The 57671-nt window shown below is 52.8% G+C and carries 54 protein-coding genes and 1 pseudogene (2 of these 55 cut by a window edge); 15 read left to right on the top strand and 40 right to left on the bottom strand.

The features are described 5' to 3' along the window. Positions 1-749: the 5' portion of a GGDEF domain-containing protein gene (locus MWU62_RS07245; protein ID WP_247114210.1), read on the bottom strand. Its footprint begins 322 nt before the window's first position; only the first 749 of its 1071 coding nucleotides appear in the window; its start codon is at positions 747-749; its stop codon lies beyond the left edge, outside the window. Between the two features lie 272 nt (positions 750-1021). Between MWU62_RS07245 and MWU62_RS07240 the strand changes: the two genes are divergently transcribed. After that, on the top strand, positions 1022-1198 hold the full coding sequence (locus tag MWU62_RS07240) for a CCGSCS motif protein (protein ID WP_247114209.1): 177 nt from the start codon (positions 1022-1024) through the stop codon (positions 1196-1198). Positions 1199-1285: 87 nt separating this feature from the next. On the opposite strand, the gene MWU62_RS07235 is transcribed toward MWU62_RS07240, so the two are convergent. Together MWU62_RS07235 and MWU62_RS07230 are read right to left on the bottom strand one after the other, a co-directional pair. Then, complete coding sequence (locus tag MWU62_RS07235; protein ID WP_200361724.1) at positions 1286-1795, bottom strand: copper chaperone PCu(A)C; 510 nt, start codon at positions 1793-1795, stop codon at positions 1286-1288. A 154-nt stretch (positions 1796-1949) separates the two neighbouring features. Continuing rightward, a complete protein-coding gene (locus tag MWU62_RS07230) occupies positions 1950-2288 on the bottom strand; it encodes a zinc ribbon domain-containing protein YjdM (RefSeq protein WP_200361725.1) in 339 nt (112 codons plus the stop codon). Positions 2289-2415: 127 nt separating this feature from the next. Here MWU62_RS07230 and MWU62_RS07225 point away from each other — a divergent pair, with 127 nt between their 5' ends. Next, positions 2416-2877: a YaiI/YqxD family protein gene (locus MWU62_RS07225; RefSeq protein WP_200361726.1), complete on the top strand. Its 462-nt coding sequence runs from the start codon at positions 2416-2418 to the stop codon at positions 2875-2877. Between the two features lie 192 nt (positions 2878-3069). Beyond that, a complete protein-coding gene (locus tag MWU62_RS07220) occupies positions 3070-4194 on the top strand; it encodes a PQQ-dependent sugar dehydrogenase (RefSeq protein WP_247114208.1) in 1125 nt (374 codons plus the stop codon). On the opposite strand, the gene MWU62_RS07215 is transcribed toward MWU62_RS07220, so the two are convergent. Beyond that, entirely contained in the window at positions 4188-4601 is a 414-nt protein-coding gene (locus MWU62_RS07215) for a GFA family protein (protein WP_200361728.1), read from the bottom strand. The two genes, MWU62_RS07220 and MWU62_RS07215, sit on opposite strands and share 7 nt — an antisense overlap. A 104-nt stretch (positions 4602-4705) precedes the next feature. Continuing rightward, positions 4706-5473 (bottom strand): glutathione S-transferase N-terminal domain-containing protein, encoded by a 768-nt coding sequence (locus tag MWU62_RS07210; protein WP_247114207.1) that lies wholly within the window; start codon positions 5471-5473, stop codon positions 4706-4708. A 257-nt stretch (positions 5474-5730) separates the two neighbouring features. On the opposite strand from MWU62_RS07210, the gene dacB reads away from it, so the two are divergent. Continuing rightward, positions 5731-7299 carry a D-alanyl-D-alanine carboxypeptidase/D-alanyl-D-alanine-endopeptidase gene (gene dacB, locus MWU62_RS07205; protein WP_247114206.1) on the top strand — a complete coding sequence of 523 codons (1569 nt, stop codon included), beginning with the start codon at positions 5731-5733 and terminating at the stop codon, positions 7297-7299. Between the two features lie 36 nt (positions 7300-7335). Here dacB and MWU62_RS07200 read toward each other — a convergent pair whose 3' ends face one another. After that, positions 7336-7593: a DUF2798 domain-containing protein gene (locus MWU62_RS07200; RefSeq protein ID WP_200361731.1), complete on the bottom strand. Its 258-nt coding sequence runs from the start codon at positions 7591-7593 to the stop codon at positions 7336-7338. A 242-nt stretch (positions 7594-7835) separates the two neighbouring features. Between MWU62_RS07200 and MWU62_RS07195 the strand changes: the two genes are divergently transcribed. Next, positions 7836-8645, top strand: a complete 810-nt coding sequence (locus MWU62_RS07195) for a DUF6279 family lipoprotein (RefSeq protein WP_247114205.1) — start codon at positions 7836-7838, stop codon at positions 8643-8645. On the opposite strand, the gene MWU62_RS07190 is transcribed toward MWU62_RS07195, so the two are convergent. From MWU62_RS07190 to MWU62_RS07170, 5 genes are all read right to left on the bottom strand, one after another. Beyond that, a complete protein-coding gene (locus tag MWU62_RS07190; protein ID WP_247114204.1) occupies positions 8646-9416 on the bottom strand; it encodes an SDR family oxidoreductase in 771 nt (256 codons plus the stop codon). It lies immediately after the preceding gene. 17 nt (positions 9417-9433) lie between these two features. Beyond that, on the bottom strand, positions 9434-10123 hold the full coding sequence (locus MWU62_RS07185) for a histidine phosphatase family protein (protein ID WP_247114203.1): 690 nt from the start codon (positions 10121-10123) through the stop codon (positions 9434-9436). Further along, positions 10123-11187: a phosphotransferase family protein gene (locus MWU62_RS07180; protein WP_200361735.1), complete on the bottom strand. Its 1065-nt coding sequence runs from the start codon at positions 11185-11187 to the stop codon at positions 10123-10125. Before MWU62_RS07180 ends, MWU62_RS07185 begins: the two co-directional genes overlap by 1 nt. Positions 11188-11218: 31 nt before the next feature. Beyond that, entirely contained in the window at positions 11219-12040 is an 822-nt protein-coding gene (locus tag MWU62_RS07175; protein WP_200361736.1) for an SDR family oxidoreductase, read from the bottom strand. A 188-nt stretch (positions 12041-12228) separates the two neighbouring features. Next, positions 12229-13440: an acyl-CoA dehydrogenase family protein gene (locus tag MWU62_RS07170; RefSeq protein ID WP_247114202.1), complete on the bottom strand. Its 1212-nt coding sequence runs from the start codon at positions 13438-13440 to the stop codon at positions 12229-12231. A gap of 162 nt (positions 13441-13602) precedes the next feature. Here MWU62_RS07170 and MWU62_RS07165 point away from each other — a divergent pair, with 162 nt between their 5' ends. Continuing rightward, complete coding sequence (locus MWU62_RS07165) at positions 13603-14496, top strand: LysR family transcriptional regulator (protein ID WP_200361738.1); 894 nt, start codon at positions 13603-13605, stop codon at positions 14494-14496. Here MWU62_RS07165 and MWU62_RS07160 read toward each other — a convergent pair. After that, positions 14490-14846 carry a hypothetical protein gene (locus MWU62_RS07160; RefSeq protein WP_200361739.1) on the bottom strand — a complete coding sequence of 119 codons (357 nt, stop codon included), beginning with the start codon at positions 14844-14846 and terminating at the stop codon, positions 14490-14492. The two genes, MWU62_RS07165 and MWU62_RS07160, sit on opposite strands and share 7 nt — an antisense overlap. A 184-nt stretch (positions 14847-15030) precedes the next feature. On the opposite strand from MWU62_RS07160, the gene MWU62_RS07155 reads away from it, so the two are divergent. After that, positions 15031-16185 (top strand): isocitrate/isopropylmalate dehydrogenase family protein, encoded by a 1155-nt coding sequence (locus MWU62_RS07155; protein WP_247114201.1) that lies wholly within the window; start codon positions 15031-15033, stop codon positions 16183-16185. 56 nt (positions 16186-16241) lie between these two features. On the opposite strand, the gene MWU62_RS07150 is transcribed toward MWU62_RS07155, so the two are convergent. From MWU62_RS07150 to MWU62_RS07140, 3 genes are all read right to left on the bottom strand, one after another. Beyond that, positions 16242-16814, bottom strand: a complete 573-nt coding sequence (locus tag MWU62_RS07150; protein ID WP_200361741.1) for a DUF1439 domain-containing protein — start codon at positions 16812-16814, stop codon at positions 16242-16244. 92 nt (positions 16815-16906) lie between these two features. Further along, positions 16907-17098, bottom strand: coding sequence for a CPXCG motif-containing cysteine-rich protein (locus tag MWU62_RS07145; RefSeq protein ID WP_200361742.1), 192 nt, complete (start codon positions 17096-17098; stop codon positions 16907-16909). A gap of 20 nt (positions 17099-17118) precedes the next feature. Continuing rightward, a complete protein-coding gene (locus MWU62_RS07140) occupies positions 17119-18345 on the bottom strand; it encodes a pyridoxal phosphate-dependent aminotransferase (RefSeq protein WP_200361743.1) in 1227 nt (408 codons plus the stop codon). A 266-nt stretch (positions 18346-18611) separates the two neighbouring features. Here MWU62_RS07140 and MWU62_RS07135 point away from each other — a divergent pair, with 266 nt between their 5' ends. Beyond that, positions 18612-19595 (top strand): D-2-hydroxyacid dehydrogenase, encoded by a 984-nt coding sequence (locus MWU62_RS07135; protein WP_247114200.1) that lies wholly within the window; start codon positions 18612-18614, stop codon positions 19593-19595. A 228-nt stretch (positions 19596-19823) separates the two neighbouring features. On the opposite strand, the gene MWU62_RS07130 is transcribed toward MWU62_RS07135, so the two are convergent. The 4 genes from MWU62_RS07130 to MWU62_RS07115 all read right to left on the bottom strand — a co-directional run bounded on the left by MWU62_RS07130 (position 19824) and on the right by MWU62_RS07115 (position 25296). Then, a complete protein-coding gene (locus tag MWU62_RS07130) occupies positions 19824-20489 on the bottom strand; it encodes a response regulator transcription factor (RefSeq protein WP_200361745.1) in 666 nt (221 codons plus the stop codon). A 40-nt stretch (positions 20490-20529) separates the two neighbouring features. After that, on the bottom strand, positions 20530-22479 hold the full coding sequence (gene acs, locus MWU62_RS07125) for an acetate--CoA ligase (RefSeq protein WP_247114199.1): 1950 nt from the start codon (positions 22477-22479) through the stop codon (positions 20530-20532). A gap of 278 nt (positions 22480-22757) precedes the next feature. Then, the gene (locus MWU62_RS07120) at positions 22758-24296 is read right to left on the bottom strand and encodes a fatty acyl-CoA reductase (RefSeq protein ID WP_247114198.1); all 1539 of its coding nucleotides are present in this window, start codon (positions 24294-24296) and stop codon (positions 22758-22760) included. Between the two features lie 109 nt (positions 24297-24405). Continuing rightward, entirely contained in the window at positions 24406-25296 is an 891-nt protein-coding gene (locus tag MWU62_RS07115) for a hypothetical protein (RefSeq protein WP_247114197.1), read from the bottom strand. 74 nt (positions 25297-25370) lie between these two features. On the opposite strand from MWU62_RS07115, the gene MWU62_RS07110 reads away from it, so the two are divergent. From MWU62_RS07110 to MWU62_RS07095, 4 genes and pseudogenes are all read left to right on the top strand, one after another. Then, on the top strand, positions 25371-26345 hold the full coding sequence (locus MWU62_RS07110; protein WP_247114196.1) for an HDOD domain-containing protein: 975 nt from the start codon (positions 25371-25373) through the stop codon (positions 26343-26345). 41 nt (positions 26346-26386) lie between these two features. Next, positions 26387-27688, top strand: a pseudogene (locus MWU62_RS07105) (diguanylate cyclase); the annotation flags it as partial. 260 nt (positions 27689-27948) lie between these two features. Beyond that, entirely contained in the window at positions 27949-28602 is a 654-nt protein-coding gene (locus MWU62_RS07100; protein ID WP_200361867.1) for a class I SAM-dependent methyltransferase, read from the top strand. A 40-nt stretch (positions 28603-28642) separates the two neighbouring features. Beyond that, positions 28643-29650, top strand: a complete 1008-nt coding sequence (locus MWU62_RS07095; protein ID WP_247114195.1) for a DUF2156 domain-containing protein — start codon at positions 28643-28645, stop codon at positions 29648-29650. On the opposite strand, the gene murI is transcribed toward MWU62_RS07095, so the two are convergent. Together murI and nudC are read right to left on the bottom strand one after the other, a co-directional pair. Then, entirely contained in the window at positions 29645-30472 is an 828-nt protein-coding gene (murI, locus tag MWU62_RS07090) for a glutamate racemase (protein WP_247114194.1), read from the bottom strand. The genes MWU62_RS07095 and murI overlap by 6 nt on opposite strands. After that, a complete protein-coding gene (gene nudC / locus MWU62_RS07085; protein WP_200361753.1) occupies positions 30469-31296 on the bottom strand; it encodes an NAD(+) diphosphatase in 828 nt (275 codons plus the stop codon). Before nudC ends, murI begins: the two co-directional genes overlap by 4 nt. Positions 31297-31453: 157 nt before the next feature. On the opposite strand from nudC, the gene plsB reads away from it, so the two are divergent. Beyond that, positions 31454-33922 carry a glycerol-3-phosphate 1-O-acyltransferase PlsB gene (gene plsB, locus MWU62_RS07080; RefSeq protein ID WP_247114193.1) on the top strand — a complete coding sequence of 823 codons (2469 nt, stop codon included), beginning with the start codon at positions 31454-31456 and terminating at the stop codon, positions 33920-33922. Positions 33923-33959: 37 nt separating this feature from the next. Here the strand turns inward: plsB and MWU62_RS07075 are convergent, their stop codons facing one another. From MWU62_RS07075 to ppc, 6 genes are all read right to left on the bottom strand, one after another. Beyond that, positions 33960-34718, bottom strand: a complete 759-nt coding sequence (locus tag MWU62_RS07075) for a class I SAM-dependent methyltransferase (protein ID WP_247114454.1) — start codon at positions 34716-34718, stop codon at positions 33960-33962. 92 nt (positions 34719-34810) lie between these two features. Further along, entirely contained in the window at positions 34811-35170 is a 360-nt protein-coding gene (locus MWU62_RS07070) for a UDP pyrophosphate phosphatase (protein WP_247114192.1), read from the bottom strand. Positions 35171-35247: 77 nt separating this feature from the next. After that, positions 35248-35946, bottom strand: a complete 699-nt coding sequence (gene tsaB / locus MWU62_RS07065) for a tRNA (adenosine(37)-N6)-threonylcarbamoyltransferase complex dimerization subunit type 1 TsaB (RefSeq protein WP_200361757.1) — start codon at positions 35944-35946, stop codon at positions 35248-35250. A 33-nt stretch (positions 35947-35979) separates the two neighbouring features. Then, entirely contained in the window at positions 35980-36633 is a 654-nt protein-coding gene (adk, locus tag MWU62_RS07060; RefSeq protein WP_200361758.1) for an adenylate kinase, read from the bottom strand. A 199-nt stretch (positions 36634-36832) separates the two neighbouring features. Beyond that, on the bottom strand, positions 36833-38206 hold the full coding sequence (locus MWU62_RS07055) for an HDOD domain-containing protein (RefSeq protein WP_200361868.1): 1374 nt from the start codon (positions 38204-38206) through the stop codon (positions 36833-36835). Between the two features lie 62 nt (positions 38207-38268). Further along, a complete protein-coding gene (ppc, locus tag MWU62_RS07050) occupies positions 38269-40914 on the bottom strand; it encodes a phosphoenolpyruvate carboxylase (protein WP_247114191.1) in 2646 nt (881 codons plus the stop codon). 135 nt (positions 40915-41049) lie between these two features. Between ppc and MWU62_RS07045 the strand changes: the two genes are divergently transcribed. Further along, positions 41050-41283: a hypothetical protein gene (locus tag MWU62_RS07045; RefSeq protein WP_247114190.1), complete on the top strand. Its 234-nt coding sequence runs from the start codon at positions 41050-41052 to the stop codon at positions 41281-41283. A gap of 24 nt (positions 41284-41307) precedes the next feature. Here MWU62_RS07045 and MWU62_RS07040 read toward each other — a convergent pair whose 3' ends face one another. The 5 genes from MWU62_RS07040 to cysM form a co-directional block, all read right to left on the bottom strand. After that, positions 41308-41652, bottom strand: coding sequence for a pilin assembly protein (locus MWU62_RS07040; protein WP_247114189.1), 345 nt, complete (start codon positions 41650-41652; stop codon positions 41308-41310). 165 nt (positions 41653-41817) lie between these two features. Then, positions 41818-42699, bottom strand: a complete 882-nt coding sequence (mazG, locus tag MWU62_RS07035) for a nucleoside triphosphate pyrophosphohydrolase (protein WP_247114188.1) — start codon at positions 42697-42699, stop codon at positions 41818-41820. Beyond that, positions 42696-44936 (bottom strand): GTP diphosphokinase, encoded by a 2241-nt coding sequence (gene relA, locus MWU62_RS07030; protein WP_247114187.1) that lies wholly within the window; start codon positions 44934-44936, stop codon positions 42696-42698. The genes mazG and relA overlap by 4 nt, the downstream gene beginning before the upstream one ends. A gap of 58 nt (positions 44937-44994) precedes the next feature. Continuing rightward, positions 44995-46344: a 23S rRNA (uracil(1939)-C(5))-methyltransferase RlmD gene (gene rlmD, locus MWU62_RS07025; protein ID WP_200361764.1), complete on the bottom strand. Its 1350-nt coding sequence runs from the start codon at positions 46342-46344 to the stop codon at positions 44995-44997. Between the two features lie 26 nt (positions 46345-46370). Further along, positions 46371-47264, bottom strand: a complete 894-nt coding sequence (gene cysM, locus MWU62_RS07020; protein ID WP_247114186.1) for a cysteine synthase CysM — start codon at positions 47262-47264, stop codon at positions 46371-46373. Between the two features lie 223 nt (positions 47265-47487). On the opposite strand from cysM, the gene MWU62_RS07015 reads away from it, so the two are divergent. Continuing rightward, the gene (locus MWU62_RS07015; RefSeq protein WP_247114185.1) at positions 47488-50361 is read left to right on the top strand and encodes an ATP-binding protein; all 2874 of its coding nucleotides are present in this window, start codon (positions 47488-47490) and stop codon (positions 50359-50361) included. On the opposite strand, the gene pdxJ is transcribed toward MWU62_RS07015, so the two are convergent. The 8 genes from pdxJ to MWU62_RS06975 all read right to left on the bottom strand — a co-directional run. Next, entirely contained in the window at positions 50343-51080 is a 738-nt protein-coding gene (gene pdxJ, locus MWU62_RS07010) for a pyridoxine 5'-phosphate synthase (RefSeq protein ID WP_247114184.1), read from the bottom strand. The two genes, MWU62_RS07015 and pdxJ, sit on opposite strands and share 19 nt — an antisense overlap. 11 nt (positions 51081-51091) lie before the next feature. Beyond that, positions 51092-51817: a DNA repair protein RecO gene (recO, locus tag MWU62_RS07005; RefSeq protein ID WP_247114183.1), complete on the bottom strand. Its 726-nt coding sequence runs from the start codon at positions 51815-51817 to the stop codon at positions 51092-51094. A gap of 32 nt (positions 51818-51849) precedes the next feature. Continuing rightward, a complete protein-coding gene (era, locus tag MWU62_RS07000; protein ID WP_247114182.1) occupies positions 51850-52767 on the bottom strand; it encodes a GTPase Era in 918 nt (305 codons plus the stop codon). Continuing rightward, positions 52767-53456, bottom strand: a complete 690-nt coding sequence (rnc, locus tag MWU62_RS06995) for a ribonuclease III (RefSeq protein ID WP_247114181.1) — start codon at positions 53454-53456, stop codon at positions 52767-52769. The genes era and rnc overlap by 1 nt, the downstream gene beginning before the upstream one ends. After that, the gene (locus MWU62_RS06990; protein ID WP_200361771.1) at positions 53453-53842 is read right to left on the bottom strand and encodes a DUF4845 domain-containing protein; all 390 of its coding nucleotides are present in this window, start codon (positions 53840-53842) and stop codon (positions 53453-53455) included. The genes rnc and MWU62_RS06990 overlap by 4 nt, the downstream gene beginning before the upstream one ends. A 27-nt stretch (positions 53843-53869) precedes the next feature. Further along, positions 53870-54646 (bottom strand): signal peptidase I, encoded by a 777-nt coding sequence (lepB, locus tag MWU62_RS06985; protein ID WP_200361772.1) that lies wholly within the window; start codon positions 54644-54646, stop codon positions 53870-53872. A gap of 11 nt (positions 54647-54657) precedes the next feature. Beyond that, positions 54658-56460: a translation elongation factor 4 gene (lepA, locus tag MWU62_RS06980; RefSeq protein ID WP_200361773.1), complete on the bottom strand. Its 1803-nt coding sequence runs from the start codon at positions 56458-56460 to the stop codon at positions 54658-54660. Between the two features lie 106 nt (positions 56461-56566). Beyond that, positions 56567-57671, bottom strand: the 3' portion of a protein-coding gene (locus tag MWU62_RS06975) for an EAL domain-containing protein (protein ID WP_247114180.1). Its footprint extends 1619 nt past the window's final position; only the last 1105 of its 2724 coding nucleotides appear in the window; its start codon lies beyond the right edge, outside the window — the gene reads right to left on this strand; its stop codon occupies positions 56567-56569.

The following is a 57671-nucleotide window of genomic DNA, read 5'->3' as shown; positions in this document are numbered from 1 at the left end:
TTGGCAAGTACCCTATCTCCCATTTCATGCCCGTAACGATCGTTGACCAATTTAAAGTGATCCACGTCGAGCAACATAAACGACACCGGGTGCCCTTCCCGGTGGAACCGTGCAATTTCCTTTTCTGCCAACTCGCTTCCGTGGCTCCGATTAAGTAGCCCTGTTAACGGATCTATAGTCGCCAACCGACGAAGTTTTCGCTGGGCTGAAAGCACCATGCTCAGATAGAAAAAAGATAGGTAACTGAACATGGCAAACACAATGCTCAGGTTAAACAGGTGAACGCCCAACAAGGCACCGGATGATACGGGCTGAATGGGCGCAATAAACCACATCAGAATATCCAGACCTACGTAATACCCCCAAAGCCCGACCAATGAAAGAGCCGCACCCTTGAGGGGCATGGTAACGAACAAGGCAGGAATAAACATAAGAAGGTAATAATGGAAGCCGCTACCCCAGCCGATCAGAACAGTACCTAAGGCAGAATGAACAATAACCTCAATCCAAATGAGCCGGATAGCCAAACGATTCTGCTGGCGCCCTAATGCGTAGTATGCGGCAACGTACATAGACACACTGATAACGTTGACCCACGCCAAAATGGGGGACCCTAGAATGTGGAACAAGAAGAAAAAGGAAACATCTACAGCGCCTGCAAGTTGGCAGGTTAGGCGGGCTACGCGCCAGAACTGGGGCCTGCGCTCATTGTGATGCGAGGAATCAGGCACGGCTGCATTGCTTTCCATGAGTTCAAAAATCCCTAGTTATTTAACTATCTGCCCCACCAACAAGAACGCTCTCTGTCCAACGCGGGCTAGCAAGATAGTTCAGCCTGCATGCAAAGGTGTCTGCGCAACACTACCGCCTACCTAGAATAGACGCACCTGCCCCTTCAAGCAAAACCTAGATTCCGAAAAACACACGTTGACTGGCACCAAAAATACCAATAACATTCATCTAAAATGACGCTTAACATTCTGAGCATATCAAACGGCTCTTAACGGCAGGAAATCATTCTATGACGCAATTATTTAAGGAAGTAACCAGCCCCAAAAATACCGATAAGGCAGAAGCTGAAAAGCTGAATGCTGGCGCGGCGCAAGAAAGCTCAGAAGCTTCCGTTGCCGCTTCGGAAAGCTCCCCCAAAAAAGGAAAGCACGGGGATCCGGGTGTTTGTTGTGGCGGTTGCTCGTAAGCACACAGAAATCAATACGGTGCCCGTGACGTTTCTATAGCATACCTTGCACACTGGAAACGCCACTGGCCACCCAGAATAACAGGGTCAATGCTCCATGTTGTGCCCGGAATGATCCATTTCTTTCTGCCCCATGTCAGCGTCTAGCGACTGTACACTGAGTTCCACATCCATCGCGTCCGCCCCCTTGAATTCCAGTCTGAGGGGAATGCGCTCTCCCGCCTTTAGCGGTTCAACCAGCTTCTCCAGCATCAGGTGATAGCTATGGGGTTTGAGTTCCACAACCTCCCCTGCCGATATAGTCAGCCCGCTTTTAAGTGATTGCATGCGCATCACACCGTCTTTCATAAGCGTTTCGTGGATTGAAACACGATCGGCCCTTGGCGTGCTTGCGCCCACCAGCGTTATATCAGCGTCACTATGGTTCTTGATAACCAGATAGCCGACTCCCATGGGCGTGCCCGGCGGGGTTGGTCGGCTCCAAGGGTGATCAATTTCAACGCTCCCATGAGAGTACTCATGGGCCACCGCACCACTGATGAAAGCTGGGAGGGCCATTGTGCTGGCTACAATAAGAAAAAGGATTCGTTTTATCATGGTATCTCGCATCGCTACGGTTAATCTGAAAATGACTGATGTCAGGAACTGCAAGCAGAAGGCTAACAGTGTTGCTTTCAGTTCAACTCAACGCAAGGAATGGAGTGCGTCGAATAGTCGCAGCGAGCGAGACAATATTAGGGGGCTGCCGGCATCAGGCCTTTTTAACAAACTCAGACTTAAGCTTCATGGCGCCAATGCCATCAATTTTGCAATCAATATCGTGGTCACCCTCAACCAGACGAATGCTCTTAACCTTGGTGCCAACCTTAACAACCAAGCTTGAACCCTTAACCTTCAAATCCTTAATAACGGTTACCGCGTCTCCATCCTGAAGCTCGTTGCCGTTAGCATCTCTCACAACTTTACCTTCGGCCTTCGCTGCCGCCTCGGCTTCTGTCCATTCGTGAGCGCACTCAGGGCAAATCAGCTGAACACCATCTTCATAGGTATATTCAGATCCACACTGAGGGCAAGGCGGTAGTTGGGACATCGGAGGCTCCTGTAAATGAATTTGAAGGGATTATACCACCAACACCCCTGCAAATCCGGGGGCTGGGAGCCCTGATCAACTAAAGGTAAACTCAGTAACCAAAATCAACTATTTCGAGGAATCTGCTATGCCAATCTGGGTCGATGCTGACGCCTGCCCTGTCCCCATACGGGAAATACTTTGTCGCGCCGCAACTCGCTGGCAGGTGCAAACGACCTTCATCGCCAACCATGTGATCAAGCTACCGCCGAGCCCCTATATAAAGTCTAGACAGGTTATGCAGGGTTTCGATGTGGCGGATAACGAGATTATGGACCAGCTGAGCCCGGGTGACCTCGTAATTACCCAAGACATCCCCTTGGCGGCCGAGGCTATTGAGAAAGGCGCAGATGTGTTTAATCCAAGGGGCCAAGCTTTTACTAAAGAAAATATCCGTCAACGTCTGGCGATGAGGAATTTCATGGAAGAAATGCGCAACGCCGGGCAAGTTACCGGAGGCGCAGCGCCGTTCAGTCAAACCGATCGCAAAGAATTCGCTGATAAATTGGATCGATGGTTACAGCGCAACCGCAAGCCCGGCAACCACTAAAGCAACGAAAAGGCCGGCGCCTGCCGCAAGTTTTAGCCCTTCAATCATTTCCTGCTCTGCCGTCATAGCTGTATCTCCCTGAGCTTATGGTGTAAACAGACCGTATGGAATGTTTGTGCTCCTGCATGTTAGCTGAGCACAAAAATATATTAATGATATTGATTATCATTTGCAATAGAAAAGGGGACGAAAATGCTCTCTGTCCGATCATTTATCACACTCAGCAGTCTACTTTTGTTATGGCTGCCAATTGTTTCAACGGGCCAAACATTCACCAGCGAGAATACTCACTTCAAGCTGGAAACCGTTACCACGGGTCTTGAGCACCCTTGGAGCTTGGCGTTTCTGCCAGATGGCTCTGTGCTCGTTACAGAAAGAGCGGGGCGACTGCGCGTTATTCAAAATGGCGAACTGCTACCCCAAGCTGTACGCGGCCTTCCATCACTCGCTGTATCCGGTCAGGGCGGGTTGCTCGATGTTCTCCTGCACCCAGATTTCCAAGAAAACAGAACTCTGTTCCTTAGTTACGCCCACAGCTCCCGCAAGGGGATGACAACACGGGTCGCTCGCGCGGTGATTGAAAACGGGCAGTTAAAAGAGGTAGTGGTGATTTTTGAAGCCCTGCCCCGCTCCAATACGTCGCGCCACTTTGGCGGGCGAATGGCCTTTGACGCATCCGGTTACCTCTATATATCCGTTGGCGACCGCGGTGAGATGGATCGGGCTCAAGACACACAAGACGGTGCGGGTGGGGTTCACCGCATAACCGTCAATGGTAAGCCGGCGCCCGGTAATCCAGGACTTGATGACAAAGGCACCAAGGACACACTGTTCACTTGGGGAAACCGCAATATTCAGGGCATGACCGTACACCCGGAATCCGGTGATATCTGGACTCACGAGCACGGCCCGCGCGGCGGTGACGAAATCAATATCTTAACAGCCGGTACGAATTACGGGTGGCCCGAAATAACCTACGGCATAGGTTACTCTGGACTTCCGATCACTCTGGATACCGCAAAAGAAGGCATGGCGCAGCCCTTACACTACTGGGATCCATCCATTGCACCGTCAGGCATGGCCTTTTACACCGGCTCCGAATTTCCTGAATGGCAAGGCAACTTGTTCGTAGGTGCTCTCAAGTTGCGCAAACTGGTGCGCTTGGAAATCGAAAACGGACGGGTCACTAACGAGGAAGATTTACTCACCAACCTGAAAGAACGAATACGCGACGTTCGAGCTGGCCCAGATGGCGAGTTGTGGTTACTCACCGACTCGCCAGAAGGCAAAGTCTACCGGATTGTACCGGCTCAATGAGGGTCACCGGTACGCTCGGTTTTTTCGTACTGAGCAACCGTATCGGTAATTTCAAACCAGTCGGATTTTGAGCCAGTATAAACATGCTGCGCAGGGCCTTTGCCCAGAGGCTCGTTAATGACGCCAACACGCAAGCGGAGAATACCCGTTATTGCATCCACCCGGCTATACAGGTGGCTGCCACAGCGGCGACAAAATGCCCGGTACTTTCCCGGACGCGATTCGTACTCGGTAAGTTGCTCTTCTCCCGATAGGAACCGAAAACGAACCTTCTGAACCGGAGAACTGGCAGAAAAAGCACTGCCATGAGCACGGCGACACTGGCTGCAATGGCAGAGAGAGATAGGCCCCAGAGGGCCTTCATATTCAAAGGTAATATCGCCACACAGGCACTGACCGGTATACATAAACATCCTAACTGATTGGATCTTGCTGCTCTCAAGCTTCTGCTCGATAGCAGGCTATGATACCCGTCTAATTGCCCATGAAACAGAGTGAACGCTGACGTGTTTTAACCATATTGCGCGGTCAGGTAGTCCAGTATGCGCGCAGACTCAAACAACCCTTCACCGGTATTCGGGTCTTCAAGGTAAGGCACCTGCACTCGACCGTGAGCCTTGAAAAAAGCATCACGCTTGCCGCCAGCTATAGGCTTATAGGGCCCGGGCTTGAGACGTTGCTTGGCAGGGCCAATTTCAGTCCAGTGTTCTTTACCCAAATTATGCAGAGTGTATGGAAGTTCCAACTCGCACAGTTTCTCGCGCACCAAACGAGAGAATGGACTGCCCTCAAAACTCCACAAATGCAGCGGTTGCTCTGGCCGCTTTCCTGCATTGGCTCGCAATCCTCTCATAGCACTGGCAACAGAGGCCATCGAGCCCAAAACCGGCTGCCAAACGCGCTCACGATAATAGCCGGGCACCGGCCGCTGTGCATATTGGCGGAAAAGGTACTCGATAATGGCTTCCGACTCGTACATCACGGTTTCGGTATTACGGTCAACCAGCAAAGGGAATTGCTGCTTGCCCCCCGTCGCTTCAGCCTGCGGCCGAAAAACTCGCCCGCCCTTAGGGCAGGGTCGAATTTGTACATCAAGGTTGAGCGCGGTCAATGCTTCGCGAACTCGCCGACAGTATGGGCAACCTTCCATGTCGTAAAGCACCAAGGGTTGCTCAGGTTGCGCAACAGCCTTTACTACAAGACACCCGCGCCAGGCCGTTAGCGATGACGTTGCCACAGAACCAAGCACATTTGCGTGATGGGCCAACATATTAAGCATAGAGCAATTCCTCTGTTGAAAACTTCATCATTATCACCAAACATGTAGCTTTTACATTGGCTGACGTTGCTGTCGGATACTGACAGCAACGCAACTTACACGCTGTGACAAACTCCAATACAAACAAGCAGTCTACTGGCATTTATTAACGTCATGTAGAGGTTTTCTGCATAGTACAATGAACAAAGATGGGCTATTGTTTAATCAGCGGATCTATCCGCACATTTCATAGCCTGGCCAACATGGTAATCTCGGGTATGCCGCATACGAATAGCGCAGGAAATATCCGCCGTAAAATACGGCGCCCAGCCTTGATCCTTGCTACAGCTATCGCACTAGCACCGGGTCTGGCGCATCTGCCTTCTGCGCTGGCTGCGGATGGCGACGATAAGAGCTACAGCAGTAATCGCCTTTGGGCCAGCCAGATGCAAGATTACGCCACAAAATCCCTTAACAGCGACGAAGCATTGAGCATGGCCGCGGTGCCGCTGAACGGTCCGGGGCTTGACCAGCATATCAATGCCGATATACCTATGAGCCCCGGCTCGATTATGAAGGTGATCACCACCTATGCAGCGCTGGAAATCCTTGGCCCTACTCATCACTGGGATACCGATTTTCTGACAGACGGACAAATGGTAGGCGATACCCTTAAAGGGAACCTGTATGTGCGTTTTGGCGGCGATCCAAAACTGACCTTCGAGCGATTATGGGCAACCCTGCGGGAACTTCGCGATATGGGTGTAAACCGCATCGAGGGCAATCTCGTTCTGGATGGCAGCTACTTCAAGGTGGATGGGGGCTTTCCTGCATTTGCTGACAATGGCAGCAATCCATACGCACCGTTTTTGGTTGAGCCATCGGCTTACCTCACCAACCTCAACCTTTTGCACTTTCAAATTCGGGCAGATGAGCGCGGCACCCAAGCTTGGAGCACACCTGCTTTAAGCGAGGTTGTTATCGACAACCGTGTAACTGCTGTACCTGAAGGGCCCTGCCCCGCACGTCGGAATTTTGATTGGCAGCCCGTGGTGCAAGATGGTGGACAGGTAACCGTGCGAGTAACGGGCAAATTGCCACAGGGATGCCGCACGACAGCCTATTTCTCTTTATTGCCCCACGAGCAATACAGCGCTTCGATGATTCGTTCTCTGCTTGGCGAGATGGGCATTATTGTGTCAGGCGGAAACCAAACCGGAACAACGCCGGAAACGGCACGGCTAGTGATGAAAACCACCTCACCCGATTTGGTGACCATGGTACGGGACATCAATAAGTGGAGCAGTAACGTGATGGCACGGCAGTTGTTGCTGACTATTGGCGCCCAAAACCGGCTGGATAACGAAAGCGATGACCGCGTTGCCGGCATACGCGTTATATACGATTGGCTTGAGAAAAAGGGCATCGATACCGCAGGTATGGTCATCGACAATGGGGCTGGCCTAACACGTCATGGTCGAATTACTGCAAGACAGGGTACCAAAATCCTACAACACGCTTGGAATAGCCCCTACTCGTCAGACCTTATGGCCTCCATGCCTATTATCGCTATGGACGGAACCATGGCACGGCGTCTTCGTAATACCGGAATGGACGGAGAAGGCCGCATTAAAACCGGTTACCTTGAAAATGTTCGCTCTATTGCGGGCTTTACGCGAGACGAGAACAACACAACTTGGGCTGTTGTGGGCATGGTGAATAATGACCCGGCGTGGAATGGGCAGGCTGTGCTTGATCGAATTCTCTATTCACTGCACTTCCAACCGCCTACGGGAACGGCTCTATCAAGATCCAGCTCTGGAAGCTCAAGTACATCCATCCAGTAAAACAAACAACCCCGGCTTAGCCCCGGGGTAGTTACCTTACGCACTCTTACTATCTTTAAGGCGCGATCCCAAGGTCATCTCCGTAAGTTTCACCGCAACAGGTGCGATGAAAGTTACCAGCGGAAATGCGACTGCCCATGCCACCAAAAAGGCTGGAATCCAACGATACAAAAAGGCGCTATCCATCCCTGTGTTGATGAAGGTGATGACCCCGGACATCAATAGGGACATCATTCCAGACATATAAAATCCGAACACTAGCTGTCGCAAACGGGCGGGTTTAATTCGGCTCATGAACTCTCCTGATCTGGACACTGGCCTTTTAATAGCTACATCTGAAAGCTTCGGGGTGTCGTACACTGTACCTACCAAGGCAAGACATAATAGTAAGCTTGCAATCATTTTTCGATAGGCTTTTTTACCGAGCAAGGCGCCTTATGGATCAGTATGGACATTTATCCAAAGTAAATTGCATACGAACGGCAGCACTCTTACTTGTCACAATTCTGTTTCTTTCCGGGTGCAGCTCAACGCGATTGGCGTACCGTTACGCCGACTGGGGCATTGTCTGGTGGGTTGAGGATTTTATTTCGCTCTCTCAAGCTCAAGAGCAACAGCTAAATGCAGACATTGAGAAGTTAAAGCAATGGCACTGTAGCACTGAGCTGCCGCGCTACCGAGATTGGCTCAGTAATATCGACAATGATCTGGCTTCCGGCAAACCGACCTCCGAGGCTGTTGGTCGCCTTCAGGATCAACTTGTTAGCTTCTTTCCGCCTTTGATGCAGAGAATAACCCCCGTTGCCATTAACCTTCTCTCCAGCCTAAATGATGAACAGGTCCGCGAGCTGGCGGGCAACATGGAAGACAATCACCGGGAGTTGGAAGAAGAATTTCTGGCTGGTAATGCTGAAACAATTGCGCAAGCAAGAGCGGAACGGACAATAGAACGAGTTGAGCGTTGGCTAGGCAATTTGAACGATAGCCAACAAACAATCGTCAAAAACTGGTCCGAAAGCCGCACAGGACAAACCAAAATCTGGCTTGAGGGCCGCAGAAACTGGCAAAAGGCACTGCTGGAAGCACTGGAGAATCGCCGGGCCCCGGGCTTTGAACAAGAAATCAGTGAGTTGATCAATAATCCGGAAGCAGGCCGTGGCGATGCCTACGCGCAAAGAATGGATGAAAGCATGGAGGCCATGTCTTCATTAGTTCAGGATCTTCTACACGCAAGCCAGCCTTCACAACTTGATCACTTGGCCCAACGCACATCGGAATTAAACGGCGACTTCAAAGCCCTTACCTGCAAGCCGGGCCCGGAAGTCGCAATGCAATCTAACCAATGATTAGATTGTAAGATAACCACCGTCTGCATTGATGCAGGCGCCCGTGGTGTAGCTGGAAGCGCTTGATGCCAGATAGAGCACCGTGCCCGCCATTTCACTGGGATCCGCCACCCGCTTCATGGGGATGTGCGCCATAGCTTGTTTCTTGATGGCTTCGTTAGAGGTCAAAGCGCTGGCAAACTTGGTATCGGTAAGGCCTGGCAGCAAGGCATTCACGCGAATATTTTGCTGGCCCAGCTCCATCGCAAACGATTTAGTCATGGAGATAACCGCCGCTTTGGTGACCGAGTAAATCCCTTGGTAGTGCCCAGGATTCACACCGTTTACCGAGGCTACGTTAATGATCGAACCACCACCGTTTTTCTTCATCAGTTGCGCGCCACGGGCACACATGAAGAAATAACCGCGAATATTTACGTCGACGGTTTTTTGGAAGGCTCCAAGATCTGTGTCTTCAATCGGGCCGAAATACGGGTTGGCGGCGGCGTTGTTCACCAGAATATCCAACTTGCCGTGCTCTTTTTCGATATGAGCCCAAATGGCTTCAATCTGATCCATCTCGCCAATGTGGCAGGCATAGGCTTCAGCACTGCCACCAGCCTCGCGAATACTGCTGGCTACAGCTTCACAACCGTCAATCTTGCGGCTGGTTACAATCACATGGGCGCCATAATCTGCCAGCGTGCGCGCGATGCTCTCGCCAATTCCACGGCTGGCACCGGTGATTAGGGCGGTTTTCCCGGTCAGGTCAAACAGGTCTTTCTTACTCATTCGTTCACCTCAATTCGTTATCGGAACGTCACCAGAGCGGGGTCTTCCGCTTCAAGGTGGCTATAGTTATTGAAAACAGACAGGCTGCGGCGCCCTGAGGAGTAAAGCACACGGGTAACGCTGGTGTTGGCAATGACTTCGTTCAACCCTAATGCCCGCTCGTCGCTTAGGCTTAGAAGATGCTGACACATAACGGCGATGGGGCCGCCGGATGTGGACACCAGAACATCGCCGCCGTCCGCATACTCGATCATTTCGTCAAAGGCCGCGAGAACCCGTGCTTGGAAATCTGCCCAGGTTTCATCGTATTCGGCATCGTGCTGACCGGAGGCCCAGCGGCGAACAGCTTCAACAAATGCCTTCTGAAAGGCTGCTGCGGGCTTTGTGGACGCAGCGAGTTCTTTTGCCATGACCTGCCGATCACGCCACTGGGGACGGTAACAATTTACGATGGACTCGTGATCAAATTCGTTAAAGCCCCGAGCAACCTGCATATCCGGCAGACTAGCTCCGTACCCGGTAGCAATGGCCTCTACGGTTTCCCGGTGACGCTGTAAGTCGCCGCCAAAAATCGCTGCCGGTTCGAATTTACCGGCCATCCATCGCCCAAGAACCTTGCCTTGTTCCCAGCCCTTTTTGGAAAGTTGGTCATAGTTCTCTTTACCAAAACTGGCTTGGCCATGGCGCACCAAGTAAACAGTAGCCATTAAAGCGAGCTCTCCGAGATCAAACGCTTGCAGCGCTTTTCAAGGTAGTTCGCCGCATGACCAAACGCTGCAAAGCGCTTGTCACTGGTTTGGCCGTGGTAGAAGCGGTAATAGATCTGCTGCACGATCACCGCCAATCGGAACAGCCCGTAGATCTCATAGAAATCGAAGTTCTCTGCCCGAAAGCCCGACTTCTCCATGTAGTACGCCACCACTTCCTTACGGGTAAGCATGCCTGCACGATGGGTGGGTTGGCGGCGCAGCATCTGGAACGGCCCTTCGTCGTCCGCCTCAATCCAATAGGCCAGCGTGTTGCCCAGATCCATCAGCGGATCACCAATGGTGGCCATTTCCCAATCCAATACACCGATCACTTCAAAAGGGTTGTCTGGGTTCAGTACCACATTGTCGAAACGGAAGTCGTTATGGATAACAACTTGCGCAATATCGTTCGGCATTTTTTCGCTGAGCCAAGTCATCACCTCCTCGAAGTCGCCAACGTCATCAGTGCGAGCCTTGCGGAATCGGTCGCTCCAGCCACCGATTTGTCGCTCAACGTAGCCCTCGCCCTTCCCCAGAGAATCGAGACCTGCGGCTTTGGCGTCAACACGGTGCAGGTCTACCATCTTGTCGATCACACTCAGGCACAGTTTGCGCGTATCGGCTTCGTTTAACTCCAGATCGTCCGGGAAGTCTTGGCGCAAAATGATGCCTTTCATTCGCTCCATGACATAAAAATCGCACCCCAGCACATCATGATCATCGCAAATGGCGATTATGTCGGGCACATAGGGGTAAACAGGTTTCAGCGCTTGCATTACTTTCGCTTCGCGCAGCATGTCGTGGGCAGATTTTGCAATTTTCCCAAACGGTGGGCGACGCAAAACAAATGATCGGTCGCCATAGTCCACCTGATACGTCAGGTTGGAGGCGCCCCCCGGGTATTGGCGGATGACTGGCTCACCGGTCAGATTGGGGATGGCCCCTTTCATGAAGTGATCTACTGCTGCAAGATCCAGTTCTTCACCTTCGCGAATATCTTGTGCCTGATCAATCTGGGTCATTCATCTCTCTCCTTTTGTTCCCGGGTGCTGGTCAGGCTTTGGCCTTGTTGCCCATCTTTTTCATCCAGCGTTTACTTTCTTCGTACATGAGCTTGTCAAACACCGCAGGAGCATAACGCTTGAGTATCCACAAGCGGCGCTCTTTCACATGGGGCAGTACCCAGAAGTCATTTTTCTTTACCGAGCGAACGATATCGTCGGCAACCTGATCGGCAGTGATTGTTGAACGCTTCATCAGCTTGTTCACGTTCTGCTGAATTCCGGGAATGTCCGAACGCATGCTCTGAGTGAGGTTTGTCTGGAAAAACGCTGGGCATACGCAGCTTACGTGTATGCCATCACCACGCAGTTCCTGCCGCAAGGTTTCTGACAATGCTATAACACTGGCTTTGGATACGTTGTAGCTGTCCATCAGCGGCGCAAGCATAAGGCCCGCCATGGAGGCGATGTTCACGAAGGTTCCTGAGCCCTGCTTTTTGAACTGCGGTGTAAATGCTTTACAGCCACGCACAACGCCCAGCACGTTGATGTCGATAATCCACTCCCAATCGGCCATGGTGGTGTCTTCAATGGAGCCAGCAGAGGCCACACCTGCGTTGTTTACCACTACGTCCACCCCACCCCACTTTTCGGTGAGATCGGCGCAGATTTTTTCCAGATCTGTTAGCCGTCGCACATCACATTCAACAAAGTAGCCTTCGCCACCAGCATTGTTAATTTCCTGTTCTACACCAGCGCCCTGTTCTGGATTGATGTCGCCGATGCAAACCTTGGCACCTTCTCTGGCATAACGCAGTGCAATGGCTCGGCCAAGGCCGCTTGCGCCGCCGGTTACGAATACTCTTTGTGTCATGGGTTTGTCCGTTGTTTGTTATTGAAAAACAGCACCTAAGCATTGGAGTATGGTGGAGCCGCCGGAGGGACGGGTTGCTGAAACACGCTGTGGATACGTCCTTGTACGCTTGGCTCCGCCATCCATGGCTCCGCACAGTTTCATCAACCCGTCCCTCCGGCGGCTCCTCTCATCATTTTCGCTGGCCGTCAGCTTTTGTATTTACGCAGTTCCAGTCTAGCAACTGTTGCGCGATGCACTTCATCCGGACCATCTGCCAAGCGTAATACACGAGCATAGGCGAATAGTTGGGTAAGCGGGAAGTCGTCATCGCTCACACCGGCACCACCGTGAATCTGGATGGCTTGATCCACAATGGTTTGCAGCATGTTGGGGATCACGGCTTTGATCATGGCGACTTCCTGAATAGCTCCGGCAATACCTTTGGTGTCCAGAGCCCAGGCACATTTCAGGGTCAGTAAACGCGCCTGTTCAATGGACATACGGGCGTTGGCAATGATGTCCGGGTTGCCACCGAGCTTAGCCAACGGGCGCCCAAAGGCTTCGCGGCTCAATGAACGCTTCACCAACAACTCCAGCGTGCGCTCTGCGGCGCCGATAGCGCGCATGCAGTGGTGTACTCGGCCTGGCCCGAGGCGGCCTTGGGCGATTTCGAAGCCACGGCCGGGGCCTGCGATGAAGGCGCTTTTGGGCAGGCGAACGTTTTCGAACAGCACCTGGCCGTGGCCGTAAGGTTCGTCGTATTCGCCGAATACGGGGAGCATACGTTCAATCTTTACGCCCGGTGCATCGAGCGGTACCAATACCATGGAATGACGACGGTGTTTGTGGGCATCGGGGTCTGAAAGACCCATAAAGATAGCCACTTTGCAGTCTGGGTGGCCAATGCCGGTGCTCCACCACTTGCGACCATTGAGCACCACTTCGTCACCTTCAACAATAGCGGTTGCTTCCATAGTGGTGGCGTCAGAAGAGGCTACTGCAGGCTCGGTCATGCAGAAGGCAGAGCGGATTTCACCGCTGAGCAGGCGGGGCAGCCATTCTGCCTTTTGCTCTTCAGAACCGTAGTGAATAAGCACTTCCATGTTGCCGGTGTCTGGCGCATTGCAGTTGAAGATTTCAGGCGCGATAAAGCTGCGACCGGTTTCTTCTGCAATCAGTGCGTAGTCGGAGTTGAGTAAGCCGCAACCATGCTTTTCATCCGGGAAGAACATGTTCCAGAGGCCTTGGGCTTTGGCCTTTTCCTTCAATTCCTTGATGATGGGCAGCACAACCCAGCGATTTTCAAGAGATGCCAGCTCTTTGTGGTACTGGGCTTCAACCGGGAAAATCTCTTCCGCCATAAACGCTTTTACACGCTTGAGATAATCCTGACCTTTCTCGGAGATACTGAAATCCATTGCCGAACCCTCTCAGAAATTGAACAGCGATTTTAGACTAGCAAACAGTGCATGAAGTTTAAGCACGATTAGGTCAGTCTAAGGTTGCCTACACTATTACGCGACTGAATTATTCTTATCGTTTACTATCAGAAATACTTATTCAACTAGAGCTAACTGACTATGGCCGGGACTCGTTTGGATCTCAATTTGCTGCATGTATTTGACACGATATACCGGGAAGGCAGTCTTACCCGGGCGGCGAAGGCGTTACACCTCACCCAGCCTGCCGTTAGCCATTCGCTGTCTCGACTGAGGGACCATTTTGACGACCCTCTGTTCACCCGTCAGGGCAACCAAATGGTGCCGACACCTTTGGCCCGACGTTTTCTGGAATCCATGAAACCGGGACTTACCCAAATTCAGGGCGCGGTGAATCAGTTCCACGCGTTTGACCCTGCGAACCAGCGCAAAACCTATTCTTTGGGGCTACGGGATGTTCTTGAGTCAACGTTTCTGCCGCCGCTTATGCAGCGATTAAACCCCTACCCTGAACTCGAAATAGCTAGCAAGCGCATTCCCCGACGGGATATGGAAACGCAATTGGCCGCAGGCAAACTGGACTTTGCTGTGGATGTTTTGCTGCCCGTCAGCAACCATACATCCCATGAACTTCTCAGGCAGGACAGACTTGTGGTTCTGGCTCGGGAGGGACATCCGCTGGCAGAAAACACGCTGAACATGGACGGATACCTTTCAGCGCAGCACGTGTTGGTTTCATCACGCGCTGAAGGGCCGGGGATTGAGGATTTTGAATTATCAAGGCTAGGGGTTCAGCGCAGCATCCGCCTGCGCTGCCAGCACTATTACGCCGCCTGCCGGGTGGTCGAAGGAACGGATATGTTGCTGACTATGCCGGAAACCTACGCCCAGATTATTTCCGAGCGGGCAAACATCACCATAATGAACCCGCCAGCCGACTTGCCTTCAGTGGATGTGCATCTGTACTGGCACACTGCCTACGGTCAGGAACCGGCTCTCATTTGGTTTCGGGAGCAGCTGAAGGCGATTCAGTAGGCCCCCACAGCCACCAGAAAGCCGAAGAAACAAATGGCGGTAATACCGAGCGAGGCCAACACAATTCCAAACCCCCACCAGATGGCTGCGCCATCGGAGATATCAACTCCGTGGCCGCGCAGGGTGCGGTAAAATGCCCAGGGGCCGAGTAGAAAAGCGCCCACCACAGCAAACACCAGCCCTATGCTCATGCCAGCAAAGGTCCAGGTGGCAAGTTCAGTGGTTCGGCCTGAAAGGTTATCGATAACGCCCTGACGCTGCAGGAACTTCTTGCAGAAAAACCACACCAGCGCAAAAAGCGCTGCCACAAATACCAAGCCGCCAATAACGGTAAGAAGTCGGTAAAGCAAAGCTGCCTTCCTGTAGTAAGTAGACCCTATAAAATTACGCGAGTGCGCGAATTGAGGACACACTATAGCGCCGGGTTGCAGGCGGGTAAAACGGCTTTCTTGCCTTCACCGGTGGCAACCCCGGTTTCCCTGACTAAACTGGGTTGGTTATCCATACCAGTCAATTTGAAAAGGAGTCTCCAAAATGGCCCAAACGACCCGCATTGCCGTTACACCCGGCGACGGAATTGGCCCGGAAGTTGTGGGGGAAGCCATACGCTGCCTGGAAACCCTGCGAACCAAGCACAATCTCGCTCTTGAGTGGACTCATTTTCCATGGCCATCCCATGCTTGGCATCAAGAACATGGTGAATCCATGCCCGAGGACGCATTAATCCAGCTCAAAGCCTACGACGCTATATTACTTGGCGCGCTGGGTGATCCAGGGCCTCTGGATGACCCCAACCGCTACTTGCTGACAGACAGCGTTTCACTGGCACCTTTGCTGGAAATGCGTAAGGGCTTCGATCAATGGGTGTGTGAACGGCCAGCGCGCCTGCTGCCCGGCGCTCGCCAGTATCTTGCTGATGAGCGTGCAAAAGATATAGACATGTTGGTTATTCGGGAGAATTCCGAGGGTGAGTATGTGAGTCAAGGTGGGCGCTTGCGCAAGGGAACCGAGGATGAAATTGCGACCCAAATGGAGGTGTTTACCCGCAAGGCCACCAATCGCATTATCCGCTATGGTTTTGAGCAAGCTCGTGCTAGAGCAACGGAGCGGGCAAACGAAGGCCGCACCCGGGAATTCCGCAAGCTTGATGGCAGCACCTGTGAAAGTCAGGTGTGCTTGATCACCAAACGCAATGCTCTGCGTTACTGGGGTGATATGTATACCGAGGCGTTTGAGGAGATCAGCCAAGAGTTTCCTGACGTAGCAACCCACCATGAACTGGTAGATGCAGCTTGTATGAAGTTCGTACAAAGCCCCTGGGCATTTGACGTGGTGGTTGCCAGCAACTTGCAGGGAGATATCCTTACGGATTTGGCCGCCGTGTTATCTGGCGGCATGGGCGTAGCCCCATCCTGCAACCTAAACCCAACAGACCCAAACATGCCCTCTATGTTTGAGCCCACTCATGGCAGCGCTCCAGACATTGCAGGGCAAGGCTTAGCAGATCCAACTGCCATGTTATTTACCGCTGCTCGCATGCTGGAATGGTTTGGCCGGAAAGATCCGGTGATGGCAGCGGCAGGTAAGGAGCTATTCGACGCAGTGGCCGCAGACTTGGCGGAAAATTCCGGTGCGCGGCGTGGAACTCAAGCCATTGGTGAAGCAATCTGCGCGAGACTGTCAGCCTGATAGACCACAGGAGCGGAGCCAGAGTTTTTTTCTGACTCCGCTTCAACTGCAGCCTTTTATTCGTCAGCCATCACAAATTCTAGACGGCCCGGTGCTACGCGCACGTCCATAGGCACCATCCCAAACATGCGCTGCGCCAGCTTGGTTTCATCCAAACGGTACACTGGCATGGTTTCCAGCATCTGAGCCACAACGCGCATGACTGTATCTGTAACCGGTGCTAGATCACCCTTGAAAAAGCTCGAATCAATGCTGCTTTCAAGCAGCTTTATTCTGCGAATATAGATCGCTTTCTCTTTGCTGTCGTAAACCGGGGCACCCTCCACTTTCAAGGCCAGATCAACCGGAAGCTTGGCCAAAAACGCATTAAGTGCAACCTGCCCTTTGAGATCAATTACCGCCACATCGCGGCCATCCGGCCCCAACGCCACGTTTGCATCACTGAGACTGAGGCTCAGGGGCGAGCCGCTTTTCAACTGCGTGCGATCGTAATCACTTACAACGTTTTGGAGGTGCCGCTCAAGCTCACCTTCAGAAATTGCATAAGGGGATATGCTGGCACAGCCGCTGGTTAAGGCAAGGGTCATCAAAACCATGCCCCAAAGGCCGATTAGGTGTGGTTTCTTCATCGTCTATTCTCCATGAATGAGCACCCATCCTGCGGCAGAGCGGAAGGCGTAACAAGACTGGCGGATTAATGATTGGTCAGAACTCGGGCCATCTACTCGTTTTCAGCCCGAGCTTCTACATAAGGGATCAGATTATCATCGAAAATAACCCGCAATAGAATAGGCTGGCAGCATACCTGACAATCTTCGACATACTCCTGCTCCGCTACTGATGGGTCGACGCTGATATCCAGCGCCTCCCAGCAATAGGGGCACTGGACGATTACAGAGTCCAGAGCCGACATAGGTGCTCCTTAGAGTTCTTTTAGAACTGCTGCTTGGCCATCCACGGAATGATGCGGTCAAACGCTGCATCCAGCTTTTCACAGGTGGTGGAAAAGCTAATGCGCACAGCGTTAGTGCAGCCTTCGCCGAAAGCATCACCAGGCACTACACACACACCGGTTTCTTTAAGCATGCGCAGTGCTAAATCCGACCCATCAACATGAGGCGGCAGATCCGGGAACGCAAAAAACGCTCCGCCCGGTTTGTACCCGGTCATGTAGGGAGTTTGATCAATAAGCTCTACAACTTTATCGCGGCGTTCTTTGTAGATGCCCAGCATATCCCTCACGCACTGTTGGTCACCTGTTAGTGCAGCTACGCCAGCGAACTGGGAAGGTGTATTGGCAACCGACGTGGTGAACATGTGATAGCGCCGCAAGGATTTAATCGCAGCCTGACTGGATATTACCCAGCCGACACGCAACCCTGCCATGCTGTAGGTTTTGGAGAAACTGCTGATGCACATGATGTTGTCCAGATCCATGGAGCAATTCAGAACACTGGCAAAGTCATCGTCATCAAAAATCATGTGGTCATACACTTCGTCGGCGTAGACCTGAATGCCCCGGTAAGCGCATTCCTCCAAAATAGTCTCTACAGTACTGCGCGGATAAACCGCCCCGGTAGGATTGTTTGGGTTATTGAGGATCAAGGCGAAGGTGCGCGAACCCATGGCCCGGATCACTTCATCGGGATCGAGCTGATGATCGTTTTCGGCCCGAGTTGGAACAAACTTAACCTCTCCCCCGTTCATACGAATGAGTGGGGCATACAATAGAAACGAGGGGTCGGTTACGATGAACTGTCGACCCGGTGCCGCTGTCGCCGAGATGGCTAGATACATGGCTTCAGTCGCACCACTGGTCACCAAAATATTATCTCTGGTGAGTTTGCGGTTGTAGCGCTTGCCGTAATAATCCCTTAGCGCCACCAACAATTCAGGTAGCCCGGCGTCCATGGTGTAGCCGGTTTGCCCTGCATGGAGAGCGTCAACATAAGCATCAATAATATGCTTGGGTGTTGGCAGATCAGGCTGACCGATTGAAAGATGGATTACGTCCTTCATGGTGGCAGCCATATTGACCATACGCCGAATACCCGGCACCGGAACAGCCTGCATGGCAGGGTTCCAACTGGCCTTGGTTTTCCGGTACTTCACTTTGCGCACTGCATCTTGGCCAGTATCTCTGTTGGCGGCATTTGCCATAACAACCTCCTGCAACGGGGACGACGGGGCAAAACAGACCCCCTTGCAGGTTAGTCAGTAAAATCAGGGCATACAAGACAAAGCCGCGAAAGATGGTGTAGGTACAAGTACCCAGCAAAATAGACGGGGCTTGAGCCCACAAAACCGAACCAAGGTTGACCAGACCGCATCTGCCTACCAGACTCTTTGCAGGGCCTTGCAAGGAATAAAACCGGCCCACAGAAAAACACTCACAGAAACCAGCTTTTTAATCAGGCGGAGGTTCAATGTCTCAGCGCAACAAACCTGTTGTAACCGTACTCACTGCCCCCGGAGAGCAGGAACCTCCGGGCATGGATTCTCTCAGGGCACGCGCCGAAGTGCGTTTTGCCAGCGATGAGGCCACCCTGCGCGCTACCTTACCGGGTACCGATGTAATGATGGTGACGGATTTTCGAACCGAGGCACTCGAAGCGGCTTGGGGCTGTGCGGACACATTGAGATGGATACATGCCACCAGCGCGGGGGTAGATGCGCTGATGTTCCCTGCCCTCACGAAAAGCAGCGTGGTAGTCACTAATGCCAGAGGTATATTTGACAAAACCATTGCCGAATACGTGCTCTGTACTATTTTGATGTTTGCCAAAGACTTCCCGGCCTCAATTCGCCTTCAACTCAAGCATCAGTGGAAGCATAGAGACACAGAAAGAGCAGCGGGAAAGCAGGTGCTTGTAGTGGGTGCGGGCTCTATCGGCCGACAGATTGGGCGTTTGGTTGCTGCTGCGGGCCTACAACCTCACGGTATTGCAAGAACAGCACGTACAGACGATCCAGACTTTGTGGCCGTGCACAGTAACGACGACCTATATAATCAGCTAGGTCACGCAGATTACGTAGTCATCGCTGCACCACTGACACCCCAAACAGAAGGCTTGTTCGATGAGAAAGCCTTCAAGGCCATGAAGAAGACCGCACGCCTGATTAACATTGGCCGAGGCCCGATTGTTAAAACCAAGGATCTGATTGCAGCGCTGGAGAGTGGCGAAATTGCCGGTGCCGGACTCGACGTATTCGAGGAAGAACCCTTACCGGAAGATCACCCGCTTTGGGACATGGACAATGTCATCATGACCGCACACATGGCGGGTGACTTTATCGGGTGGAAGCGCGCACTTACTGATCAGTTTTTGGAGAATTTTGACCGCTGGCATGGCGGTGAGGAACTGTTCAATCTGGTGGATAAGGACCTTGGATACGCTGGGAGCAAGTAGCCGAGTTCCCGAGAATGCCGGATCGGGCAGGGGAGGTGTTCCCAAAACCGTGCGGAGCCTTGGGTGAAGTGCAAAGCACTTCACGGGCTGGCCAAGGACGGCCAGTCCAGGACTTTCACTGCGACGCAGGAGCAATAAGCAGTGAAAGGCGGAGCCGAGCGTACAGGGAGGTATTCACAGCGTGTTTTGGGAACACCTCCCCTGCCCGCTCTCCTAACTTACTGAACCTCAGCTCCCAGACAACGACTGGTCCGCTGGATCAATCTCCATCTGCTGTATCGCAATCACCGCTTGAGTACGGTTGCGAACCCCAAGCTTGCGGAATACCGCGGTGATGTGTGCCTTGATGGTTGCCTCAGACACCTCAAGATCGTAAGCAATTTGCTTGTTCAGAAGACCTTCCGCCAGCATACCCAGAACTCGGAATTGCTGCGGGGTCAGTGACGCGAGCTTTTCAGAGAAATCCGTGGTGTCGGCATGCATGCGTTCAAGCTTGTCTGCAACGCCTTCGGGGAGCCAAACATCACCTTCCAGCACAGCCCGAATGGCTTCTGTGATGGTTGGCAGCGGCGCCGACTTGGGAATGAAGCCAGACGCTCCATAGTCAATGGAACGTCGCATTACCTGCAACTCTTCAGAGCCAGACACAACCACCACGGGTAAGCCGGGGTACTGCCCCCGCATAAACACCAACCCGGAAAAACCGTGGGCACCCGGCATATTAAGATCAAGCAAAACCAGATCTGCATCCGGGTGCGAATCTACCGACGCTTGGAGTGCCTTGATGCTGTCGACTTCTACGGTTTGTGCATCAGGTACTGCTTGATTGACCGCCTGTTTCAGGGCGGCCCGAAACAGGGGATGGTCATCAGCGACGATAATTGTTTGTGTCATTAAACCGATTCCTCACGGGTTTATGGCCTGTTTTCAGACCTTATTTGAACGCACGATTGCTGACGAGATCATCAACCACGCTAGGATCTGCAAGTGTTGAAGTATCTCCCAACTGGTCGTGCTCGTTAGCGGCAATCTTACGCAGAATGCGACGCATGATCTTGCCTGACCGTGTTTTAGGCATACCCGGTGCCCACTGAATGACATCCGGGGAGGCGATGGGGCCAATTTCCTTGCGAACCCATTGTACCAGTTCTTTTTTGAGCTCATCGGAAGGTTCTTCACCCTGCATCAGAGTCACATAAACGTACAAACCCTGCCCCTTAATCTCATGGGGGAAGCCGACAACCGCAGCTTCTGCCACTTTGTCGTGGGCTACCAGCGCACTTTCCACCTCGGCAGTACCAAGACGGTGGCCAGATACGTTGAGCACGTCGTCAACCCTGCCGGTAATCCAGTAGTCGCCGTCTTCGTCCCTACGGGCACCGTCTTCAGTAAAGTACATGCCTTTGTAGGTGCTGAAATAGGTTCTCACAAAGCGCTCATGGTCACCGTATATCGTGCGCATTTGCCCCGGCCAGCTGTCTAGGATAACAAGGTTGCCGTCGGCTTTACCCTCCAGCAGATTGCCTTCGTTATCCACCAGAGCTGGTTTTACTCCGAAGAATGGCACTGTTGCAGAGCCCGGCTTCAAATCAACCGCGCCCGGCAGTGGCGCAATCAGAATACCGCCGGTTTCGGTTTGCCACCAGGTATCCACAATCGGGCACTGGCTGTTACCGATAACACGGTGGTACCACTCCCAGGCTTCCGGGTTTATCGGCTCACCCACAGAGCCTAGCAGTTTCAGGCTCTTGCGTGACGTACCCTCCATACAGGCTTCGCCTTCGGCCATCAACGCCCGAATAGCCGTCGGGGCTGTGTAAAGAATGTTGACCTGATGCTTATCAACAACCTGCCCCATTCGTGAACTGTCCGGATAGTTGGGAACGCCTTCAAACAGAAGCGAAGTGGCGCCATTACAAAGTGGGCCGTAAAGAATGTAACTGTGCCCCGTTACCCAGCCAAAATCTGCTGTACACCAGTAAACATCGCCATCTTTATAATCAAATACATACTGGTGGGTCATGGAAGCGTATACCAAGTAGCCTCCAGTCGTATGCAGGACGCCCTTGGGAGCGCCAGTAGATCCTGATGTGTATAGCATAAACAGAGGATCTTCCGCGTTCATAGGTTCTGGCGGGCAGTCAGCAGAGGCCGCTTGCACTAGATCCTCATAGCGCACGTCACGCTCGTCGTTCCAGGGTACATCTTTGTTACCGGTGCGGCTGACAACCACAACTTTCTCGACTGCGACACCTTCCCTGTCTTTAAGCGCTGCATCCACGTTCTTTTTCAGTGGCACCTTACGACCACCGCGAAGGCCCTCATCGGCGGTAACAACAAAACGTGACTTACCATTTACTATGCGGGCACCCAAAGCTTCGGGCGAAAAGCCTCCAAACACAACCGAGTGGATAGCACCAATACGTGTGCACGCCAGCATAGCCACTGCGGTTTCCACGATCATTGGCATATAAATGGTGACGACATCACCCTTTTTTACACCCAGATTTTTTAACACGTTGGCGAACTTGCAGGTTTCTTCATGCAATTCACTGTAACTAACGTGACGGGACTCTGCCGGGTCATCGCCTTCAAAAATAATAGCCGTCTGGTCGCCACGGGTTTCAAGATGACGGTCAAGGCAATTTGCAGACGCATTTAGCTGCCCATCTTCAAACCATTTAATGGAAACGTTGTTGTAATCAAAAGACGTGTTCTTAACCTTAGAATAGGGTTTGATCCACTCAAGACGCTTGCCGTGTTCTCCCCAGAAACCATCGGGATCCTCGACCGACCGACGATACATTTCGTCATACTGCTCCCGGTTTACTAACGCCCGTTTGGCTACTTCTGGACTTACCGGATAAAGGTGTTTATCAGTCATAGTGTTCCCCTTTGGTCAGAGTTTGTTGTCATTGTCGATTTTGCTGATTTAAAACGAGAGGGCACGCGAGCCCTGCGGACACATAGCCGTAGTTCAACATGTGAGCTACCACCTATTGAATTAGACTAACGTCCTAACACGCTTGAACTTTTAGCGCAAAACGTTCAGTAACCTGCAAGAATTCAAGGGTAAATTCCTGACAAAACAAGCCACAAATTAAAGAGTAGTTCGGTTTCCCTGAGAGGTAAACCAACCCCGCACAACGGGACCAGACGAAATCAAGCCGCTTTTTTACGCCCCCGAATGCCACGTGGAGCACGCGCTTTTTTCGCTTTAAGTGCGTACCGGTTGAGACCTGCCAAGTGAATTTTACGCAGATAGACAGCCCAATCGATTAGACCAGCATCTACTGGAAACAGGGCTTTATCTACCTCACCCATACGTGCTGCCAGAGCTAGCAAGTTATCGTTATGGAAGATGTAGTCCGGCGCGGTATAGAAGCCGAAAATCGATGCAAGGGAACGCGTGGTATCGAGGTTTTGAAGTACCTTGAACTCACTACCCCGCCCCAGCGCGCCCATCAAGCGGCTCGTAAGACTGAGGGGAATGCGTGCACCTCCCACCAAGGCATCGAACAAGGTTCGGTTTACAGCAATAAAGGGCTTCACTGGCCGGCGATAAAACAGGTTTTCATAGGCCGCATAATTGGTTTTGGCTTCCGCCATAAGGTGATCAATAAACTCACCCACAGACACCGGGTTTGAGCTGCCACTACAACACTGGTAAATCCGGGAGCGCGGGGCTTCTCCCAAAGCCTCTGCAACCGCAAGAATAATAGTATTTGCGACCAAATCCACAGGGATTACATCAACAATGCCTGAGCGCTTACCGGGGAATAAAGTGACTTTTTCTCGTGCATAAGCAAGAATAATGGCGTCTGCCACTTTCACCCCTTCAATCCAGCCGGGTGCAGGCTCTTCGAGAGCGCTCTCGATTATAGATGGGCGCACAATAGTAAGGGCTCGACCGTTCAAAGCCTTCAAAAGCAGCTGCTCGCCCAACCACTTTGTGAAGGTATAGGTGTCACTCCAGCCATAGCGGTTGGCCTCACGAATCCCCAAATCCACGAGCTTTCGTTCTAGGTTTTTTCCAGTGTAGCGAGAACGGACATCTGCAATGCTGTCATTAAGTACCCGTATCAGTTCTTCAATTTCATAATAGCCAGCTTGGCTGCGGGGAATCTTGGCACCTGCGGGCTTAATCACCGATTCCGTTACCTGCCCAGAGTTTTTCCCGTTTACATAGCAGGTTGAAACTTGGACAACTGAGAGCGATGGATTCTGGCGCGCAAGTTCAGCAATGTTATTCAAGCACAGAGTGTTGATGGTTAGTGCTTTGTCTAACTCTTCGCGAAAGTTAACGCTGGCCGCCGAGTTAATAACGGCATCTACGCTGCACGCCAAGTTTCGGAACGCCTCTGGCGGCAAGCCAAAGTCAGGCTCAGTGACCTCTCCCGTAACGCAGTGCAGCCGCTCTTCCAAGAAAGCTTCAAACACTTCGTTATTCTCTTGCCGTAATCTATCAAATACCGAGGAGGTGGCAATTTCATCGAGAAAGCGGCCACGGGCGTCAGGGTGTTGTTTGTTGCCTCGTATCAGCAGGTGTAAACCGCCAATGTCCGGCACCGCACGAATCAGTTTTTCCAGAATAACTTTACCCAAAAAACCCGTAGTGCCAGTAATCAGAACATGTTTACCACGTAGCTGTTCAAGTACTTTTGACGAAGACACTTCTGCCCCCTTTATTCGTTTTGCCATTGTGAAAACTCCTTTTCGTGGATGCCAGCAGCATCCGATCCTTGCACATTTTTCGGGACAATGCGGTGACAAACTGCAAGATTGCCACGAATAATCAACGGATGGTCGTTTAGGTGTTGTTATTCTCTTTGTCCGCCAGCGACCTTAGCAGTTGATTTAGCGAAATGCTCGAAGGCTGCTCTTTTAGGGCTTTAACCAAGCTCTCCTGATCACCAAAACGGATACGATCATAGACAGGTTCAGGTGGGATAGGCTGCGAAATCTCGAGACCAACCTGTTTACCATCATCGGAGGAGGCATCAACGGGCGAGATCTCACCAGCCAAATGCCTGAGGTGCATTGCCAGATGCTGGCGCTGTGCTGGGCTAAGCGCTTCCCAGTTAATCGCACCAAGTCCGGCCTGGATAATTTCAACCGTATCGTTGTCTAGTGAGCCCCCGAGCAGCGCAAACAAACGCATAAACACATCGTAGCGCAGCATGGCGTTCACATCCGTGCGCCCGAGTATCGTTTCCAATTCACCAACAGCCTGAAAGCAGCGTTCATCCGGTGACATCGAAGACCGGCTTGCTTTTTCCGCCTGAGCCGGCTGGCGCTTAGAGACTGTGTACCAATAGGCCGCTATACCGGCTTTGCGAACGGGCATCTGCGCCAAGCGCACATCAAGCATATCAGCCAAGGTACTGAACTGCCGACAAGACGGGTCCGCCTGAGGTAAGAGGGCGACAGGCTTTTGATTCAGCACTGACTGGCGCAAAGTCTCATCGCGCCAAATCCCACCCATGTAATGGAGAGAGCATTGCAGATGGCGCCGCGCCGCTGAATCCAAGCGCTGAAACACCGAGCGAGCCTGACTGGCCCCTTGGGCCATATTAATCAACACACTGGGCGTTTTACGGTACCCACGGCGCCTCAAGACCTTGATCAAAGAGAAAGCATCTGTAACCGAAGCAGGATCTGGAGTCACAACCACACACGCCAGCTCTGCTGCCGCAATCATGTGCAAACCTGTCGACTGAAGGCCGGCAGCCGTATCCGTTATCACGAGGAATAAACTCAGTAGATCAGGCGCTAATGCGTCTTGGAACTCGTCGGTTCAAAACGTTGGTGCTGACCGCAGCTATGCGCCAGATACTTTTCGATTTGGGCGGTGGCGCCTGGCAACAATTACGAGACTTCTGGCGACATGCCCTTACGACTGCGTTGACCGCTCGGGCACTGGCAACCCTGACTCGATACCCGGAAGCCGATGAAGCGTTTATGCTTGGCCTGCTCCATAACATCGGCGAGCTGATAGCCATTAAAACGCCAGATATGGAAACCAGACAAGAGTATATGAACCGACAGTCAGAGATAGCGGCTGAAGTGGTGACCTCTTGGGGGCTGGGGCCCATGGCGGCGGACGCCATGCGTTATCAGCAGGCACTTCCATCAGATTTGCGAGATGCGGGGCACTTGGTCAAGGTCATCAGTCTTGCGGCGCGTTTAGCCTTGTCTGACTCAGCGGGCATTGCCGCTGCCGGTACCATGTTCGGGCTCAGTGAAGAGCTAGTTAGGGAAATCAACCGGCGGATCGCGCAAGACGTATCTACAATGGCGGAATCTCTGGGAGTCCCGCTGATTAACAGCTACAACGCTGAACCCGCAGCACTAAAGCTACGACACACCGTATTACAGCAGGCTATTACCCAGCAAGCCATTGGGCTTGCTGATCTCGAGACCACGAATGCCACCATTCTAGCGGAATCTGTAAGCAGCCTAACGCTGATTACCGGCCTTCCAGCCTTATGCTTTGGACACGTAGATGACAACCTTGTTCTTCTTTCAGGCACCGCCGGCCAACATCCACATTTGGCAGTGAGCGTAGTAGCAGGCGGCAGCGCTTTGACAGAAGCCTTTGCCACCCAAACGCTCACCAACCTCAGCGGCCGCACACCTAACGTGCTCGACCATCAACTTTTATCGCTGTTAAGAACGCCGTCATTGACCGCTGTCCCAATCCTTACGGGTAACCTCTGCCCCGGTGTATTTGTGCTGGGCACGGATTAAACAAATACCGAAACTGACTGATAGGAAACGGACTCAAACCGATGGCATCAGAGCTAACCAAGAGGACCTCCCCGTCCGAGGCAGCGCGCATTTTGGTGGTTGATGACGAGCCACGACTGGTGAGCGCGCTAGCCTCGCTGCTAAGCGGTTGTGGTTATGATGTCACCGAGGCCTATGGCGGAAAACAAGCCTGTGAATTAGCAGACACTTCGCACTATGACCTCGCGCTGATCGACTTACGCATGCCTGAGGTAGATGGTTTTGCCGTTATGGCGCACCTTGAGAACCGGCAACCGGAATGCGGAGTTATCGTAATCAGCGGCGAAAGCTCGTTTACAGCAGTCAGCCGCGCCCTAAGGCGTGGTGCTCTGGATTACATCCGCAAGCCCTATGATCCTGAAGAACTCCTTGCCTTAGTAAAAGGCGTAGTTGGAAAACAAACCCTCCTTAAAGCCCATGAAGACGTACAGGGGCGCCTTGAAAAATCTGAAGCTCTGCACCGTTACATCGTAAACAGCTCGCCCGACATCGTTTTCATGCTTGATGCCCATGGCCGTTTCTGCTTTATCAACAGCAAAATTGAAAGTCTGCTGGGGTACAAGCCGGCTGAGCTTTGCGGTAAACACTTTCGGCACATACTCGACGATCGGGACGTTGCCAAAGGCACCTACGCTCTCAATGCACCAGATATAAGCGCGGACAACCCACGCACGCTGGAAATACGTATTAAAACTCGCGGTAGCAGGCGCGCAAACCGGTATTTCGAAGTGACAGCCTTCCCAATTGCGCCCCAATCCTGGACCCACAATAGCGATACCCAAGGCGGTGGCAGTGGGCAGAAGGCCTGCTATTACGGAACGGCTAGAGACGTTACTGAACGCAAAGAAGCTGAAGCTTTTATCAACTTTCAGGCCTATCACGACTTGCTCACACGCTTACCGAATCGAGCCCTATTCAAAGATCGTCTGGAGTTAGCCATTACCCATGCGCGCCGCGCAAAGCAAAAGCTCGCCGTGATGTTTCTTGATCTTGATCGTTTCAAGGTTATTAACGACACCCTTGGCCATGCGATGGGCGATCGATTGCTGCAAGCCGTAACCCAACGTTTGGAAGGATGTTTGTGCAAAGGCGACACTTTGTCGCGCTTCGGGGGGGACGAGTTCACGCTACTACTGCCCTCAATCCATGGCAAAGACGATGTCAGCCAGATCGCGAGAAAGCTAATCAAAACGCTCAAGGCACCCTTCCAACTTGGCGAACATCAGGTGTTTATCGGGGTCAGTATCGGGATCGCTGTATATCCAGAAGCGGGAAATAACATGGATCAACTGATCCAAAATGCCGTATCTGGCTGATTTTTCGGTACGACCATCCTTTATTGTCTGACACTCCTAACCCAAACCTTGATGTTGTTTGCAAAGTATTGCGTTGCGTTAAGTTGTGTATCCCGAAATGCGCATTGCGGCACATATTTCTCCTACCCTGTTCATTAAACTCAAAAATCCCAAGGTCTTAGCCACCGAAGCGCTCTGAACCTATGGGCAGAGCAAAAATGACAATAACGGTGGCAGCATCAAAGCAATCAAGAGCAGGCAGCAGTTCTATGCGCGACAAGTACCGCTACATCGGCCCCGTATACGATTTCCTCAGCAACCTATACAGCGGCAAGAACATCCACCGTTGCAAAACCGCCATGCTAGAGGTGGAAACAGTGAAGCCCGGCGACCGCATTCTTTTTGCTGGCGTTGGCCATGGCCGGGATGCGATACGTGCGGCTGAACTTGGCGCAGATGTTACGGTTGTTGATCTGTCAGAAACCATGTTACGGAAGTTCGGCGAAGCCCAAGAGAGCGAGGCACCCCACCTAACCATTCGCCGCATTCACAGCGATATCATGAAGGTAGACGAAGTCGGCCAGTACGATATGGTTGTTGCCAATTTCTTCCTCAATGTTTTTGAAGAAGGAATGATGGTGAAAGTTCTGGAACACCTAATCCAACTGGGTAAAGCAGATGCCAGCATTGTTGTGGGCGACTTCTGCTACCCCACCGGCAACCTGTTCTCGCGCACATTCAAAAAACTGTATTGGTATATGGCCGTGTTCACCTTCTGGCTATTTGCTAACAATGCCTTCCACAAAATCTACAACTACCCGGAACACATGCGGCGTCTGGGTCTTGAGGTTACAGAGAAAAAGCACTTCAAATTGATGAACATGGACTGTTACTGGTCCATTCTCGGCCGCAAGCAGGCATAGCTCAGCACCTGCAAAACAATAACAACCGGGGAGAATCACTATGTCAGATCAAATTCTTACACTCGACCAAACCTCAGAATTTGAAAACACTGAATTTACCTTCAGTGAAAGAGTGACTTACCTGAAAAGGTTTGGTGGCCACTCTCAATCCTTCTCTACCCTACAGCCAGACATGCAGTATTTCGACGTGCCCGATGTGGGTTATATGGCCTACATGCGTAAGTGGGGTGCGACCATTGTCCTTTCCGACCCGGTTTGCGCACCCGAAAATTTCGGACCAATTCTTGAACTTTTTCAGAAGCGCTTTCCAAATGCTTCCTATGTTCAGGTCTCCAAACCGGTTGTGGACTTTTTGCACCAGCGTTTTGGCCTATACGGAACACAGTTTGGAAGCGAGTCACGGATCGATCTAGGCAAATGGTCCCTCAGTGGCAAGAAAAAGCAGATTCTGCGCACGGCACTAAATCAGGCCGAGAAAAGCGGAATTACCGTTCAGGAACGCTTCAGTGACGACCACACCCGAGAAATTTCAGAAGCCTGGATTCGCACCCGGAAATGCAAGAGTAACGAGATACGCTTTCTCATTCGCCCTATGGAAATGGATTATCGGGAGAATGAACGCCATTTCTACGCGTATCAAGATGGCAAGGCGGTTGGCTTTATTTACTTTGACCCCATTTACCGCAACAACGAAATCATCAGTTACGTGCCTAACATCTCCCGCGCAAACGCTGACTTTAAACAAGGTATTTTTTATACCCTTATGGCCCACGCGATGGATGCTTTCAAAGCCGAAGGCGTTCCTTATCTGGATCTGGGTCTTATCCCTCTGTCTCTTGATGCCACCACAGAACATCAGGAAAGTAAGCTTTTGAAGCGAATCTTCCACGGCCTCTACAACAGAGGAAACTTTATTTATAACTTCAAAGGATTGGAATTTACCAAATCACGGTTCCGGGGCGACAATTTTAAAACCTACTGCTGCCACAAACGGAGCATACCGGCCTTGGAGTTCCTTGCCATGTTCAAACTCACCCAAGTGCTATGAGCTACCCGGCCAATTCCCGATAACCCTCTTTGGCTGCAGACTCAGCTCAGCCATATAGCGGGCAATACCCTCCGGGGGTTTGCCGGAGAAGAGCGCCACAGGCACAGGCAGCGTCCTGTGGTCGCTAATTGCATCGACAGGCTTGTTCGCTTGCGCTAGAAGCGACGCAACACGGCGGGCAATAGCCTCCCCGGAATCCACCCAGAATTTCACCTGAGGCAAACTCAGCTTAAGGCTGTCCAGTAAAAGCGGATAGTGGGTACACCCAAGAACCACGGTATCTACATCAGCGTCACGCAGGCCCGCCAGCACACTATTGAGCTCGGCTTGTGGCACTGCCAACCCTCGAACCAAGTCTTCCGCCCACTGCACAAGGCCAGGGTGACCCAAGCGCTCAACCCTGCAATGGGATGCAAACTCCTGAATCAGCTCATCTAGATAGGGTCGGCGCACTGTTGCTGGCGTGGCAAGAATGCCTATGCGCCGATTCTGCGTGCAGGCTGCGGCAGGCTTAACCGCTGGCACCACTCCAACAACTGGCACATGTGTTAGCGCCCTTAAGTGCGGCAAAGCGACCGTGCTGGCTGTGTTGCATGCAACGACAATAGCGTCGCAAGGGTACTGCTCAAGCGCCTTCACAATGAGCCTGCAAGAGCGCTCAATCACTACAGATTCAGGCTGACTACCGTAGGGGAAGGCGGCGTTATCGGCGAGGTACACAATGGAAGCATGCGGTAGCTTTTTGTGCACACAAGCCGCAACACTCAGCCCGCCAACACCGGAATCGAAAATCAAAACTCTGGGCGCCTCATACTCACTCAAGGCTTAATCTCTTTACCGAGAATCATCTTTTCCATTTCCCGAATCAAACGCCCGGAAATCGTTGTATTCGGAGGCACAGGAGGCCTACTCCCGGGTAGAAACCAGCCAGCATCCGCCAGCTCATCTTCCTGTAGAACCAAATCGCCACCTGCATAATCGGCGAAAAAACCGGCCATCAACTGGTGTGGAAATGGCCAAGGCTCAGAGGCCTGATATTGAATATTGGTAACGTCGAGGCCGGTTTCTTCTTTTACCTCACGGGCAACCGCCGCTTCTAAGCTCTCGCCGGGCTCGACGAAACCTGCGATTAAACTATAAAAATCCCGTTTAACACGTGACGATTTTGCCAGAAGATAGCGATCTTGATTTCTTATAACCACGATCACACACGGAGCCAGTCGCGGGTACCAAGGGATATTGCAGTGACTGCACCACTTTGCCCGCTCCCGCCGATGAAAACCTGTTCCACTGCCGCAGCGACCACAGAATTGGTGGTCCTGAAACCATTGCCACACTTGAAACCCGGTACTCAACATCGCCGCTGGCACATCACTGGCCGTTAACAGAGCATCCCGCAAAGAAACAACATCATAACCAGCGCATTCAGACTCCGGCACTTGCGTCACGAAAACCGGACGGCCATCGGCGCTTCCCAAAGACACAAAACCCGTATTCTCAGCATGCCCGGGCATGCGCTCCAACGGCTGCAACCAGCCGTCATCCGGCTTGAACACACCAGACCCGGACAGCATCAGCACAAGATCACCCGGCTCGGGCGCCTTGGTAGTCCAACCGGGACTCCACTGAACGGTTGTTGTCGCCATGGTCTCTCGCACCTTTATGGATGGGCAGGCCTTAGTGATAAACAGGCCAAACAGGAATGTATCATAGTGTCGCGAGCTTCAAGAATGACACAGTGGCTTTCCGGCCTTCACTCAACCAAGTAAACTTGGCGCCTGATTTTCATCGGAGCGACATTTTATGCGTCTTTACCAGGGTATTCGAAGCCTGATTCTGACTTTTTTCCGGAAAATACTGTTTTTGTGGGTCCGGACAGATGTCAGCGGAAACAGCGTTGATGCTCTCGGATTGTCCTCCGAAATACCGGTTTGTTATGTGCTTCAATACAGTTCGTTGTCGAGCCGACTGGTGCTCGAGCAAGAGGTAGTCCGGGCACAGTTACCGGGAGCCACCACATCGCTACCGGTTAAAAATGGCCCCTCCCACTCATTCTTTTTTCTCTACCGCCGCATTGGCCGATCGTTCCGTAAGCGCCAAACACCGGTTCCCACCTCGGAGTTTCAGGCGCTCGTGCGTTACGGCCTCGAGAACCCTGAGCAAGATGTCCAGATTGTTCCCGTCTCGCTCTTCTGGGGGCGCTCTCCAGACAAAGAGAAGTCGCTAGTCAAACTGTTGCTTTCAGATACCTGGTCGGTCGCCGGCAGGTTGCAGAAATTTCTGATTATTCTGGTGCACGGTCGTAATACGTACGTGCAGTTCAACAAGCCTTTTTCTCTGAAACAGGTAATCGAAGAGCATCGCCATAGTGAGGAGCGCGCTAACCGTAAACTTGCACGCATTTTGCGAACCCACTTCCGTAAGGTGCGACAAGCCGTTTTGGGCCCGGACCTATCACATCGCAGAACGCTTGTATCTGGCCTGCTACGAACTCAGGCAGTAAAAGAAGCCATAAGAGAAACTGCGGCCAATGAAGGCGTAGCTCCGGAAAAGGTCCGTGCCCGCGCATACAAATACGCCGATGAAATAGCGGCCAATATGTCAGTTGTTACCATTCGCGTATTTGAAAAGCTGCTCTCGTGGTTATGGAACCGAATATACAACGGTGTCTCCGTCAACAATATTCGTGTCGTAACGGAGTCCGCGCAAAACAGCGCCGTGGTTTATGTGCCCTGCCACCGCTCTCACATCGATTACTTGCTGTTGTCTTACGTGCTCTATAAAAACGGCCTGATGCCGCCGCACATTGCTGCAGGCATCAACCTGAACATGCCCATTGTGGGCCCCATTCTCCGCAGGGGCGGTGCTTTCTTTATGCGCCGCAGTTTTCGCGACAACCCCTTGTACGCCACAGTATTTAACGAATACATGCACGTTATGTTTTCCCGTGGATACTCTGTGGAATATTTTGTGGAAGGCGGGCGCAGTCGCACCGGGCGTATGCTGCAGCCACGCCCCGGCATGCTCGCCATGACCGTGCGCAGCTTTCTCCGTGATCACCGCAAGCCGATTGTGTTTGTGCCTGTATACGTAGGCTACGAAAAGGTGATGGAGGGGCGCTCCTATCTTGGCGAGCTTAGAGGCAAGAAGAAACAGAAAGAAAGCGTATTTGGGCTGGCCAAAACAGCGCGCAAACTCACCAACTCCTTCGGTCGGGTTTCCGTGAATTTTGGTGAAGCCATTCACCTATCCGACGTTCTGGATGATGTCCGTAGCAGTTGGCGGGACGAGGCCTATGATTCCCAATACCGACCCGAGTGGTTGAACGATGCCGTGTCCGAACTGTCAGTGCGGGTTGCCTCCAACATCAACGCTTCTGTTGCCGTTAACCCCATCGGTATGATCGCAACCGTATTGCTCGGCGCAGAAAGACTGGCCATGGATGAAGGCCAACTTGAACGTTTGGCGGATCAATATGCCACCCTTCTGAAAGCGTTTCCTTACGCCGAAACCGTTACCCTACCGGAAGGCTGCGGCAAAGACTGGGTTGCCTACTGTGAGTCCATGGGGCTGGTTTCGCGCCAACCGCAGAAGCTCGGCGACATCATAGGGCTGGAAGGCAGCAATGCCATTCTGATGACTTACTACCGAAATAATATCCAGCATCTGTTTGCCCTTCCCGCCTTGGTGGCCAGCCTGTTCGAGAACAAGAGCTCTCTGGCGCGGGAAAGAATCGTTTATCTTGCCAGCGTAGCCTACCCCTATGTCCAGTCTGAACTGTTCCTGAAGTATGACGACGACGAGGTAGAAGCAGTGATCAATCAGTGGATTGATGTGCTGGTCGATCAAGGCTTGCTTGTGGCTCTGGATAACGAACGCATTGCACGCCCGGATGAAGGCACCGAAGCCATGCTGCGCCTGAGAGTGCTTTCCCGGTTCATTATCCAGATGGTGGAGCGTTATCACATTGCGCTGGGCATACTCCGTAAATACGGCACGGGCAAGATCACTGCAGCCGAACTGGAAGAGCAAAGCACCTTGCTAGCAGAGCGAATGTCTATACTGTTTGGGCTGAATGCGCCCGAGTTTTTCGATAAAAGCCTGTTCCGAAACTTTATCGCAAACATGCAGAAAAACGGCGTTCTCACTACCGACGATAACGGGCTACTCTGCTACGGAGAAGGGCTTGATGAGGTGGCGGACGATGCCAGACTGGTGTTGAGCGTGGAGAAACGCCAAGCTATTCAGCAAGTTACTATGTTGGGTGTATGAGTTAGGCGTCTAAGTTAGGCGCCTGACAGTCAAGGCGCTAGCGTGTAGGCAAGGCGCAGATTGGGTAGACATCGTAGCGGCTGCTCTTACCCTCTACCCGGGCACCGGGCTCTGGACCAGATATAGCCGGAGCTTTGCGCGGACGCTTCACCACTACGCGGTATTTGGCGACAGCCAAGGCTGCCTCCAACAACACTGGCGAATCATCATCGTCGCCCACCAGGGTTCGAAACACCTGCATTTCCTTCTTCACCAGCGCCGATTTATCCCTGTGAGGAAACATAGGGTCGAGGTAGACCACATCGGCTGCATGGGATACCTCTGCTTCCTCTTCCCGTGCATTAGCCAGCCAGCCGATACTGCTACCCACATGAAGCGTCATCCGGGCGACGATCGGGGCGCAATCGACATTCAACGCTGCGCGAGCCAGCCCGTCCGCCAGCAACGCGTGAATCACAGGATTGCGCTCAAACATAGTGACCCGACAGCCAAGCCCAGCTAGCACAAACGCATCTTGCCCCAAGCCTGCGGTGGCATCCAGCACATGCAAGTCCGCCTTTGTTTTCTGCAAGCCCACGGCGCGCGCCACCAACTGGCCAGCGCCGCCACCGTGCTCACGCCGGTATCCCATTTTGCCGGTTACAAATTCCGCCCTCACCGGGCCCGGAGCACCTTTACCAGCCACCTGAAGACACAAACCGTTTTCATCCAAAAACAGCAGAGCATCTGCATGTCGCACATCTTTAGGATGCACTACGCCAAGGTAGGGTAAGGAAAGTTCGGCACCAAGAGCCATGGCCTGATGCTCATCACCAAGCTGGCTTCTGGCTATTGCCAGTGGGATGCTTTTATCTTTGGAGGACGCTCTTGCGCCGTTGGAGCGAGACATTAAATCAGGATATCGATTCCGGCGAGCGTCGAGCCATCAGAGTCCTGCCCGGCAGCAGCTACACTGGCAAAGGTCGACAAGGCGCGGGCTGCGGGTAGAGGAACCTCATCCGCGCGAAAGCGCTCCAGACGCACATCTTCAGCCGCACGACGGGCCTCTACACGGCGCGCTGGGTTGTCATTGACACTCCGCTCCGACGCAGTCTGGCTAGGGCTATCTGCTAAATCACGGCGGGCCGCTTCGGCGGTTTTCTCGGGGGCAGACGCAGGGGAACGGGCAACATCACCACGCTCACGCACGGGGCTGTTAGTCCCCGACTGATAGGAAAGCGTATTGCCTGAGTTGATTCCACCAATCATCGTCAAAGCACCATGGGCTTCAGAGAAATAAACGCGGTTAGCTGGAGTATGGAAGAAGTCCGCGCGGATTAAAAGCCTTACTCACGCCCCGGCAGCTTCTTCCAAGTAACTTCGTCACGAATATAGACCGGTTGGGCTTGCTCCGCTGGCACAGCTAAGCCCTGATCGAACTTAGCAACGGCCAAACGCGCTACCCAGCTAGCCCGGGGAATCATGGCTTCATCCACCGAGTTGATTCGGCCCGAAACGTCGGTCGGCATGGTTTCGCGGAACGCCCAACCATGACCTGCGCCAACCCACTTTTTGACATCAGTCTCTAACGCAACCCGCGATGGCGCACAGACCCGCTCTTCACCGATTAGCTCCGGCAGGCCCGAGCTATTTTGGAAGCACCCCCAATACAGCTCACTCATGCGGGCATCGAATGCGACAGCTATACCTTCGCCTTCTTTTACCTGCAAGGTTTCAATGGCACCCAGAGCCACAGTTTCCAGAGAGGAAACAGGAACAACGGGAAGGTCGAGCCCCCATGCCAAGCCTTGAACCACACCGGTAGCGATGCGAACGCCGGTAAACGACCCTGGGCCACGGGCAAACGCCAGCGCGTCAAGGTCGGTAGGCTTGAGTGCTTGCTCCGTCAATAACTCGCGCAACATCGGCATCAAGAGACGGGTGTGGCCTCTAGGCGCAATTTCAAACTTCTCAAAAACCTCTCCATCAACAAAAAGGGCTGCAGAGCAGCCCTCTGAGGAGGTGTCCAGTGCCAAAAGTTTCACAGGCGTGAATGGCCTCGATAAAAGGTCAGTGGATTATTTGAGGCTGGCTCGAATCTGATCACGAATGCTGTCCAGACTCCCCACACCTTCTACGCGCACGTATTCAGGCGCTACGTCCGGCTGGTTTTCGGCCAGATTCTGGTAATAGCCGATCAAAGGCGCGGTCTGGTCGTGATAGATTTTCAGGCGCTTACGAACAGTCTCTTCTTTGTCGTCAGCACGCTGCATCAGCGGCTCGCCGGTTTCATCGTCTTTCCCTTCCACCTTGGGCGGATCGTACTTAACGTGGTAGATGCGGCCACTGCCTTCGTGTACACGACGACCAGAGAGACGACTTACAATCTCTTCATCATCTACAGCAATCTCGACAACATAGTCGATAACAATGCCTTGATCTTTGAGTGCTTCAGCTTGAGGAATTGTGCGAGGGAAGCCATCAAGCAGGTAACCGTTTTTACAATCCGGCTGTTTAATACGCTCTTCAATCAGCGCAATAATGATGTCATCGGACACCAAACCGCCCGTTGCCATTACTTCTTTCACCTGTTTGCCAAGCTCGGATTCGGCTTTAACGGCTGCCCGCAGCATATCGCCAGTAGAAATCTGGGGTATCCCAAAACGCTCGGTGATGAATTGGGCCTGAGTCCCTTTTCCCGCGCCTGGTGCGCCTAACATGATGATTCGCATAACGCTGTGCTCCCGTTTTCGTCATTATCGTTTGAAAAGTTGTGGCAAAAACTTATGCCTTTGCGACAACCTCTCCTGCCGGAACAGGTGTTAGCCAGATTTGGCGATGGCGCATTATACGAAGTCAGGCACTCCAGAGAAAGTCGACCTCCGTATCATCTTTATAAAACGGGACACAACCAATCTTCAGAGACCGCCGTTAGGTGATAAGTGACGATGCCAGTGCGTCCAGCTCCGGCGCAACCTTATCAATCTCGTCAATCATTTCATTCACGATTGCAGGCTCCAATTGCAGCCCACGCAGCAGCGCCGGAATATCATCGGCATTAAACTCGTCGCCTATGTTCCGTTCCTTCAAAAGCGCATTCGCTAGCTGAACCATCATCACGTAGTTTTCATGCTCACCTTGGTAACCCAGCTGCTGATGCACGCCCGCGGCTTTGACCACAGGATCCGGCAACTCCCATAAACGGTGCAAGATTCCGCCAATAGCGCCGTGACCTACGGCGATAATCTCCTGTTCGCTCCCCTGTCCGAATACCTGCTGCTCCAACGATTGCATGCTGGTCTCGAGGTTGGCCTCTCTAAGCCTGTTGAGTTCTTTGAACTCTGCCGGGAACAAATGGCCCACCAACAGCAACCCAAAGTTGTGCAATAAGCCACAGAGATAGGCCAAACCCTTGTCTGCACCGCAGCGGGGCGCCAAGCGCTGGCACAGGAAGGCGCAGTAAAGCGAGTGGCGCCAAAAGTTATCCATGCCCAGAAGGCCTGATCTTGGCACGTCAAACGCACGAACCGAGGCTATACCCATTGCGATGTGAGCAACGCGATCAAAGCCCAAAACGCGGGTTACCGCTTCCTGAACAGAGGTGATTTGACCAGGATAGTTGAATAGGGCCGAGCGCGCATAGCGCATCACTTGTGCAGTTAGGCTGGGGTCGAACTCGATAAGCTCTGCCAATTCCCGCGCAGTCGCCTCAGTGTTGGAAGTTAGGCGTAAAATGCGTAACGCCAGTGCTGGCATGGGCGGCAGCCGGTACAGCTTTTTCAGTTTGCTAGCGACTTCTGCCAGCGTCAGTGCTTCCCGGGCGTCATCACTGTCCGGACCGCGAATCGCCAAATGCCCTTCCCGGGAACCAACCATCGCAAGGCGCAGTGACCGCCCTTCCAGCTCCACCATCGAGTGGTCTGTACCACTGGAAAACAGAACCCGCTCTGATCTGGTAATACCTTCATCGACAAGCACCGGCAAGTCATAAGCATTGCCGATTGGCGGCGTAAACCCGGGATCACAATCACTGAATAACCGGAAGGCCTGCTGCTCGGTAAGGGGTTGCAGATGGCGCCCCGTCATTTGCCAGAGAGCTTCTGTATCAAGCGCACTGTCAAACCTGTGAACAACCATCACAATGCCACCGATGTCGATCAGCAGAGTTGCTTTGATGACGTCCTGACGGGATTGGCCAAGCGTAGCCACCGCCTCGTCAAGGTTGGCGGCCCTATCGATTGGCAGCTCCTGATAAGCTATACCCTGTTTATTGAAAAACCGCTCCAGTCGCGCTGCGAGAGCCAAAAGAATACTCCTGTTATCCATGGCCGGGGCATTCTGCGCCCCGTTGTCCGTTCCCGGTGGTGTTAACCCGTGTTACGCATACCGGCGGAAATTCCCGCCATTGTAACCTTAAGCGCACGTTCTACCAGCTCAGGCACTTCGCCTTTGCCCTCGCTTTCCCGATCGCGCTTCAATAATTCCGCCTGAAGGTAGTGCAAGGGGTCTGTATATGGGTTGCGCACGCGCATGGAGTGGGCAAAGACCGGCTCGCCCTCCAGCAACTCATGCTGTTCTTTGAGCTCCAGAAGGCGCTGAACGCAGCCTTCAAGGCGTTCACCTAAGCTGGTACCCAAGGCACGGAGCTTGTCATCGTCCAACAGTGTTTTTTCGTAATAACCGGCGATGCGCAAATCAGCCTTGGCCAAGACCATTTCGAGCATGTCGACATAAGTGCGGAAGAAAGGCCACCCCTGCATCATTTCACGCAATTCGGGCAGACGCCCCTCTCTGGCGGCATCTTCCAAGGCCACATCACTGCCTAACCAGCTGGGCAGCATTAAGCGCATCTGGGTCCAAGCGAAAATCCACGGAATGGCTCGCAAGCTTTCCACACCACCACTGGCTTTGCGACGCGCAGGCCGACTACCCAGCGCCAGTTTGCCCAGCGCCTGCTCCGGGGTGACTTGGCGAAAATAGGGTACAAAATCGGGATTTTCCCGAACCACTTCGCGATAAGCTTTGAGCGAACGCTCCGTCAGCCAGTCCATAGTATCGCGCCAAGCTTTTTCGGGCTCGGGTGGCGGCGCCAGAGTCGCCTCGATCACCGCAGTGCTATATAGCGTTAAGCTCTGCACCGCAAGCTGAGGCAAACCAAACTTAAATCGGATCATTTCCCCCTGCTCGGTAATGCGGAAGCTACCGTTTACGGAACCCGGTGGCTGAGACAAAATTGCTCGGTTGGCCGGGCCACCGCCACGGCCGACGGTTCCGCCGCGGCCATGAAACAGCGTTAGATGCACCCCGAATCGGTTTGCAACTTGAGTGAGCTTTTCCTGCGCCTGATACTGGGCCCAAGCAGCCATAAGCTGACCCGCATCCTTAGATGAGTCTGAATAGCCAATCATGACTTCCTGCCGCCCCTGACAGTAATCCCGATACCAGTCCACCTCATACAGGGCAGACATACTGTCGGGAGCGCCGCGAAGGTCATCCAGCGTTTCAAATAAAGGCACGATCCGCATGGGGAATTTCATACCGGATTCGCGAAGCAGTAGGATCACGCTCAACACATCCGACGGCTTGCTGGCCATGGATATAACATAGGAACCCAGAGCTTCCGGGGTTTGTTGCGCAACCACTTCGCAGGTGTCTAGAACTTCCCGTACCGGTTCAGAAGGTTCCCAGTTGCGGGGAACCAGTGGGCGGCGGCCCTGAAGTTCTTGTATTAAAAATACTTGGCGCTCTTTTTCAGACCAAGAAAGGTAATCACCAAGCCCCAAATACTCCACCATCTCGGCAACCGCTTCCGCGTGGCGGGTCGCTTCCTGACGAATATCGAGACGGCTTAGGGGCAAGCCAAATGTATGGGCGCGACGAATGGTGTCTAACAAAGCGCCATTGGCGATTTTTTCAAGCCCGCACTCCACTAGCGATCGGTAACAGAGTTCTAGCGGTGCCGTCAGATCTTCATTCTCAAAGAGTATGCCCGAGGTATCAGCTGGCTCGCCATTAACGCGAGCCTCCGCCCAATCCCGCGTTTTGATAAGCCGATCCCGCAATTCTGCCAATACATAGCGGTACGGCTCCCGGGAATCGCCAGATAGGTCACGCAGCTCATCGCTTGCCTGCCACATGGAAAGCTCCGCTCTCAGTGACTTGATATCACGTAGAAACAAGTCCGCAGCCATCCACCGCCCGAGCAAAAACACTTTCTGGGTTACCTGATGGGTAACATTGGGATTACCGTCCCGGTCGCCGCCCATCCAGGATGCGATACGCACGGGCGATGCCTGTAACGGAAGGCCCTCGCCTGTCGCCTCCTGAAGTGACCGATCCAGATCACCAAGGAATCGCGGCAAAGCCTGCCATAGACTGTTTTCGATAACCGCAAAACCCCATTTGGCTTCATCAACGGCCGTGGGGCGCTCATGGCGAATCTCATCGGTATGCCAAGCTTCGGCTACTAACCGTGACAGGCGTTCTGTAATCGCCTCTCGCTCGGATGGAAGCAAGTCTGCGTGGTCCAGACTCGCCAAACAATCCGACATTTCATCGTATTTCATGATCAGTGTACGGCGCGCAACTTCTGTAGGGTGCGCTGTCAATACGAACTCCACACGCATATCTGCAACACATTGGTGCAAGGCTTCCGCACTTACGCCACCGTCTTTAAGGCGATCAAAAACACCCGCTAATGGTTCAACCATCAGATCAGACTGATGATCACGCTTGCGGCGAATGCCGTGGTATTGCTCAGCTAGGTTCGCGAGATTAAGAAACTGGTTAAATGCTCTGGTGACTGGCAGCAGCTCGTCATCGCTTAGCTTGCCAAGAAGGCTGACCAGCCGTTGGCCGGAGCCACTTTCCTGCCGCCGGTCGGATTTGGCGGCAGCTCGAATTTCTTCGATTCGTTCGAAGCATTCCCGCCCGGGATAGCGCTGGATGCTTTGCCCCAGCAATTCGCCCAACATGCGGACATTTTCACGGAGATCAGGGTGTAGCTCGGTCACATTGGCGTCCTTATGAATTGACGGAGACAAACTAAACTTACGATACTAAGGAACCACCGGAAAAGTCTATTAGCGTTTGGGGCTGCAACTGCGCCCGCACCAGCGCCAGAGAACCCACTTTTGAGAGGACCCACCATGAAAGTCACAGATCTGCCCAAGCACTGGGAACAAAAGAAAAAGCCAGTAGAGCTAACCCATGATTACAGTTTGAGGCTTCCCTTGGAAGACGCGGCCAGAGTTGCTGCTCTGGCCGAGCTTTACCCCGACCGCAGCGAAAGCGACATTCTAAACGATATGATCGCCGCCGCGCTGGACGACTTAGCCAGTCAAGACCCACTAAAAGACAAGCTAGAGGGTCACAACGGCTAACAGAGCTTGCTGGAGGACTCGTTATTAGGCTACTGACTCAAGCTGGCGAGCCTTCAGGCGTTCGATGTGCTTTTGGCTGAGGCGAACGAATTCCGGAGTCAGCCCTTTGTCTTCGTATATTTCGAAGCCGTCTTCATCGTAGGCGACAACCTGATCACCTTGAACGTAGGGAAACTCGGTTTCGATCTCATCGAGCGCAGCGGAGATCAGGTCGAGAATAAGGTCCTGAGATGATTTTAGAGGGTACAGGGCCGATAGCTTTTCAAGCTGCCGATGATGCTGGTCAGATAACGCCATAAAACAAGCATCGCGGGTAAGCCTGCCTTTAGCGTGCTTATCCCAGTAACCAACCAGATCTTTGATTTTCATCGAGCCAGACTCCCAATTCTTGTTGATAATTCCTGAACTTTTTAGGCGCGCAAGTTTATCGCGCAAGCTCCTTACACAAAGCCGCCAAACACCCTATTCAATAAGTGTAGACGAAGCTCAGGAGTGAAAACTTAAGGAATTGGTAACGGATTGTACCTATTCTGGCTACCCGCTTTTCTTTTCCACACCCTTGACCGATTGCCAGATCTGATCAAGAGCTTCCAATGTCTCTTCATCAAAGGAGCGGCCTTCACGCTCAAGAACCTGTTCAATGGCCCGGAATCGCGCCTCAAACTTGTGATTGGTGCGTCCAACAGCCTGCTCCGGATTAACTTTCATGAACCGTGCAAGATTCACACACACGAACAGCAGATCGCCCAATTCATCTTCGACAGCATCGTGGTCACCCTGCCCGGATTCTGCCGCCTGCCAAGCCTCCTTGAGCTCATCGATTTCTTCATGGAGTTTGTCGAATACCGGCTCTATATTCGGCCAATCAAACCCGTGCCTTGCCGCCCGCTTCTGCAACTTTTCCGCGCGTACCATCGCGGGCAGCGCCCGTGCGATACCATCCAACCGGCTTGGCAATCGGCTTGGCAATCCGCTTGGCGACGTTGCATCCGCAGAAGTGTCTGATTGTTTCTGAGCCCGCTCTTCTGCCTTGATACGCTCCCAGCTCTCCTTGATCCAGGCTTCGTCTGGCCGGTTGTCCGGATCAATACGGCTTTCCAGTGTCCCCTGCGGGAACACATGGGGATGGCGTCGCACAAGCTTGCGCACGAGATTGTCGACCACAGCATCAAAGCTGAAACGATTTTCTTCCGCCCCAATCTGTGAGTAAAAGATCACCTGAAACAGCAGGTCACCCAATTCATCTTTCAGGTTTCCGTAGTCCTTCCGCTCAATGGCATCTGCTACTTCGTAGGCCTCTTCCAGCGTATGCGGCACAATACTCCTGAACGTTTGCTTGGTATCCCAGGGGCATCCGGTTTCAGGGTCACGCAGCCGTGCCATCAACAGTTTCAGATCGTCAATCGAGTAGGTCATGAGCGTTTACGCTTTACGTCAATAACATTGGGCAGATTGCGGATTTGGGCGAGTAGGCGCGCCAACTGCTCAAGGCTGGAAATTTCAACCGTCACAACCATAGTTGCCGTGTTGTCATCACGATTGGTCACGGTATGCAATGCTAGAACATCGCTCTTAGACACTGACAAGACCTGAGTGATGTCCCGCAACAAACCGGATCTGTCGTAGGCTTCAATTTCTATATCCACCGGGTAAACGGAGGCTTGCTGGCCTCCCCAGCTCACTTCAATAATTCGGTTAGGCTCAAACTCCCGTAGATTCAGAAACGTTGGGCAGTCCTGCCGGTGGACGGTCACACCCCGGCCAACGGTAATGTACCCGCCTATGGCGTCTCCCGGCAGCGGTTTGCAGCACTTGGCCACTTGAGTCTTCAGCTTGCCCACGCCCAGTATGTGGATATCCGACTCGGTATCGTAAGGCTTGCCGCGCTGGGCCATCAGTTTCAGGTCGAGCTGCTCGGATTTGGGCTCGATCATCTGCTGGGCAACATTGGCAACATGTGCAGGGCGGAGATCACCGGCACCCACAGCGGCAAACATGTCCTCGGCGCTGTGATAATTCACTTTTACCGCCAGCTGGCTGAGGTCCACATCGTGCAACGACAAGCGGCGGAACTCATCCTCAATAATGGCACGACCATCCGTCACGTTACGATCGCGATTTTGCTCTTTAAACCAATGGGTTACCTTGGCTCTGGCGCGGGAGGTCTGAATGTATCCAAGGCTGGGATTTAGCCAATCCCGGCTGGGCGCCGGATTGTTCTTTGAGGTAAGAACAAATACCTGCTCACCGGTCTTCAGTGGGTAGGTCAGTGGTACTATGCGGCTGTTTACCCGCGCACCCCGACAGGCATGACCAATCTCAGTGTGAACTCGGTAAGCAAAATCTACGGGTGTCGCCCCCTGAGGCAAATCAACAACGTGCCCCTCAGGCGTAAACACATAAATTCGATCCGATACGATATCGGATTTGAGATGGTCCGCCAGCCCGGAGAGGTCGCCCAACTCTTCCTGCCACTCCAGCACCTGTCGTAGCCAGTTAATCTTGGCATCATAGCCGGACGACTTGTTACTTTTGTCTGTGCCCTTATATAGCCAGTGAGCACATACGCCCAGCTCTGCATCTTCATGCATGCTATGAGTGCGAATCTGCACCTCCATGACCTTGCCATCCGGCCCGATCACGGCCGTATGCAGAGACTGGTAGCCATTCTCCTTGGGGTTGGCTATATAGTCATCAAACTCATTCGGGATGTGGCGCCAAAGCGTGTGCACAATTCCGAGGGCGGCATAACAATCCTTCACCTCAGGCACGAGAATACGCACGGCCCTGATATCGTATATCTGGGAAAAATCGAGGCCCTTGATGCGCATCTTCCGCCAGATGCTGTAGATGTGTTTGGCACGGCCCGAAAGGTCGGCTTCGATACCGGAAGCTTTCAGCTCTGCCTGCAACTTGGCAATTACGCGACGGATGTAGCCTTCCCGGTCCAGACGTTTCTCGTCCAGCAGTTTGGCAATTTTTTTGTACGCTGTTTCGTGCAGATAACGAAATGAAAGGTCTTCCAGCTCCCACTTGATGTGCCCGATGCCCAAACGGTGAGCAAGGGGCGCATAGATATCAAACACTTCGCGGGCGACTCGCATACGCTTTTCTTCCGGCGCATCTTTAACACCACGGATAGCGCAGGTGCGCTCGGCGAGTTTGATCAGCGCAACCCGCACATCATCAATCATGGTTACCAGCATTTTGCGAACGTTATCCAGCTGGCCTTCACTCTGCCCGAGCACGTTGCCTTTGAGCGGGTGGTGTATGGAAGAAATGGCCGCCATCTGCTGTACGCCATTAATAAGCATGGCCACTTCATCGCCAAACTCTTTGCGGATAACCTCAAGAGCTACCCGCTCCTCCCGAACCGCGCGGTAAAGAATGGCAGCAACCAGACTGGCCTGATCCAAGCGCAGCTCCGCCAGCACCTGAGCCATCTCGATGCCAATACGAAAGCTGCTGGAGCCAGACGCCCATAGGCGATCCTCCCGGAAGGCCTGCAAATCGATTTCAGCGGCTTTTTCACAAGCCCTGCGAAACTGGTCCACATCGTCCAGATGGGTCTGGGAAGCAATTTGCTGTACCCAGCCCTCGATATCGATCTGGCCATCGCCATCCACTGCGTAATCTTCGCGAACTTTTACCATATCTGTTTTGTTATTCCTGGTGATTCACACAACTGTCCTTTGCTGTGCACAGCAAAATTCAGCGAGAGCCACGCTCAAACAGCGCAATCGACTCCACATGCGTGGTGTGAGGAAACATATCCATCACACCGGCGCGCACTAGCCGGTAACCGTTGCTGGCCATCACACCCGCATCCCGCGCCAGAGTGGCAGGGTTGCAGGACACATACACAATGCGCTTGGCACCGAAGGCAGTTAAGTACTTGCAGATCTCCTCTGCCCCGGAGCGTGGCGGATCAATAAGGATTTTATCAAAACCCTCTTGCGCCCAGCGTTGGCCGGTAAAATCTCCGTGCAAATCAGCGCCGTGAAATTCAACATTTGTAAGCCCGTTCAGCTCCGCGTTTTCGCGACCCCGAACAACCATGGCATCATCACCTTCCACGCCAATAACTTGACCGCCTTTCCGCGCAAGTGGCAGGGTAAAATTGCCCAGCCCGCAGAACAGATCCAAGACCCGCTCACCCGGCTGCACGTCCAGCCACTCAACAGCTCTACTTACCATGGCTTTATTGATGCCCGCATTGACTTGGGTAAAGTCCATAGGGTGAAACTTCATGGTGAGGTCAAATGCATCAAGCTGGTAACTTAGGCGCTCATCGCTTCGACCCGCAGATTCAGGCCAGATGCGGTGAACAGTATCTGGCCCTTTGGGCTGCAGATAGATGTGCAAATCGTGGGCCTGGCCAAAAGCAATCAGCTTTTCGCGGTCGCCGCTGCTCAAGTCATCCATATTGCGGAAAACCATCGCTGCGGTGTCATCACCACACGCAATTTCAACCTGAGGCACGCGGGCGTATGCATCCATGGTGTGCAACAGCTCGCGCAACGGAACAATGCGCTCGCCAATACGCGGGTCCAGCACTACACAGCGGTCAATATCCGTAAGAAAGCTATTGCGCTTCTCCCGGAACCCTACCAGAACCGACTCCCGCGCTTTGACGTAGCGCACGCCCATGCGCGCCTTGCGCCGATACCCAAGGTTACTGTCTGGGCGCAGCGGCTCTATCCACTCCTCCGGCTCGATACCGCCAAAGTGTTCAAACTGCTCGCGCAGAGTCTCTTCCTTAAAGCGAATCTGGGCATCACTGCTCATGTGCTGAAGGCTGCAGCCACCGCATAAATCGGCAAAATCACAGGGGGGATTTTGACGGTCAGGCGCCGCTTCGAGCACCTCAAGGGTGCGCAACTCATCAAATTTACTGCGGGTGGAAACCACCTTGGCCATTACGGTTTCACCCGGCAACGCGCCATCCACAAACAGGATTTTGCCATCCTGACGAGCTATGCCACGGCCATCATGACTAAGCTTTTCCACTTCACAGCGTACGGGTTCCGTAGGAAGTACCTTCCTGCGTCGTCTGCTCATAATCTATTCTCTTGGTGTCGTCAGGTTCAGGCGCCGGGGAATACGCCAGTCGATAAGTAGCGGTCGCCGCGATCACAAATAATGGCCACAATAATGGCGTTTTCAACCTGCGAAGAGAGCTTAAGTGCGGCAGCGATAGAGCCACCGGATGATACACCACAGAATATCCCTTCGCGCTCTGCCAAAGCGCGCATGGTTTCCTCCGCCTCTTGTTGGCCAATGTCCAATACCTGATCCACGCGAGTGGAATCGTAGATGCTGGGTAGGTAAGCTTCCGGCCAACGACGGATACCCGGTATAGATGCGCCCTCTTTTGGTTGCAAGCCGACAATATTGATATCCGGGTTACGCTCTTTGAGGTAACGGGAAACGCCCATAATGGTGCCGGTGGTGCCCATAGAACTGACAAAATGGGTTACACGCCCTTCAGTTTGCTCCCAAATCTCCGGGCCCGTGGTGCGATAGTGCGCTAAAGGGTTGTCCTGATTGCTGAACTGATCCAGCACCCTGCCCTTACCTTCCGAAGCCATTTTCAAGGCCATATCTCTGGCCACCTCCATGCCCTCTTCCTGACTCACGGTAATGATCTCTGCGCCGTAAGCTCTCATGGATGCTCGACGTTCTTCACTCATGTTTGCGGGCATGATGAGTACCATTCGGTATCCCTTAATAGCCGCAGCCATGGCCAGAGCAATACCGGTGTTACCACTGGTTGCCTCAATCAGCGTATCGCCAGGTTTGATTTCACCACGGCGTTCGGCCTCTTGAATCATTCCTATAGCAGGTCGGTCTTTTACAGAACCGGCCGGGTTATTGCCTTCCAGCTTTGCCAGAATCACGTTACTGGTATCCCCGGGGAGACGCTGCAACCGAACCAGAGGCGTGTGCCCGACATAATCTTCAATTGTGGGAAAATGCATAGTAAGAACCCTGTGGTACACTTTTGCGTTGGCATGATACGCCTTATAGCCCCAGTCGCCCAATACAGCTTCTCGCTAAAACCATGACTGAAGGCTATATAAGTGGTGTATTTTTCGGCTCGCCCGGCACTGACTCGAATATAATTTCAGCCCGGACGAACTACTAATACAAGGACGTAACCCGCCCCAACAGGCGGAGTTAAGTTATTTGCAGGACATTGGTATGCGACGTTGGGGCATTCGCAAAAAAGTGCTGGTGGTAACCTTGGTTCCCACCCTGATCACTACCTTGATGCTGGGGCTGTTTTTTACCTACAGCTGGGTCAACAACATTGAGAACCTGCTAAAAGATCGTGGCGAGTCGTTGTCTCGCCAGCTTGCGGCTGGCTCGGAGTATGGCTTGTTTACGGCGAATCGCAGCCTGTTGAGCAGTCTTTCCAATGCCCTATTGGAAGAACAGGATGTGCGCTCAATTACATTCTTCGATAGCGAGCGCCGTCGCTTGCTGCACACCGGCCCGGGCAGTTCCGACAATCTCGACAGCAAAGAGCTTGCGAAGGAACAGGCAAGCCGGATTGCCAGCAAAGACAGCACCCGCTTTGTGAACCCGGTATTTCTGCAAGACTTGATGATTCAGTCTATGCATGATCCAGACGCCCGGCAGTCTGCCTTTAAACAGCGGGAGCCGCTTGGCTGGGTAGCCGTCGAGATGTCGCACATCCGCACGGAAAAAGAGACCTACAAGGCTTTGTTAATATCACTGCTGCTGGTTCTCGGTGGTGTTGTTTTCAGCCTTCTCATCGCCCTGCGGCTCAGCCGCGCTTTCACCGGCCCGGTGCTTGAACTTAACGAAGCCGTTGCAAAACTGAAGGAAGGCAAACTCGACACCCGCATTCATACCAACGCTGGCCCCGAATTCGAGCAGCTTGAATCCGGCCTGAACGCCATGGCGGAAGAACTGAGCAAAGCGCAGGCGGAAATGCAGCAGAACATTGATCAGGCCACGGAAGACCTAAGGGAGACTCTGGAAACCATTGAAATCCAGAACATTGAACTGGATTTCGCTCGCAAAGAAGCGCTGGAAGCCAGCCGCATTAAATCCGAGTTTCTGGCCAATATGTCCCACGAAATCCGGACACCACTCAACGGCATCATCGGTTTTACAGAGTTGCTGCTCAAAAGCCCACTACCGCGCCAACAACGGGATCACTTAAGCACCATACGGAAATCTTCCGAAATCTTGCTCACCATCATCAATGACATTCTGGATTTCTCCAAGATTGAAGCAGGCAAGCTGATTTTGGACCGTGTGCCCTTCCAGCTTCGGGATATTGTGGAAGAGGTAATGGTGATGCTGGCACCTGCTGCCCACGGCAAAAATCTGGACCTTGTACCTCTTGTTTACAACGACGTGCCAGACAACATCACTGGTGACCCTTTAAGGGTAAAGCAAGTAATTACAAATCTGGTCAACAACGCCATCAAGTTTACCCAAACCGGAGAGGTGGTTTTGCGTGCCAGTCTGGAGGACGAAGATAAAGAAAATAACCGGGTTACTCTGCGCCTGAGTATTAGTGATTCGGGCGTTGGCTTATCCAGAGCCCAGCAGCAGTCTCTGTTCAATGCCTTCAGTCAAGCGGATGCCTCTACGGCCAGACAGTATGGCGGCACCGGCCTTGGACTGGCGATTTCCAAACGCCTTGTGGAGGAAATGGGGGGCGAGATTGGCTTGGAAAGTGAGCTCGGCAAAGGCTCCACTTTCTGGTTTACCCTAACTCCCGAACTGTCCTCGGGTGGTGAGGCGGTTGCCCCTAGGGACGCTCTGAAGGGCGAGCGAGCCATATATCTGGAACACCAGAAAACCTGTGGCCTTGCGGTTGAGCATCTATTGCGGGATTGGGGCATGACGGTTGATCGTGTTGCATGCCCCGGCGCTATGCAGGAGAAGATTGAAGAGGCCCAGAAGAGCCAACAGGGGTATGCGGTGGCCATTATCGGCATTACCCGGCATTTGCTCAACTCAAGCCAATATTGTGGGCTGGTGCGAACGATTGAAATCGAGCGGGATTGCCGCACACTGCTACTCACGCCAACTTTGGAAATTCACGACACCCCGCTTTCCGGACTTGCCAGCGGCCATCTTACCAAGCCTATATGTCGCGATGCTCTCTATGACGAGCTGCTGCTTCTGGTACACGGCATTAATACGTCCGGGCAAGGCATTGCCCATCAGGACCATACTGCTCGACTACCCGCACCCGTTAATATGCCGCGGGTTCTGGCTGTAGATGATAATGAAGCCAACCTAAAGCTGGTTATGACCCTACTGCAGGATTATCAGATAGACGCCGAAGGAGCTTCAAGTGGTTTTGAAGCCCTGAGCAAGTCCCGACAAAAACCGTTTGATCTGGTTTTTATGGATCTGCAAATGCCGGGTATGGACGGCGTAGAAACAACCGCGCGGATTCGTGAAATGGATAAAAACAATAATCATAGAACAGCCATCATCGCACTCACGGCGCACGCGCTGGCTGATGAGCAAGAGCGGCTGGCCCGACAGGGGTTTGACGGCTACATGCCTAAACCCATTAGCAGTGTGCAATTGGCCGACACCATACACGAGTGGACTGGCTATCAGTGCCGGAGTAGCAGCACAGGCCGCATTCAGGTTCCCGAGGTGCGGGATACAAGGCGCACCTTGAGGCCCTCTACGCGACAAATGCAGCGGGATTGCGTAAGCGTGGATGAGAGTATCCAACTGGCTGCGGGTAAAACGGATTTGGCGGAAGAGCTATTCAGCATGCTGGTGGAGCAATTGCCCACAGATCTAGACACTATTGAACGACTCTGGGCGAGCAACGACTTGGAGAACCTTCTGGAATGCGTGCACAAACTGCATGGCGCCACACGTTACTGCGGCGTTCCCGAGCTACGCTCCGCGGCAAATCACTTGGAAACGGCGCTCAAATGCTCAGCGCCGGACATGGAGTTGCAGAAAAACCAGCTAACCTCTGCTATCGAGCGCCTGCAAATCTGGAGTGAGCAGACCGACTGGCAGCAGATGTTCCGGGAGCACTTTCAGCAGGCTGACGCTTGATCAAGAATTGTCTTCATATCCCGAACCGCTTCTTTCAGCCCACTAAACACGGCTCTAGCGATAATCGCATGGCCAATATTCAGCTCATTAATCCCCGGAATCGCGGCAACCCGCTCGGTATTGTGATAATGCAATCCATGACCCGCATTCACAATCAGTCCTTTTTTGCGGGCGTAAGCCACCGCGTCGGTTAGGGCTTTGAAGGCTGCGTCCTGAGCTTCGGCACCAACAGCCTCAGCGTATTCGCCGGTATGAAGTTCAATCACGGGCGCGCCGCAGCGTACAGCGGCATCAATCTGCACCGGATCTGGATCTATAAACAGAGAAACTTCCGCGCCCAACTTGGCAAGGCGCTCACAAGCTCTCGCTATACGTTCTTCGTGGCCATCAACATCAAGGCCGCCTTCGGTTGTAAGCTCTTCGCGCTTTTCGGGCACCAAACACACACACTCAGGCTTCACTTTTTCGGCGAATTCCAGCATGGCATCTGTAACCGCCATTTCCAGATTCATTTTAGTCTGCAGCACTTCTTTAAGTAACAACACATCACGATCTTGAATGTGTCGGCGGTCTTCCCTTGGATGGATGGTAATGCCGTCGGCGCCGGCTTCTTCAGCAATCAGTGCAGCCTGAACCGGATCGGGGTAACGCGTTCCCCGGGCCTCGCGTAACGTGGCAACATGATCGATATTGACACCAAGCAATACTCTAGGATTCATGTGGTTCTCCCTTAAGATGAGCGAACAGAGTGATGAGTAAAAAGGCTGCGACTATTCAACGGGCGGCCCTGCAGCAGGTAGTCCGTTAGCACGCGCATAACCCGCTTCGATAACCGGCGGCTAGCGCTGCTTTCATAATCCCCGCTGGCAAGGGCCAGCAACGTTTCCCCGTGCAGGTTTTGCAAACGCACGCCACTGGAAGCGTTAGCAACAATACCTTGTTCGGGGTTATAGCAATAGGTTTGCCCGGAGTGGACGGGCTCGCCAGTATCCATCGCCAGATCCCATAAAAAATCGTACCCCAGAGCTGCTGCAAATGCCTGTTCAAACTTCCGTAAAACCGGCTCCACATCCGACGCCTGCGCAAGTTGCTCAAGCGCCCCGATGTATGCGGCAAAGAGAGTTGGATGGGGGTCTGCCTGGGGCAAAATTCTTTGCATCAGTTCATTGAGGTACAGGCCACTGTAAAGCGAGGCGGTGCGATGCAGTAAGGGGCCTTCACGAACATCTACTTCGGTGAGCGTTTTCAGGTCGCCGCGTCCTACCCAGCCCAGAAGCAGTGGCTGAAATGGCTGTAACTGAGCCTTTAACGGGCTCTTATTACCAATAGCACCACGGGCTATGACGCTCAGGCGGCCGTGATTCAGGGTAAAAAGATCAACCATGAGGCTGGTTTCCCGCCAGGGTCGGCGGTGAATCACATACGCGGGTTCCTGCTGCTGCGCTTCTCTACTCATAGTGCCTCAAGGGGGCAGAGCGGCCTCAACGTTTAGAGATCGTTCATACCCAGACTCTTTAGCGCCCGGTCACTATCAGCCCAGCCACGCTTTACCTTCACCCACAACTTCAGCATAACCTTACTGTCGAACATACGTTCCATGTCGGCGCGGGCTTCCTGCCCAATACTGCGTAGCCTGTCGCCTTTATCGCCAATCATGATTTTCTTCTGGCCTTCACGCTCCACAAGAATCAACGCCGATATGTGCAGCGTTTTTCCATCATGTTTGAACTCTTCGATTTCTACTGCCACAGAGTAAGGTAGCTCAGCGCCAAGTTGCCGTGTGATCTTTTCCCGCACCATTTCCGACGCCATAAAGCGCTCGCTGCGATCGGTAATCTGATCGTCGGGATAGAAGTGGACGCTCTCCGGCAGAAAACGGCCCACCGCTTCTTCCAGCGGCTCCAGATTGGTTTCCTTCAAGGCGGAGATGGGTATAATTTCCGCAAACTCGCGCTTTCTGGACAGCATGTCTAGGTGCGGCAGCAGATTTTCCCGCTTTTCAATCCGGTCCACTTTGTTAACCGCCAGAATAACCGGGCATTCTAGTTTGCTCAGTTTTTCCAATACCATCTCGTCGGCGGTGGTCCAAGCCAATTGGTCCACCACAAATACCACTACATCCACACCGGAAAGCGCCGACGTAGCCGCTTTGTTCATATAGCGGTTCAGAGCTCTTGGCTCTTCCACGTGCATCCCGGGTGTATCTACATAGATCGCTTGATCCAAGCCCTCGGTTTTAATTCCCAGCACCTTGTGACGCGTGGTTTGAGGCTTGCGGGAGGTAATGCTCAGCTTCTGCCCCAAAATATGGTTCAACAAGGTGGATTTACCGACGTTGGGGCGGCCAACTATCGCGACGAAACCACAGCGACTGTCAGGATTCTCCGGGCGGGTAATATCGTTCATCAGGGTGTCTCCACGCCGAGTTGTTTCAGCGCACTACGGGCTGCTTCCTGTTCCGCAATACGGCGACTGCTGCCAACGCCGCTGGTTTTGCGCTCGAGCGAAGGCAACACACAGGATACGTGAAATGTCTGTTTATGAGCTTCTCCGTCCACAGAAACCACATCGTATCTGGGCAACGGGAACTGGCGGGACTGTAGGTACTCCTGCAATCGGGTCTTTGGATCTTTTTGAGTATCCTGAAGGTCGAGCTGTTTAAGGCGTAGCTCGAACCAGCGCAGAACCTGCTCCCGGCAGGTGTCGAAATCGCTATCGAGGTAAATAGCACCAATGACGGATTCCACGGCATCTGCAAGAATGGACTCGCGACGAAAGCCGCCGCTTTTCAGCTCGCCGGACCCCAACCTCAAATAGCTTCCCAAGTCGAACTCCCGACCAATCTCGGCCAGAGTTACACCTTTCACCATACGAGCGCGCAAGCGGCTCAGGTGGCCTTCCCGGGCTTTATCAAAATTCAGGAACAAGTACTCTGCAATCACCATGTTAACGATGGAGTCGCCAAGAAACTCCAATCGCTCATTGTTCTGATTGCCATAACTTCGGTGCGTAAGCGCCAGCAAAAGACGCTCGGGCGACTTGAACTGATAACCAATGCGCCGTTGTAACTGATCCAGATCTGGTTGCGAACTCACTTACCCTTCAACTCGTATTTGTGCTGGAAGTGAACAATGACATCCATATTGCGGACAAGATTGTTACGTACTTCATAATCCACGTTGACCAAAACAAGCTCGCCGTCTTTTTCAACCACAATATCTTTGGCATCAAGGCTGCGGATATTGTTCACACTTAGGCTCTTGTTGATCAAAGTACGAATTTGGGCTGGCCCCATCCGCGACAAGCCTTCCGTGCCATCCAGATTTTCAAGCGCTTCCTGAATAGTCAGGTCGTCCATGTACGCTGGGCCAACCTTAATTGCCAAGGAAAGAACGCTACCGAAAAACAGAACCATAATCAGGATAACAAGCGCCGAAGCACCGCCTTGACGCCCCATGGCGGAGAGATTATTTTTCTTCATTACAACTGAACTCCAAGATGGTCAGAATTACTCAATACCGCCCACACGCTTAAAGGATGGCAAACTGGTGAAAGATTTCCAGTGCATCCAGATCGCAAAGGCTTTGCCCACAATCAATTCATCGGGAACTGTGCCCCAATACCGGCTGTCGTTACTGTTATCGCGATTATCGCCCATCACGAAGTATTCACCTTCCGGTATTCGCCATTCCCCTTCACCCGGTGCGCCTGAGCGCCCCATTGTGTGAAAAATATCGTGCTCTACTGTGCCCAAATCTTCCCGGCGCACTTCTACCGGCGGCAGGCGCACGACAAACTCGCTCTCGATTTTTTCACCGTTGATAAACAACTGCTTATCGCGATAGCGCACAGTATCACCGGGCAAGCCAATCACACGCTTGATGTAGTTGGTTTTGCCGTCTTCGGGATAGCGGAACACCATAACATCACCCCGTTCCGGGTCCCCTATGCTCACAACTTTGGTTCCAGCAACGGGCAGGCGTAGGCCATAGGCGTACTTGTTAACCAGAATAAAATCACCAACCTCCAGAGTTGGCAGCATAGAACCTGAAGGAATCTGGAAAGGCTCCACCAGAAATGACCTGAGTATAAGCACAATCGCCAGTACCGGGAAAAACGAGCGGCTGAGATCAACCAAATACGGCTCTTTGGGCAGGTCTTCCTCGGCAGTGCTTTCGGAAGACACGGCAAGGCGACGCTTACGCAAAAACAGTATGTCTGCCAGCCAGATTAGCCCCGATGCAAACGTCAGGACGACCAGTACCAGTGGAAAATCAATATCCATCAAAGTCCCTTCTAATTATCGACTTTCAGCACGGCAAGGAAGGCTTCCTGAGGCACCTCAACATTACCAACCTGTTTCATGCGCTTTTTGCCTTCTTTCTGCTTTTGGAGCAGCTTTTTCTTTCGGCTAACATCACCGCCGTAACATTTTGCCGTTACGTTTTTCCGCAATGCTTTAACACTGACTCTGGACACCACCTGATTACCGATAGCGGCCTGAATGGCAATATCGAACATCTGACGGGGAATCAGTTCTTTCATTTTCTCAATGAGCTGGCGCCCCTTATAGTGGGACTGGTCTTTATGAACAATCAGCGCCAATGCATCCACACGCTCACCGTTGATGAGTACATCAAGGCGCACCAGATTCGCCTGCTGAAAGCGGACAAAATGGTAGTCCAGCGAAGCGAAACCACGGCTGGCAGACTTAACCCGATCAAAGAAATCCAGCACAACTTCGGCCATGGGCAGCTCATAGGTCAGCTGCACCTGGTTGGTGGTAAAGTGCATGTTTTTCTGAACGCCACGCTTCTCTTCACAAAGGGCAATAACGTTACCCAAGTGCTCTTGAGGCACCAGAATATTCGCTTCAACAATGGGCTCGCGCATTTCCTCAATGGAGCCAATATCCGGCAACTTTGAGGGGCTGTCCACCGACAATGTCTCGCCCTGCTTCGTCAACACCTCGTAGATAACCGTAGGTGCCGTCGTAATCAGGTTAATATCGTATTCGCGCTCCAGACGCTCCTGAATAATTTCCATGTGCAACATGCCAAGGAAACCACACCGGAAGCCGAAACCAAGGGCATCGGAGCTCTCAGGCTCGTAAAATAGGGAGGCGTCGTTCAGGGTTAGTTTTTCCAGCGCATCGCGGAAATCGTTGTAGTCGTCTGCGCTCACCGGGAACAGACCGGCATATACCTGTGGCTGAACCTTCTTGAAACCGGGCAGCATGGGAGTTTCTTCGGCAAACTTGTGGTGCACTATGGTATCGCCCACAGGCGCACCATGAATATCTTTGATGCCCGCAACCACAAAGCCAACATCGCCCGCTTCCAGAATGTTGGTATCGTAGGGCTTGGGCTTAAAAATCCCTACTTTATCAGCGTTCCATGCCTTGCCGGTCGACTTGAGAACAATCTTGTCGCCCTTTTTCATAACGCCCTGGGTCACCCGAACGAGAGAAACAACGCCCAAATAGTTATCGAACCAGGAGTCGATGATCAACGCTTGCAAGGGCGCCGAACGATCGCCCTGAGGTGGTGGGATCTTCTTGATCAGATCTTCCAGAACGTCTTCAACACCCATGCCACTCTTGGCAGAACAACGAACCGCATCTGAAGCATCGATACCGATGATATCTTCAATTTCAGCCGCAACCCGCTCCGGCTCAGCCTGTGGCAGGTCCATTTTGTTCAAAACAGGTACAACTTCCAGCCCCTGTTCAATGGCTGTATAGCAGTTGGCAACAGACTGCGCCTCTACACCCTGACCGGCGTCTACAACCAACAGCGCGCCCTCACAGGCGTAAAGGGAGCGTGACACTTCGTAAGAAAAATCAACGTGCCCCGGAGTGTCGATAAGGTTCAGCTTGTAAACTTCGCCATCCCGTGCCGTGTAGCTCAGCGTGACGCTTTGGGCCTTGATGGTAATGCCCCGCTCCCGCTCAAGATCCATGGAATCCAAAACCTGCTCGGCCATTTCCCTTTTGGTTAGGCCGCCGCATATTTGGATAAAGCGGTCAGCAAGGGTGGATTTGCCATGGTCAATGTGGGCAATAATGGAAAAGTTACGGATTCGGCTCAGTTCAGTCACAGACAATGAATACTCATAATAAAGACGAAGGATTGAGCCCGGAGAGGCCAATACCTGAATCCGGGACCGGCGTGATTTTACCGGTTACCGACCGCCATTGCCATGATCAGGAAATAAGCGGCCGTTCATATTGCCGAATCAGGAAACCAATCAGGGCATCTTCTTCCAGCGGATAACTGAACAAGTTACCCTGGCACTGGGTGCATCCGGCGGATTTCAGGAAGCTCAGCTGCTGCGGCGTCTCTACGCCTTCCGCCACAACAGTAAGGTGGAGCTGTTGCGCGAGCGCAATCACTGCAGAAGCCACATCGGTTGCACTGACATTGTACGGAATATCACGAATAAAGCGGTGATCAATTTTTATGACATCAAGAGGTAACTGCTGCAGGGCAACCAAGGAGCAGGAGCCAGCCCCGAAATCGTCCAGAATAAGACAAACACCAAGATCGTTGAGTGATAAAAGCAGCTCGCGCACCATTCTCGGGTCTTCGTTCAGCAGTTCAACAGGCATTTCGAGTTCAAGCTTTTCCGGGGAAACACCGGTCTCGGTAATTACCTGCCGAACCATATCAAGGAAGTGGGAGTCGGTTACTTGCGTGACGGACAGATTAACCGCCATTTTCAGGGATTCAAAACCGGCTCTTTCCAACGCCTGAACCTGAATACAAGCCTGACGCAAGGCTACTTCACCCAAACGGACAATCAACCCGGTTTCTTCAGCCAAACCTATAAACTGCTGGGCCGACACTAGCCCTTTCTCCGGGTGGTGCCAGCGTAAGAAGGCTTCAACACCAATAACCCGCTCACTAGCCAGATCAATCTTGGGCTGGTAGTGCAAGACAAAGCGCTCTTCTTCAAGCGCACTGGCCAATTCTTCCTGTTGCAACAAACGGCGCGCGGCTTTGATGTTCATGGCGGGCGTAAAGAACTGGTAGGTGTTCCGGCCCATCTCTTTCGCGCGGTACATGGCTAGATCCGCAAATTTCATCAGGGTTCCCGGGTCTTCGCTGTCATGGGGAATCATGGTGATACCAATGCTTACCGTGATACCCACTTCATGGTCGTTCAAGCGCACCCGCTGGCACAATCGGCGCAATATGGTGTCTGCAACTTTACCCGCGGCTTCTGTGCCGCTGATTTGTGACAACAACACAACAAACTCATCACCGCCAAGGCGAGCTACCGAATCCTCTTCACGAACACACCCCTCA

It is taken from the genome of Marinobacter sp. S6332 (assembly GCF_023016045.1).
Lineage (GTDB): Bacteria > Pseudomonadota > Gammaproteobacteria > Pseudomonadales > Oleiphilaceae > Marinobacter.
This window is presented reverse-complemented; position numbering and strand designations above follow the sequence as displayed.

Bases quoted from the DNA above. Each gene is read 5' to 3' on its own strand.
- rlmD (WP_200361764.1), bottom strand. From the start codon at position 46,344: ATGAGCAGACGACGCAGGAAGGTACTTCCTACGGAACCCGTACGCTGT.
- MWU62_RS07140 (WP_200361743.1), bottom strand. From the start codon at position 18,345: ATGGCAAATGCCGCCAACAGAGATACTGGCCAAGATGCAGTGCGCAAA.
- MWU62_RS07135 (WP_247114200.1), top strand. From the start codon at position 18,612: ATGTCTCAGCGCAACAAACCTGTTGTAACCGTACTCACTGCCCCCGGA.
- MWU62_RS07045 (WP_247114190.1), top strand. From the start codon at position 41,050: ATGAAAGTCACAGATCTGCCCAAGCACTGGGAACAAAAGAAAAAGCCA.
- MWU62_RS07185 (WP_247114203.1), bottom strand. From the start codon at position 10,123: ATGGCTACTGTTTACTTGGTGCGCCATGGCCAAGCCAGTTTTGGTAAA.
- MWU62_RS07225 (WP_200361726.1), top strand. From the start codon at position 2,416: ATGCCAATCTGGGTCGATGCTGACGCCTGCCCTGTCCCCATACGGGAA.
- MWU62_RS07155 (WP_247114201.1), top strand. From the start codon at position 15,031: ATGGCCCAAACGACCCGCATTGCCGTTACACCCGGCGACGGAATTGGC.
- relA (WP_247114187.1), bottom strand. From the start codon at position 44,936: ATGGTAAAAGTTCGCGAAGATTACGCAGTGGATGGCGATGGCCAGATC.
- MWU62_RS07190 (WP_247114204.1), bottom strand. From the start codon at position 9,416: ATGAGTAAGAAAGACCTGTTTGACCTGACCGGGAAAACCGCCCTAATC.
- MWU62_RS07215 (WP_200361728.1), bottom strand. From the start codon at position 4,601: ATGTATACCGGTCAGTGCCTGTGTGGCGATATTACCTTTGAATATGAA.
- MWU62_RS07180 (WP_200361735.1), bottom strand. From the start codon at position 11,187: ATGACCCAGATTGATCAGGCACAAGATATTCGCGAAGGTGAAGAACTG.
- mazG (WP_247114188.1), bottom strand. From the start codon at position 42,699: ATGACCTACTCGATTGACGATCTGAAACTGTTGATGGCACGGCTGCGT.
- MWU62_RS07240 (WP_247114209.1), top strand. From the start codon at position 1,022: ATGACGCAATTATTTAAGGAAGTAACCAGCCCCAAAAATACCGATAAG.
- MWU62_RS07120 (WP_247114198.1), bottom strand. From the start codon at position 24,296: ATGGCAAAACGAATAAAGGGGGCAGAAGTGTCTTCGTCAAAAGTACTT.
- MWU62_RS07235 (WP_200361724.1), bottom strand. From the start codon at position 1,795: ATGATAAAACGAATCCTTTTTCTTATTGTAGCCAGCACAATGGCCCTC.
- MWU62_RS07230 (WP_200361725.1), bottom strand. From the start codon at position 2,288: ATGTCCCAACTACCGCCTTGCCCTCAGTGTGGATCTGAATATACCTAT.
- adk (WP_200361758.1), bottom strand. From the start codon at position 36,633: ATGCGAATCATCATGTTAGGCGCACCAGGCGCGGGAAAAGGGACTCAG.
- MWU62_RS07210 (WP_247114207.1), bottom strand. From the start codon at position 5,473: ATGCTTAATATGTTGGCCCATCACGCAAATGTGCTTGGTTCTGTGGCA.
- MWU62_RS07015 (WP_247114185.1), top strand. From the start codon at position 47,488: ATGCGACGTTGGGGCATTCGCAAAAAAGTGCTGGTGGTAACCTTGGTT.
- MWU62_RS07100 (WP_200361867.1), top strand. From the start codon at position 27,949: ATGCGCGACAAGTACCGCTACATCGGCCCCGTATACGATTTCCTCAGC.
- MWU62_RS07175 (WP_200361736.1), bottom strand. From the start codon at position 12,040: ATGACACAAAGAGTATTCGTAACCGGCGGCGCAAGCGGCCTTGGCCGA.
- era (WP_247114182.1), bottom strand. From the start codon at position 52,767: ATGAACGATATTACCCGCCCGGAGAATCCTGACAGTCGCTGTGGTTTC.
- MWU62_RS07130 (WP_200361745.1), bottom strand. From the start codon at position 20,489: ATGACACAAACAATTATCGTCGCTGATGACCATCCCCTGTTTCGGGCC.
- plsB (WP_247114193.1), top strand. From the start codon at position 31,454: ATGCGTCTTTACCAGGGTATTCGAAGCCTGATTCTGACTTTTTTCCGG.
- MWU62_RS07145 (WP_200361742.1), bottom strand. From the start codon at position 17,098: ATGTCGGCTCTGGACTCTGTAATCGTCCAGTGCCCCTATTGCTGGGAG.
- MWU62_RS07200 (WP_200361731.1), bottom strand. From the start codon at position 7,593: ATGAGCCGAATTAAACCCGCCCGTTTGCGACAGCTAGTGTTCGGATTT.
- MWU62_RS07150 (WP_200361741.1), bottom strand. From the start codon at position 16,814: ATGAAGAAACCACACCTAATCGGCCTTTGGGGCATGGTTTTGATGACC.
- MWU62_RS07095 (WP_247114195.1), top strand. From the start codon at position 28,643: ATGTCAGATCAAATTCTTACACTCGACCAAACCTCAGAATTTGAAAAC.
- pdxJ (WP_247114184.1), bottom strand. From the start codon at position 51,080: ATGAATCCTAGAGTATTGCTTGGTGTCAATATCGATCATGTTGCCACG.
- MWU62_RS07220 (WP_247114208.1), top strand. From the start codon at position 3,070: ATGCTCTCTGTCCGATCATTTATCACACTCAGCAGTCTACTTTTGTTA.
- recO (WP_247114183.1), bottom strand. From the start codon at position 51,817: ATGAGTAGAGAAGCGCAGCAGCAGGAACCCGCGTATGTGATTCACCGC.
- MWU62_RS07070 (WP_247114192.1), bottom strand. From the start codon at position 35,170: ATGATTGGTGGAATCAACTCAGGCAATACGCTTTCCTATCAGTCGGGG.
- MWU62_RS07170 (WP_247114202.1), bottom strand. From the start codon at position 13,440: ATGGATTTCAGTATCTCCGAGAAAGGTCAGGATTATCTCAAGCGTGTA.
- dacB (WP_247114206.1), top strand. From the start codon at position 5,731: ATGCCGCATACGAATAGCGCAGGAAATATCCGCCGTAAAATACGGCGC.
- MWU62_RS07110 (WP_247114196.1), top strand. From the start codon at position 25,371: ATGCGTCTTGGAACTCGTCGGTTCAAAACGTTGGTGCTGACCGCAGCT.
- MWU62_RS07040 (WP_247114189.1), bottom strand. From the start codon at position 41,652: ATGAAAATCAAAGATCTGGTTGGTTACTGGGATAAGCACGCTAAAGGC.
- nudC (WP_200361753.1), bottom strand. From the start codon at position 31,296: ATGGCGACAACAACCGTTCAGTGGAGTCCCGGTTGGACTACCAAGGCG.
- MWU62_RS06990 (WP_200361771.1), bottom strand. From the start codon at position 53,842: ATGAAGAAAAATAATCTCTCCGCCATGGGGCGTCAAGGCGGTGCTTCG.
- MWU62_RS07075 (WP_247114454.1), bottom strand. From the start codon at position 34,718: ATGGCTCTTGGTGCCGAACTTTCCTTACCCTACCTTGGCGTAGTGCAT.
- lepB (WP_200361772.1), bottom strand. From the start codon at position 54,646: ATGGATATTGATTTTCCACTGGTACTGGTCGTCCTGACGTTTGCATCG.
- MWU62_RS07165 (WP_200361738.1), top strand. From the start codon at position 13,603: ATGGCCGGGACTCGTTTGGATCTCAATTTGCTGCATGTATTTGACACG.
- acs (WP_247114199.1), bottom strand. From the start codon at position 22,479: ATGACTGATAAACACCTTTATCCGGTAAGTCCAGAAGTAGCCAAACGG.
- MWU62_RS07115 (WP_247114197.1), bottom strand. From the start codon at position 25,296: ATGATTGCGGCAGCAGAGCTGGCGTGTGTGGTTGTGACTCCAGATCCT.
- cysM (WP_247114186.1), bottom strand. From the start codon at position 47,264: ATGCATTTTCCCACAATTGAAGATTATGTCGGGCACACGCCTCTGGTT.